This is a genomic window from Streptomyces sp. 5-10 (assembly GCF_014712245.1).
GTDB lineage: Bacteria > Actinomycetota > Actinomycetes > Streptomycetales > Streptomycetaceae > Streptomyces > Streptomyces violaceusniger.
The window spans coordinates 1-54841 of sequence record NZ_JACVYG010000065.1 but is presented as its reverse complement, the minus strand read 5'-3'; the positions used below and the strand labels follow the sequence as shown (position 1 = coordinate 54841).

Genomic DNA, 54841 nt, shown 5'->3' with positions numbered 1-54841 from the left:
CGCCCCGGCGCCCGGCCCGGCCCCGGCGCCCACCGCCGCCCCCGCCGGAGCGGCCCCCGCCGGTGGCTCGCCGCGCGCCACCCGGTCGTCGGGCCGCCCGATCAGCCAGTCACGGCTGGGCACGACGAGACCCGCCGGGGTGAACGCGATCTTCCGCAGCTCCGCATGGCTCCCGGAGTCCTTGCGCCACAGCCCGCTGACGATGTCCACCGCCTCCTGCGGGGTGGCGGCGAACTCCAGCCCCGCGTAGACGGGCGCGCACGCGTCCAGGCCCAGGTCCTGGGCGGTCAGCCGGCGTCCCAGCCGCCGGGTGAACACCTCGGCGATCAGCGCCGGGGTGGTGCCGCGCGGCTGCTGTCCGCGCAGCCACCGTGTCACCGATGTCTTGTCGTACCGCAGGTCCAGACCGTGCTCCAGTCCGAGCTGGTCCACCCGCCGGGCGAGCCCAGCGTTGGAGAAGCCCGCCTCGGCGATGAGCGCGGCGAGCTGACGATTGGGAATGCGCTGCGGGGGTCGTTCCGTCATCAGCCTGCCGGTCTCCCTGATCGCTCTGTGGAACGGCGCGAATGTAACCGCCGCTCGAGGGCCGATCGCGGCCGTCCGGCGGCATTCATCCGATCGTGTGAGAACGAGCCGGGTGCGGACGTAAGGGGACACGGTCGTACAGTGGCGGGGGCGCCGCCGCGAGGCCCCGCCACCCATCCGACGCGGGTCGAGAAGGAGCTTGCCGTGACCGCCGTGACCACGTCTTCCCCGGGGTCGGCCCCCGGTTCATCGGCGCTTGCCTACGTCCACCTGGGCTTCGGCGCGGACGCCGTGGACTACGAGGAGGCGTGGCAGGAGCAGCGCCGGGTGCACGCCGCCCGCTTCGCGGACGAGATCCCCGACACCTGTCTGCTGCTGGAGCACCCGCCGGTCTACACGGCGGGGCGGCGCACGGCCGACAGCGAGCGCCCCCTGGACGGCACCCCGGTGGTGGACGTGGACCGCGGCGGCAAGATCACCTGGCATGGCCCGGGCCAGCTGGTCGGCTATCCGATCCTCAAGCTGCCGCGCCCGGTGGACGTCATCGCGCACGTCCGCCGCCTGGAGGAGGCGCTGCTGCGCACCTGTGCGGAGTTCGGCCTGGAGACCACCCGGGTGGAGGGCCGCAGCGGGGTGTGGGTGCTGGGCGACCCGGTGGACCAGCGCCCCGCGCTCGGCGGACTGAAGCTGGACTTCGACCCGCGGCTGGCGGACGAGGAGTTCGACGCACGGCTGAACGGGCCGGAGTACGCCCCGTCCAACGCCGGGCAGCGCCGCGAGGACCGCAAGCTGGCCGCCATCGGGGTGCGGATCGCCAAGGGCGTGACGATGCACGGCTTCTCGCTCAACTGCAATCCGGACAACACCTGGTTCGACCGGATCGTGCCGTGCGGCATCCGGGACGCGGGGGTGACCTCGCTCTCGGAGGAGCTGGGCCGGGACGTGCCGATCGCCGAGGTGCTGCCGGTGGTCGAGCGGCATCTGCGGGAGGTCCTGGAGTCCTCCGTCCCGCTGCCGCGCGCGGTCTGATCCTCCTGGGCTCGCTCCCACCCGTGCGGGAATGCGTCCTCGCAGCGTTCGGTTGCCCTGGACGTAAATCCGTACGAACCACGGGCGTACCCTGGTGACCGCCGACGATTCGAAAGCCAGCCGGCAAACTCGCCGCGCCGAACCGCCCAGCAGAGTCAAGCAAAGAGGAGTGCCGGACGTGTCCGCAGTCGCACCCGACGGACGCAAGATGCTGCGCCTGGAGGTCCGGAACAGCCAGACCCCCATCGAGCGCAAGCCCGAGTGGATCAAGACCCGGGCGAAGATGGGCCCCGAGTACACCGAGCTGCACGGGCTGGTGAAGCGGGAGGGCCTGCACACCGTGTGCCAGGAGGCGGGCTGTCCGAACATCTATGAGTGCTGGGAGGACCGCGAGGCGACCTTCCTCATCGGCGGCGACCAGTGCACCCGGCGCTGCGACTTCTGCCAGATCGACACCGGCAAGCCGCAGGCGCTGGACCGCGACGAGCCGCGCCGGGTGGCCGAATCCGTACGCACCATGGAGCTGAAGTACGCGACCATCACCGGCGTGGCCCGTGACGATCTGGAGGACGGCGGCGCCTGGCTCTACGCGGAGACCGTGCGCCAGATCCACTCCCTGATGCCGGACACCGGTGTGGAGCTGCTGATCCCGGACTTCAACGCGGTCCCCGAGCAGCTCGCCGAGGTCTTCTCGGCCCGTCCCGAGGTGCTCGCGCACAACGTCGAGACGGTGCCGCGGATCTTCAAGCGCATCCGCCCCGGCTTCCGTTACGAGCGCTCGCTCGAGGTGATCACCAAGGCGCGCGAGGCGGGTCTGGTCACCAAGTCCAACCTGATCCTGGGCATGGGCGAGGAGCGCGAGGAGATCAGCCAGGCGCTCCAGGACCTCCATGACGCGGGCTGTGAGCTGATCACCATCACCCAGTACCTGCGGCCGTCCCCGCGGCACCACCCCGTGGAGCGCTGGGTCAAGCCCCAGGAGTTCGTGGAGCTCAAGGAGGAGGCGGAGGAGATCGGTTACGCCGGGGTCATGTCCGGCCCGCTGGTCCGCTCCTCGTACCGCGCCGGCCGTCTGTACCAGCAGGCGATCGAGCGGCGCAATGTCGCGGTGGCTTCCCAGGCCGTCTGACTCTCCGTCGCCGCACCGCCGTCACGTTCCGTCGGCGGTCGGCCGCGTGAGCAACACGCTGTGTGATTGCGAGCACACACGGATTCGAGGGCTCCGAGAACGCCGCAGGTCAAGGGCGGAATACGGGCCGCAGTAGGGTTTCATCGGTGTTTGACCGGCCAGTCACGCACTGGTAACACCATTGGGTAACGATTGAGCCACGCACCGCTTATGCGTTGTGTGGAGCAATCATCCGCCGCTTCCGAGGGGTATCCATGCCGGCTGCGCCCGTACGCCCGTCCGTCACCGACGCGCTCCTCGTCCTGGAAGGTCTGCTGCTACGCGGCGGGCAGCGCACCGCCCGCCGCAACGCCTGGACGGCCGTGCTCGAGGACCGGCGCCGGGCCAAGGCCCGGGACGAGGCCGAACACGTGCTGGAGGCCGTGTCCACCGGGGCTTCCCAGGCCACGTAAACTTCGCTGTATGGCGAGGAAGGAAACATCCGAGAACCCCGGGCGGCTGAAGCAGATCGCCCTGACCTACAAGATGACCAAACGGGTCGACCCGAAGGTCACACTTGTCGTCGCCGGCGTGGGGATTGTCACCTTCGGTGTCCTTCTCGCGATCGGCTTCTGGATCGGCCACCCGATCTTCCTGGGCATCCTGGGCTTCGTCCTGGCCTTCCTCGCGATGGCGATCATTTTCGGCCGCCGTGCCGAGCGGGCCGCCTTCGGACAGATGGAGGGCCAGCCGGGCGCGGCGGCCGCGGTGTTGGAGAACGTGGGCCGCGGCTGGTCGGTGACCCCCGCGGTGGCGATGAACCGCAACCAGGACGTCATCCACCGCGCGGTGGGCAAGGCGGGCATCGTGCTGGTCGCCGAGGGCAACCCGAACCGGCTCAAGAGCATGCTGGCGGCCGAGAAGAAGAAGATGGCGCGCATCGTCGCGGACGTCCCGGTCCACGATGTGATCGTCGGCTCCGGCGAGGGCCAGGTCGAGATCAAGAAGCTCCGCACCACGCTGCTGAAGCTCCCCCGGGTGCTGCCGGGCGCGCAGGTCACGGTGGTGAACGACCGGCTGCGCGCGCTGGGCGACCTGATGAGCAACATGCCGATTCCAAAGGGCCCGATGCCCAAGGGGATGCGGATGCCGAAGGGGCGCTGAGCGCTCTCCTCACCGAATCACCGAAACGGATAGGACGGCGGCCCGGACGGAAAGTCCGGGCCGCCGTTTCGCATGTCGGGCCGCCTGCCGCCGTTTCGCGTTTCGTATGTCGGCCCGCCTGCCGCCGTTTCGCGTGTAACGCCGTCGTCCGCGCGTAACGCCGTTGTACACAATCCGCGGGCGATACCAGCGGCTCAGACCCTGATCTGCACCGCGCGGGAGAGCCGGTCGTGCAGCCCGCGGGTGTCGCGGTCCCAGACCACCGCCGGGATGGCCAGCACCAGCAGCACACTGCGCAGCACGGCCCGCGGCAGGCTCAGCCGCACCCCGCCCTCGCCGATGACCCGCAGCTTCAGCAGCAGCTTGCCGGGGGTGGCACCGACGGTGCCCACGGTGACCAGGCTCAGCGCCAGGAAGACCAGCAGCGCCCAGTTCCCGGCGACCTGGGCGTTACGGCCGGACAGCAGCGCGTAGGAGACGAGCAGGCACAGGCCCCAGTCGATGAAGAGCGCCCCGAAGCGGCGTCCCAGCGGCGCGATGGAGCCCGGTCCGCTCTCGGGAAGGCCGAGGCCCTGGCCCCGGTAGCCGAAGTCGACGCCCATCTCCTCGGCGGCCGCGCGGGGTCCGGAAAGCCACGATCCGATTGCTTGCCTCTTGTCCACCCGTCTACGTTACTGCGACCGCATACGTTCCCCCGGCCGGACCCCTTCCCAGCGGTTCCCGCGCCCCCGTACGGCGCCTTTTCCGAGGCCACGAGGGCTCCGCGAGCCTCCGCGAGCCCGTGCGAGCCGGTTAACCTGGGTGAAACAAATGGGTCATGCCCGGGAAATCCCGTCTGCCTATGGTCGGCGAGAGCGCGCCACCGCACATGGCATCGCGCCACCGGACATATCCCCGTCCCACCGCGGCCGGGCTAGGAGGAGTTGGATGTTCCAGAACGCCGACGACGCTCGGAAGTTCATCTCGGACGAGGACGTGAAGTTCGTCGATGTCCGTTTCTGTGACCTTCCCGGCGTCATGCAGCACTTCACCGTACCGGCGGAGGCGTTCGACCCGCACGAGGAGCTGGCCTTCGACGGCTCGTCGATCCGCGGCTTCCAGGCGATCCATGAGTCGGACATGGCCCTGCGCGCCGACCTCTCCACGGCGCGTGTCGACCCGTTCCGCCGGGACAAGACCCTCAACATCAACTTCTTCATCCACGACCCGATCACGGGCGAGCAGTACAGCCGTGACCCGCGGAACATCGCCAAGAAGGCCGAGGCGTACCTCGCCTCCACCGGCATCGCGGACACCGCGTACTTCGGCCCGGAGGCGGAGTTCTACGTCTTCGACAGCGTGCGCTTCGAGACCAAGGCGAACGAGTCCTTCTACCACATCGACTCCGAGGCGGGCGCCTGGAACACCGGTGCGCTTCAGGACAACCGCGGCTACAAGGTCCGCTACAAGGGTGGCTACTTCCCGACCCCGCCGGTCGACCACTTCGCCGACCTGCGCGCCGAGATCACCCTCGAGCTGAACAAGGCCGGCCTCCAGGTCGAGCGCCAGCACCACGAGGTGGGCACCGCCGGCCAGGCCGAGATCAACTACAAGTTCAACACGCTGCTGGCCGCGGCCGACGACCTGATGCTGTTCAAGTACATCGTCAAGAACGTGGCGTGGAAGAACGGCAAGACCGCGACCTTCATGCCGAAGCCGATCTTCGGTGACAACGGCTCGGGCATGCACGTCCACCAGTCGCTGTGGCAGGGCGGCTCCCCGCTCTTCTACGACGAGCAGGGCTACGCGGGCCTGTCGGACACCGCCCGCTACTACATCGGCGGCATCCTCAAGCACGCCCCGTCGCTGCTGGCCTTCACCAACCCGACGGTGAACTCCTACCACCGCCTGGTCCCGGGCTTCGAGGCGCCGGTCAATCTGGTGTACTCGCAGCGTAACCGCTCCGCCGCGATGCGTATCCCGATCACCGGCTCCAACCCGAAGGCCAAGCGCGTCGAGTTCCGCGCCCCGGACTCCTCCGGCAACCCGTACCTGGCCTTCTCCGCCCTGCTCCTCGCGGGTCTGGACGGCATCAAGAACAAGATCGAGCCGGCCGAGCCGATCGACAAGGACCTCTACGAGCTCGCCCCCGAGGAGCACGCGGGCGTCCCGCAGGTCCCGACCTCCCTCCCGGCCGTCCTCGACTCCCTCGAGTCCGACCACGAGTTCCTCCTCCAGGGCGGTGTCTTCACCTCCGACCTGATCGAGACCTGGATCGACTACAAGCGCACCAACGAGATCGCCCCGCTGCAGCTGCGTCCGCACCCGCACGAGTTCGAGCTCTACTTCGACGTGTAAGTCGTACGCGCTCTGTGAGCTCCTCCAGCTCCGTCCGAGCCCCCGCCCCCGCCCCGATGGGCGGGGCGGGGGCTCGGTGGTGTGGGGGAGGGAGCGTCAAGCCGCCGGGTTGACGGTCTGGGTGTCCGTGCCCGAGGACGGCAGGAAGCTGGTGTCGCCGTTGTAGAGGGCGATCACGGGGTGGGTGCCGACGCCCAGGGTGTTGAGGGACAGCATCGCGACGCCTCCCGACAGTGGCTGGACGAAGGCGCCGCCGCCGGAGCCGCCGATGACGAAGGTGACCGTGCCGGTCGGGACGCCCGCGCCGGGCGCGACCGGGGTGACGGTGGCGGTGAACGTCACCGAGCCGCCCAGCGTGGACGGATCCGGCGAGGAGGACACCGATGTGGTGGTGGCCGACTGGACGACGAGGATGACGTTGGCGCCGGTGGACGGGGAGAAGTTGGTGTCACCGTTGTAGTTGCCGAGGACGGCGTGGGCGCCGACGCTCAGGTTGGGGACGGTGACCGAGGTCGTACCGCCCGACAGCGTCCCGGTCACGGTGGGGCCACCGGTGATGACGAAGGTGACGTCGCCGGTGGGGGTTCCGGTGCCGAGCGGGATCACGGTGGCAGTGAGCGTGACCGACTGTCCGAAGGTGGCGGGGTTGGGTGAGACCGTGACCAGCGTGATCGTGGGCGTAGCCATGGGTGGCCCTCCAAGTGGTGTGGGGTGGTGGGCCGTTACTCGCCACGCGTGCGGGAACACGGCGCGGCGGCGCATCGGCGGTCAAGGGGTGCGCGCGTACGGCGATCCACGCGGGGGCGTCCCGCGTCGCCGTCCCCCGGCAGATGGGGAACCCACCGGTCTGTAGCACCAGTAGGCGCGCGACACGCCGCCACCCGCCAGGGATGTGCCGCCGAATTACCCCGGATGGCGCAGCGCTCGGCGGCCTTCCCCGCGCACACCATCCGCCCCGTGCGGCGCGCGTTCCCCGTGGTCAGGGCACCGCGTACGCACCGCGCACGGGGCGTGTCGCGGGGTTGCCGCGTTGGCGCATTGTGGCGTCGGCGCGTGCCGCGTTGGCGCGGTGTGGCGTTGGGGCGGTGTGGCGTTGGCGCGGTGTGGCGTGCGCACCGCCACCGCGTACCGGGCGGGTTGCCGCGCTTGCCTCGGGCGCGTCGGCCCGGGGTGGTCAGCCGTCGCCGAAGCCGCCCCCGAAGCCACCGCCGTCGCCGAAACCGCCGCCATCGCCGAAACCGCCCCCGAAGCCGCCATCGTCGAAGCCACCGCCGGAGTCACCACCGGAGTCGCCGCCGTCCCCGCCGTCGCCGAAGCCACCGTCGAACGCACCGGTCCCGTAGTCGGGGCCGAGGGACCCGCCCAGCAGCGTGCCGGCCAGCAGCCCGGGCAGCAGCATCGAGCCGTAGCCGCCGAAGTAGCCGCCCGCCCAGGGCCCGTAGGCCGGACCGGCGTCCCAGTACGGGCGGTGCCGGTCGCCGCCGACCGGGACGGTGCGGGCGTCCGGGTAGAGGCCGTCGTCGACGCGGGTGGCGTCCGCGGCGCAGGCGGGGACGGAGCGCTGGGTGCCGCCCGGGGGTGCCCACGGGACGTCCCGGACCGAGGGGCCGTGGCGCGGGTCGAAGAAGCACGGGGGCCGCCGCTGGGGCAGCGGGCCGCCCTCGCGGCGGGCTTCGAGGACCGCCAGCGCGAAGCGGCCCTCCTCCAGCGCCTCGGTCACCGGCCGTACGTCCCCGGGCCGCCGGGCAGCGGCCGACCTGGCCTTCGCCTCCTCGTAGGCGTCCAGGGCACGGCCGTAGTCGTCCGCCATCTCGGGGGTGGACGCCGGGTCGGCGGGGTCGAAGCGGGTCCCGCTGAGCTTCTCGCCGTACGCGGTGATGTCCTCCTCGACCGCACCGCGCACCTGCTCCAGCTCGGCCCGTTCGCGCTCGCGGCTCTGCTCGCGGGTGCGCCGCAGCATGAACAGGCCGCCTCCGCCGACGGCGGCCAGGACGATCAGCACCGCCACCGCGTCCCCCACCGACATGGTGGAGCCCCGCGCGCCCTGGTCGCCGCCGGTCCCCTGGCCGGTCCGGTCGTGGATCGCGGTGGCCGTGTCGGTCACGAAGCCGTTCAGGACCGCGGCGAGGTCGTGCGGGTGCTGCCGCAGGTTCCGCTCCGCCAGCGCCCGCGAGGTGCGTCCGGGCAGCACCGAGGTGTCGGATGCCGCCCCGAAGGAGGAGCCGAGCGCCACCGCGTAGACGCCGGGGCGGTCGACGGCGGCGCGCAGCCGCCCGAAGACGCGCTCACCGCCGTACGCGGGGTTGTCTGGCAGAACGGCCACGTAGACCGGCACATCCGCCTTGCGGATGTGTGCCACCAGAGCGCGCGCCTGTCCGGCGCTCAGGGCGTCGGAGGCGCCGGAATCGACGTACACGGGGCTGCTGCGCAGCGCCTTGCCGATCTTGTTCACATCCGTTTCGGCATGAGCGCCCCCGGCGGTGAGCAGCACCGCCGTCAGGGCGACGAGGATGGCCAGCAGGAGCGTGCCCCATCGTGGCGTCTTGCCGGACACACTTCGCATTTACCCGCATAGAGGGCAGGTATGCGCCGGTATGCCTCTCAGCGCCGCATGGCTGACCCCATACGACGCGGCGCCGCTCCCCCTCAGCGCACCTCCCATCCCACGCACGGCGCGCATGGCCCGCCATCACCTGCCCGCGCACGCTTGGCGCGCATCACGTGACGTCACGCGCATCACGTGGCGTCAGAGGAAGCGGCCGCTGGCCAGGCAGGGCGCCGCAGACGGCCGACGCCGCATCGCGGCACTTCCAGCGGAGCGCTTAGTCCGCGCGGCCGGTCGCGGCGACGGTGACGCCGAGGCCGATCATGGAGAGTCCGCCGACGCCACCGACCATGGCGAGGCGCCGCGGGGAGCGGGCGAACCAGGTGCGGGCGGTGGCCGCGGCCAGGCCCCAGACGCTGTCGGAGACCACCGCGATGGCGTTGAAGACCAGCCCGAGCAGCAGCATCTGCAGCACCACATGCCCCCGCTCGCGGTCGACGAACTGGGGCAGTACGGCGGCGAAGAACACGATCGTCTTGGGGTTGGCCACGCCGACCGCGAACCCCTCCCACAGCGTGCGCAGGCCTCCGCGGGCGGGGCCGTCGCCGGTGAAGGCGGCCTGCAGCGAGCGGCGCTGCCGCACCGCCTTGACCCCCAGGTACACCAGATAGGCGGCGCCCACCAGCTTCAGCGCGGTGAAGACGAGGACCGAGCGCTCCACCACCGACCCGACGCCCAGCGCCACGGCCACGACCAGCGCATACGCCCCGAGCGTATTGCCGACGACCGTGGTCAGCGCGGCGCGGCGGCCCTGGGCCAGTGCCCGGCCGACCACGAAGAGCACGCTCGGACCGGGGATCACGATCAGCAGGAACGACATGGCCGCGAAGGCGAGCAGTCGGTCGATGGACACCATGAAGCGCATCGAAGCACGCGACCGGCGCGCGACTCCAGCGCTTTTCCCGGTCGCGGGACGCGCTCCACGATCGGTGGACCTCGTCGTAAACGCTGGACGCCCGGGTCCCGGTCTGCGGCAGTCTGAGGCATACCGAATGGAAAACACACCCTCAGGGGGGATTTGCGATGTCTCGCACCACGGAGCAGGAAGAACAACCACCAAAACAACCATCGGCCCAGCCGTCGGAACCGCCGTCGGAACCGCCGGCCGAGCGGCCCGGCGAGGAGTTACGGTTCCGGTCACCCACGCTGACGGCCCTGGAGAAGCGTCCCGTCACCACCCGGGCCATGGCCCGCCGACTGCCCCAACTGGTGCGCCGCTCCCTGGCGTTGGCCTGGAAGGTGGACCGTAGGGCGGTGGTGACGCTGCTGGTGTGCCAGGCGTTGTCGGGGTTCTTCGAGGCGTTCGGGCTGCTGGCCACCACCGGCACGATCACGGCGCTCATCTCCTCCGGCCACATCACCGACCGGCTCCGGGACGCGCTGCCCTCGATCGCGGTCCTGGCGGGGGCGGCCGGGCTGCGGGCGCTGCTGGGGATCGCGGTCAACAACGTCTCCAGCCGGCTCTCCCCGCGGATCTCCCGGGAGGCCGAGACCCAGATGCTGAACGCGGCGATCAACGCCGAGCTGGCGGCGTACGACAACCCCGGGTTCAACGACAAGTGGGACGCGGCGGACCGGGGCGCCGAGGTGGCGCAGGATCTGATCACCGAGTCGCAGCAGCTCATGGCGTGTCTCTCGTCGCTGATCGCGGCGGCGGGCGTGGTCACCGTGCTGCATCCGGCGCTGCTGCCGCTGTTGCTGCTGGCCGCGCTGCCGCAGGGGATCGCGGGGATGAAGGCGGCCCGGGTGCAGTACGAGACCAGTCGTGCGATCAGCGCGGACCGGCGCACGCTCGGGCTGCTGCGCTGGTACATGGTGGACAAGGACATCGCCGATCAGCTCCGTTCCGGCACCATGGCGGAGTTCCTGCTGAAGCGGTACCGGGCCATCGGGGCGCGGGTGGACGCGGCCACCGACAAGGCGGTGCACCGGGGCGCGCGGTACGCGGTGCTGGGGGCGCTGGCCGGAGGGCTGGCGTCCGGGCTGGTCTGGGCGTCGCTGGCGCTGCTGCTGGGCGCGGGGCAGATGTCGGTGGCGTCGGCGGGTACGGCGGTGTTCGCGCTGCGAACGGTCGGCGCCTCGCTCCAGGGGATGGTCGGCTACGGGACGCGGCTGTTCCGTACGGGGCTGTATCTGGACGACTGGGCGGAGTTCATCGAGGAGGCGGGCGGGCACCGGATGCGGCGCGGCGCCCTGGTCCCGGCGGCGCCGCGGGTCATCAGGGCCGAGGGGCTGACGTACGCCTATCCGGAGTCCGACGCCCCGGCCCTGGACGAGGTCACGCTCGAGGTGCGGCGGGGCGAGGTGCTCGCGCTGGTCGGGGAGAACGGCTCGGGCAAGACCACCCTGAGCAAGCTGCTGACCGGGCTCTATCTGCCCACCAAGGGCATGGTGACCTGGGACGGCGTGGGCGTGGCGGAGCTGGATCCGCAGGCGATGTGGCGGCATACGGCGGTCGTGCCGCAGGACTACGCGCACTGGCCGCTGTCCGCGCGCGACAACATCACCCTCGGCCAGCCGCACGGCGGGGACGGGCGGGTCCGGGAGGCGGCGGTCCACTCCGGGGCGCAGGAGGTGGTGGACGGGCTGCGCAGCGGTCTTGACACCCTGCTCGCCCGGCAGTGGTGGGGCGGGGTGGAGCTGTCCGGCGGGCAGTGGCAGCGCATCGCGCTGGCCCGCGCGTTCCACCGGCCCGCGGGGCTGCTGGTGATGGACGAGCCGACCAGCGCGCTGGACGCCCGCGCCGAGCACCGGATCTTCGCGGGGCTGCGGCGGATGGCGGAGGACCGCGCGGTCGTCCTGGTGACGCACCGGCTGGCGAACGTGGCCGTGGCGGACCGGATCGTGGTGCTGGAGCGGGGGCGGGTGATCCAGCAGGGCACGTTCGCTGAGCTGACGGGGTCCCCCGGGCTGTTCCGGGAGCTATGGGAGCTCCAGAACGACCGCGGAGTGCCGGAGAACGGCCGAGGGCTGCCGGAGAACGACCGCGGGGTGCCGGAGAACGACCGCGGGGTGCCGGGGAACGACGGTGGGGTGCCGGGGAACGACCGCGGGGTACCGGCGCCGCGCGGGGAGGCGCCCTGAGCGTCCGCCCTGTCCAGGGGCCGGCGCCGCCGGTCACGCTCAGGGGCCGTGGAACCGGCCGGTCTCGGCCGCGCGGGCGCGGGAGGCGGCTATTTCGGCGTAGGCCCGGTCGCGCCCCTCCCAGTGGGAGCCCTCGACGGACTTGCCGGGCTCGAGGTCCTTGTAGACCTCGAAGAAGTGGGTGATCTCCATCCGGTCGAATTCGGGGACGTCATCGATGTCCTGCACGCCGACATAGCGCGGGTCATGGGCCGGGACGCAGAGGATCTTCTCGTCCGGGCCCTGCTCGTCGCGCATGCAGTACATGCCGATGGCCCGGCAGAGGATCACACAGCCGGGGAAGGTCGGCTCGGCGACGGTGACGAGGGCATCCAGCGGATCGCCGTCCCGGCCGAGGGTGTGGTCGACATAGCCGTAGTCGGCCGGGTACTTCGTCGAGGTGAACAGCATCCGGTCCAGCCGGATCCGGCCGGTCTCATGGTCCATCTCGTACTTGTTGCGGGACCCCTCAGGGATCTCCACGACCACATCGAACTCACCGTGCTCCATCGCGGCCTCCGGTCCCCGTCGCGCTCCGGTGTCCTTCCAGTGTGCGCCGGGGCCGCCGGGCGGGCAGCTCGGACCGGGGCGCCTCAGCCGCCCCGCACCAGGGCGTCGATCTCGGCCTCGAAGAGGACCGAGGGATCGAACCCCATGCCCGTGAACTGGCCTTGCACATCAAGGCTGATCACGCCGTGGAGCCGGGTCCAGGTGCGCAGCGCACGGCCCTTCAGCTCACCGCCGGGCTCCTCCCCGGGCACCCAGGAGCCCACGCCCTCGAGATGGCGCGCCAGTTCGGCCTCGAGCTCGGTGAGGGGCTGCTGCTCGTGGCTCGCGGTGGCGCCGTGCGCGGTGGCGCCATCGGCACCGCCGACGGCGGAGCAGGCGTCGAAGATGGTCCGCATCATCCCGGCCGCGATCTCGGCGGTCTCCGGCGGCGCGTGGTAACCGGGCACCGGGGTGCCGTAGATGAGCAGATAGCGGTCGGGCTGGCGCTTCGCCCAGTCGCGCATGGCGCGGGCCATGGCGCGGAAGCGGTCGGCGGGGGCGGCGCCGGCGACGGCCTGGGCGAGGGTTTCGGCCAGATCGCGGTAGGTGTCGGTGATCAGCTCGGTCAGCAGCTCGTCCCGGCTCGCGAAATAGCGGTAGAGCGCGGGGCCGGTCATCCCCATCGCCTTCGCGATCGCGTTCACCGAGATGCCCGCCGGGCCCGACTCGGCCAGCTGGGCCAGGGCCACGGCCTTGGCCTCCTCCCGGGTCTGTTTGCGATAGCGCTCTCGCCGTGCTGTCGCCATGGACGCGCCTCCCGTGCGGCTCTTCGAGTTCGGACTTGACACCTCGAGAGTAACAGGTTCATTGTTTAGTTAGAAGCTCTCACAGCAGCGAGAACACCTCACACCGAAACGAGGTCAGCCGTGATCACCGAAGTCGTTCTGCCGGGCCAGGTGGAGCCCGAAGGGCTCGAGCTCCGCACCCGCCCGCTGCCCGAGCCCGGTCCCGGGCAGGCGCTGGTGGCCGTCGAGGCGTCGGGGGTCTCCTTCGCGGAGCAGCAGATGCGCCGCGGGAAGTACTACGACCAGCCGCCGTTCCCCTTCGTGCCCGGCTACGACCTGGTGGGCAGGGTGGTCTCGACCGGCCCCGGGGTGGATCAGGCCCTGCGCGGGCGCCGGTTCGCGGCGCTCACGAAGATCGGCGGCTGGGCCAGCCACACCCTCGTCGACGCGGGCGACCTGGTGGAGGTCCCCGAGGGGGTGGACGCGGCGGAGGCCGAGACGGTGGTGGTCAACGGGATCACGGCCTGGCAGATGCTCCACCGCGTCGCCAAGGTGCGCCCCGGCATGACCGTGCTGGTCCACGGGGCCAACGGCGGGGTGGGCACCACCCTGGTCCAGCTCGCCCGCCATTCGGGCATCAAGGTCATCGGCACCGCCTCGCCCCGCCATCACGACGCGGTGCACGCCCTCGGCGCCACCCCGCTCGACTACCGCGATCCGGATCTGCCCTCCCGGGTGCGGGCGTTGGCGCCGGGCGGGGTCGACGCGGTCTTCGACCACGTCGGCGGCGAGGGCATCGTGGACTCCTTCCGGCTGCTCGCCCGCGGCGGCACGCTGGTCTCCTACGGTACGGCGGCCACCCGGGACGTCCCCGGCTCGTCCCGGGCCCCGGTGCTCAAGCTGCTCGCCCGGCTGGCCCTGTGGAACCTGCTGCCGAACGGACGGCGGGCGCACTTCTTCAACCTCTGGGCCGGACGGCGGCGCCGGGCCGCCTTCCAGGGGCGGATCCGCGCCGACCTGGGGCAGGTGCTGGCGCTGATGGCGAAGGGCGAGTTCACCGCACTGGTCGCGGCGAGGATTCCGCTCAGCGACGCCGCGAAGGCGATGCGGCTGGCCGAGTCCGGCACCGTCGCCGGAAAGGTGGTCCTGGTCGCGGACGAGGACGCCCGCCGGAGCGGCGAGGAGGGCGCGCGATGAGCGACCGGTTCCTCGGCCGCCCCGCCGCCTCTGCCAGCCCCGCCGACCCCGCCACGCCCAACGGCCCCGCCACGCCTGACGGGCCCGCCAGGCCCGACGGGCTGGACGCCCGGGACATCACGGCCGCCCCCATCGCCACCGTGGAGCCGCCCCACCGCGTCCCCGCGGGCATCCACGGCTCCTGGATACCCGATCTCCCCGACGCCGCCACCGGTCCGTGATAATTTTCGTATACGAGTTGTATGCGAAGCAGCATGGGGGCCCAGTGCCAGCGCAGTCCGGACGAGAAAAGGCGTACGCGTTCCTCAAGGAGACCGTGCTGACCGATCCCGACATGCAGGGCAGGTTCCTCACCGAGCAGGAGATCGCCGACCGGATCGGCATCTCCCGGACCCCGATCCGTGAGGCCCTGCTCCTGCTGGCGGCCGAGGATCTGGTCCAGCTGGTCCCCAAGCGGGGTGCGCATATCGCCCCGCTCTCCGGCCGGGAGATCACCGAGCTGATGGAGCTGCGCGGGATCGTCGAGCGCCACGCCGCCGAACGGACCATCGAGGCGGGCACGGTGCCGGTCGGGAAGCTGACGGAGCTGCTGGAGCGGCAGCGTGAGCTGATGGGGCCGGAGCAGGCCAAGGAGTTCATCGCCGTCGACCACCTCTTCCACGCGACCATGGTCGCCGCGGTGGGCAATGAACTCCTCAACCGGCACTACGACGGGCTGCGCAGCCGCCAGATCCGGGCCGGGGTGGTGGCCCTCTACACCCAGACCGGCCGCCAGGAGGAGGTGCTCGGCGAGCACCGGGCGATCCTGGACGCGGTGGCCTCCGGAGACACGGAGGCCGCCCGCGCGGCGATCAGCGCCCATCTGGGGTCCACGCTGAAGGTGCTGCTCGCCGGGTGAGTCACGACCCAGGGGTGAGTCACGACCCTGGGTTGGGCCACCGCCCAAGGGTGGGTCACCGGCCGGTCGGCGCCTTCGGATAGGTGATGACCAGCATGGTGACGCCCTCCTCGGAGACCCAGGGGCCATGCGGCATCCCCGGCGGCCGACAGGCGTAGAAGCCGCGCGAGAAGGTCTCGCCCAGGGTCAGATCGCGCATGCTGCCCTCGAGGAGGTAGACCTCCTCCCAGCCGTCGTGGCGGACCACCCCGGACGGGGAGGTGTCCGTCCCGGGTTCCCAGCGCACCAGGGCGGTGGTGTGGGTGCCGCTCCCGTCCGTGGCCAGGATCTGTTCGCTGACCCCCGCGGCCGCGCCCGGCGGCCGCTGCCAGGGAGCGGAGGGCAGATGGAACTCGTACTCCGGTTTGGCCCCGGCGGTGCCGCCCATGGCCGTACGCCCAGCCTCGCTCATGACTGTCCGCCCAGCCTGCGGTTGGCCAGGACGGACACCGTGCGGCGCACCGCGGTGACCTCCTCGGTGTCCACCTCCCCCACCAGCAGCCCCGGACCCGCGTCCAGCCGCTCCCGTACGGTGCCGTCGGGGCCGATCAGGGCGCTGTGGCCGATACCGGTGGGGGCAGAGGTCGCGGCGGTCAGGCCGGACGCCTCCGGGTCGGCCTGGCCCACGGCCGCCAGCCATACGGTGGCGTCCAGGGCCCGCGCCCGGGTCAGCAGCTCCCACTGCTCGCGCTTGCCGGGCCCCGCGCCCCAGGAGGCGGGCAGCAGCGAGACCACCGCGCCCGCGTCGGCGTGGGCCCGGAAGAGCTCGGGGAACCGTACGTCGTAGCAGGTGGCCAGGCCGATCCGGACGCCGTCGAGGTCGAAGGTCACCACCTCGGAGCCCGGGGCCACGGTCTTGGACTCGGCGAAGCCGAAGGCGTCATAGAGATGGATCTTGTCGTAGGAGGTCTCCACCCCCGGGCCGGTGGCCAGCAGGGTGTTGGTCACCCGGCCGTCGGGCGCCGGGGTGAACATCCCGGCCACGACCACCAGCCCGGCGTCCTTCGCGATCTGCCGGACCTCGGTGGCCCAGGGGCCGTCCAGCGGTTCGGCGATGGGGCCGAGCCGGGTGCCGAAGCAGGCCATGGCCGCCTCCGGAAAGGCGACCAGACGCGCCCCGGCGGCCGCCGCCCGCTGGGTCTCCTCGCGCAGCAGGGCGAGGTTCGACGCCGGGTCGGGGCCCGTGGTGATCTGGCTCAGTGCGATGCGGAGGGGCATGGCGGGTGCTGCCTCATTTCCTGGTCGGAAGCGTCGGAGAGACGGAGGGTCGGAGGGTATCGGAGGGTCGGAGTGCGGTCGGGGTTCGTGGTCCCGGCGGTGGCACGCGGCCCCATCCCGCCCCTTCCCCGGTACGACCCGCTTTACAGCTCCGCGCGGCGGGGCGAGACGGGACGGGGCAGGACGGGCGGGACGGGGCAGGACGGGACGGCGGTCAGGACACGGTCGTGGAGGCGGTGGAGCCGACGGGAAGCGGCTCCGGCTCCTCCTCCTCGGCGGCGGACGGGTCCCGGCCCAGCCAGAGGCCCGCCACCGTGACCGCTGCCGTGACCGCGATGTAGACGGCCAGCGGCACCCAGGCGTGATAGGCCCCCAGCAGCGTGGTGAAGAGCAGCGGCGCGATCGCGCCACCGATGAGCCCGGCGAGGGTGTAGGCGAGCGAGGAGCCGGTGTAGCGCAGCCGCGGGGAGAACTGCTCGGCGATGAAGGCCGCCTGCGGCCCGTACATCAGCGAGTGGATCACCAGCGCGCCGACGACCCCGAGGGTGAGCAGCGCCCAACTGCCGTCCGCGACCAGCGGGAAGAACAGGAACGGCCAGACCCCGGCGGCCACGGCCGCGCCCCCGTACAGCAGCCGCCGGTTGACCCGGTCCGAGAGCGCCCCGGCCAGCGGCATGAGCACGACCTGCAGCGAGGAGCCGATCAGCACGGCGGTGAGCGCCGAGCCGCGTGACATGTCGAGTTCCTCGGTGGCGTAGGTGAGCACGAAGACGGTGAACATCGCGTACAGCACATCGGGGGCGACCCGGCTGAGGATCGCGGCGGTCAGCGCCCTCGGCTGGGTGGTGAACACCTCGCGCAGCGGCGCCTCCGGGCGGTCCTGCGCGGCCTCCATCGCCTTGAAGACCGGGGTCTCCTCGAGCTTGGCGCGGATCCACAGACCGAACACCACCAGGGCACCGGAGAGCAGGAACGCCACCCGCCAGCCCCAGCTGGTGAACTGGTCCTCCGTCAGCGCCGCGCCCAGCGCGGCCAGGACGCCGTTGGCCAGCAGATTGCCCGCCGGCGGGCCGACCTGCGCGGCGGAGGCGTAGAAGCCGCGCCGCTTCGGATCGCCGAACTCGCTGGACAGCAGCACCGCGCCGCCCCACTCACCGCCGACGCCGACGCCCTGCGCGAAGCGCAGCAGCACCAGCGCGGCCGGGGCCGCGACGCCGACCGTGGCGTAGGTGGGCAGCAGCCCGATCAGCAGGGTGGCGCCGCCGATGAGCACGAGCGTCGCGATGAGCACCTTCTTGCGGCCGATGACATCGCCGAGCCGGCCGAAGACGAAGCCTCCCAGCGGCCGGGAGACATAGCCGACGGCGTAGGTGGAGAACGCCAGCAGGGTGCCGGTGGTGGGGTCCTTGGAGGGGAAGAAGAGATCGCCGAAGACCAGGGCCGCGGCGGCGGAGTAGACGGCGAAGTCGTACCACTCCAGGGCGGTGCCGGTGAGGCTGGCGACGAAGGCGCGGCGGACCCCGGACCGGTCGGCCCGGGGTGGCGTTGCGCTCGATGCGGTGGGCTGCATATTCCGTCCTCGAGGTGGTGCATGAGGCTTACGGGATGGTACGTGGCGTTTTCGTGGTGGTGCGGTGGATGGGGGGTTGCGCGGATCGACCTTCCGGCATACTTGTTGTATACCAAGCGTATGCGCAACCCCTCCGGAGGAAGTTAACCGCTTCGAAACCGCGAAAAGCGCGGTCACCCGCGGCAGCGGGTCACCGCGCGGCACGCGCAGAAACCGCAGATCGCCCCACCAGCAGATCGCCCCACCAGCAGATCGCCCCCACAAGCCCCATCGCGCCCTGGAGAGCACAGCACTCATGACAACGAAGCCGTCGCAGCCCGCAGCACAGTCCGCCCCGTCCTCGCTCACCTTCGAACTCCCCGACGGCTCCCTGCGCCACGTGGAGGTCGTCCAGGTGCTCAACGCGGGCTACGCGGGCCGCAGCCAGGAGGACGTGGCCGCCCATGTGGCCGAGCTCGCCGAGCTGGGCGTGCCCGCACCCTCCGTGACACCCGCCCTCTACCCGGTCTCCCCCTACCTGGCCCAGCAGACCGGCCGGGTCAGCGTCCAGCACGCCCGCACCTCGGGCGAGGCCGAGTGGGCGCTGGTCGTGGCCGCGGACGGGGAGCTGCTGCTGACGGCGGCCTGCGACCACACCGACCGGGAGCTGGAGGTCCACGGCGTGGCCTGGAGCAAGAACGCGGCCCCCGATGTGCTGGCCACCCGCGCCTGGCCGCTGTCCGATGTGACGCCCCGCCTCGACGACCTGACGCTCCGCGCTTGGGTCACTCACGACGGCGAGGAGACCGAGGTGCAGAACGGCACCCTGGCCGAGCTGCTGCCGCCCGCGTACTGGGTCGAGGTGCTGCGCGAACGCGGTGACCTGGTGCCCGGCACCGTGCTGATCTCCGGCACCATTCCGATGGCCGAGGGCGTGGACCAGTTCGCCGGGCGCTGGCGGGTGGAGCTGGGCGACCCGGCCACCGGCCGGACCATCGAATGCTCCTACGACGTGGTCCCGATGCCCGAGCCGATCGGCTGAGACCCGCACAAGAGCCCACACAAGAGCCCACCCCAGAGCCGCACCGAGCCCACGCCTGGAGCCCGCACCAGAGCATGGGCGACGCGCGAAGGCCGTCCGCCGCTACCGCCCCGAGGGGCATGCGGTGGACGGCCTTCGCCGCTGTCCAGACGGTTCGGTGATTCAGCGTCCGGTCAGGTTTCCCTGCCCTTCCGCATCACCATGCCGGCTGCGATCAGGCCGAACAGGCAGGTGACGGCACCCACGACGACATTGTTCGTGATGATCCCGGCATCGGCGCCCCGGGCGACCACCCAGGGAGAGATGATCATCCACACACCGATCGCGGACATGGCCCAGCACAGGCTGTACATCCTCCTCGGCGCCGTGGTGAGGCCGAGCCCCAGCAGGGCGATGGTGATACCGAGGATGAGGTTGTTGACCATGAGGTTGGGGCTGGTGCCCGAGAAGTGCACCACCCAGGGAGAGATGGCGAAGTACAGACCGGCGAGAAGCACCGGCCCGTCGAGGAAGACAACGTCCCGCGCGTCCATCATGCGTGCGTAGCGCTCCCGCATCTCGGATACGTCGGGGTGGCCCGTTATATCGCCTCTCGCACGTGAGACGTCGGCCATTCGACTCGCCTCCTTCGATCCATGCAAGTCTGACCGCACAGTGCGGTAAAAACACCGCACCACCATTGTGCGCCTCGCCTTGGTATATAGGTAGATGCCAGATTTGCACTCAAAGGTGTACCGTGCGCCTCCGTCAGGCGGGATGGACCGCCTCGTGCTTCTCGTAGCAGTCCCGGTCGAGATCGCGTACATCGACGGTGGTCTGCACCGTCAGCCCCGGCACCGGCGACACATGGGCGCGGGCCACCTCCACCACCGCGGCGGACAGCTCCCGCTTGGTCTCCGCGTCACGCCCGGACAGGATCGACACCTCGATGTGGATCATGGCGAGGTCCTCGGCGCCGTCCGCGAGATGGGCCTCCTCTATCCGCCGGAACCGGGTCTTGCAGCCCGCCACCGCCGTGTCGACGGTCTTGGCGACCACCGGGTGCAGGGCGGCACCGAAGCCGGGGCGGTCGAACGCGTCGGTCAGGGTGTCGGAGTATTCGACGACGATGTGCGGCATGGGCTTGCGCTCCTCAAGGGGTACGCGGCGGCCTGCGGCGCTTTCGGCGCGGGGCCTCTTACCGGGGCATCGTCGCACCTCTTCCCCGTCAACGGCCGAGCGCCCCGGGCCCGGTATCTGCTTCAATAGGGCCATGGCCAGCCTCCATGACATCGCGACGGGTCGTTACGACCTCGAGCCGTTCTGGCCGTCCCGGCAGGCGCACCACTTCGACCGCGAGTGTTGCCGCGCATCCGATGCGCGGGCCCGCTCGCTCGGCCGCTGATCTCTCCGTCCGGCCGCCCAGCCCGCGCGCACGACGTCCACTGACGCCCTCTCGCGCGAAAGAGCTGACCTCATGACGAACCTCCGTGGCCTGTCGTCCGCCTCCGCTCCCGCGGCCCCGACCAGCCCATCCGTCCCACCCGCCCGCCAGCGGCTGCGAGCCGTCGCACCGGACGAGGTGCCACCGGTCGCCGATCTGCTGCACCCCGGCGCCACCTGGCTGCCCGCTCCCCCGCACGCCCTGCCCACACTCCCCGGCCATCCGCCGATGGTCGGCTATCTGGTGCTGGTCCCGGCCGACCGGCAGCCACCCGAGGCGGCGGGGCCGGCCACCGAGGGGGCTCCGGCGGTGACGGGTGACGAGCTGATCCGGATAGACCCCGACCAGCGCACCGCCGAGATCGCCGGGCGGCCGCTGGACCTGACGTACCTCGAGTTCGAGCTGCTGAGCCATCTCGTCGCCCATCCGCACCGGGTGCACACCCGCGATCAGCTGGTGACCACGGTGTGGGGGTACGGCCATGTCGGCGACGGCCGGACCGTCGATGTCCATGTGGCCCGGCTGCGCCGCAAGATGGGCCGCGAGTACCGGGGGACGATCGTGACGGTGCGGCGGGTGGGGTACAAGTACGTGCCCACCGTCTGAACGCCTTCATGAACCCCTTCCGAACGCCTCGATGAACCCATGACGCCCGCCGTGGCGGGCAGGCCAGGAGCCTGTCCGCCACGGCGGGCGCGTGCGGTGCGGGCCCAGGACCTTATCGGATCCGGGACCTCATCGGGTCCGGCACCTCAGCGGCCCGCCCCCACCAGCGGCGGCCGCGGCCGCTCCACCGGCTGCTCCTCGCCGTGGCCGACGCTCGGCAGCCACCGCAGGGCGCGCGGCAGATACCAGTTGCGCTCCCCGAGCAGCGCCATCACCGAGGGCAGCAGCACCATCCGCACCAGCGTGGCGTCCACCAGCACCGCGACCGCGAGCCCGACGCCCATCTGCTGCATGTCCTGCATCCGCAGCAGGGCGAAGACCGCGAACACGGCGACCATGATGGCGGCCGCCCCGGTGACCGAGCCCGCCGTCGTCCGGATGCCCTCGCGGATCGCGTCCCGGGTGGCGAGCCCCCGCTGATGGGCCTCCCGGATCCGCGAGACCACGAACACGTGGTAGTCCATCGACAGCCCGAAGAGGATGACGAGGACGAACAGCGGCATCCACCCCTCGATCGCCCCGGCCGGCTCCATCCCCAGCCACTCCGCGCCCCAGCCGTGCTGGAAGACGGCGGTCATCGTGCCGTACGCGGCGCCCACCGACAGCAGGTTGAGCAGGATCGAGACGATCGCGATCGGCAGCGACCGGAAGCAGAGCAGCATCAGCACGAAGGTCACGGCGGCGATGAAGAGGAAGACCGGGGCGATGTCCGTCTTCAGCTGGTCGTTGAAGTCGCGGCTGGAGGCGAGCTCACCGGTCACGTACACCCGGTCGGAGACCGGTCCGAGGATCCTCGGGGCCAGATCCTCCTTGAGCGTGTCCAGGGCGCGCCGGGAGGTGGCGTCCTGACCGTCCCCGGCCAGCGGCACCTCGATCCGGGCCACCCCCTTCGTACGGTGCGCCTCGACGTCCACCGTCTTCCCGAACCGCCCGGACGCGGCGAGCTCCTTCCTGAAGTCCGCCACGGCCGCGTCGAAGCGGGCGGAGCCGACCTCGCCGGAGCGCAGCACCACCTCGGCCGGGGCGGGGCCGCCGGGGAAGGAGCCGGTGATCTCCTGGTACGCCACGGTGATGGCGGCGTCGGAGCCGAACTGCTTCTCCAGGCCGAGCTGTTCGGTCTTCATCCCGAGGGCGGGGGCGCACAGCACCAGCAGCAGCGCGCCCGATACGGCGGCGAACAGCTTCGGCTTGGCCAGGACGGGCCGCATCAGCTTGCCGGAGAGACCACCGCTGGCGTGCACGCCCTTCTTCCGGCGGCGGTTCAGCAGCGGCACCCGCCCGGCGTCGACCCGGTCGCCCAGCCAGGACAGCATCGCGGGCAGCACGGTCACCGAGCCGAGCATCGCCATCAGCACGACCAGGATGGTGGCGGCCGCGAAGCCGTGGAACAGCAGCAGCCCGGACAGGAACATCCCGGCCATCGCCAGCATGACCGTGACCCCGGAGATCAGCACCGCCCGGCCGCTGGTGGCGGCCGCGATCCGCAGCGCGGTTCCGGCGTCCCGGCCCGCGGCCCGCTCATCGCGCTCCCGCCGCAGGTAGAACAGCGAGTAGTCGACGCCGACGGCCAGGCCCACCAGGAACATCACCGAGTTGGTGGAGTCGAACAGGGGCAGCTGGTGGCTGACGAGGGCGAGCAGTCCGAAGGTGCCGACGCAGGCGGTCACCGCGAGCAGCACCGGCAGCAGCGCGGCCACCAGCGCCCCGAAGACCACCAGCAGAATGCCCAGCGCCAGCGGTACGGCCGTCAGCTCGGCCTTCTTGAAGTCGTCGGTCAGCATGTCGTCGAGCCGATGCTGGGCGGTGGCGTCGCCGAACTCGTAGGCCACGAAGCCCGGATGGGCCGCTTCGGTCTTCTCCACCGCCTCGACGACCGGCCCCACCCGCTCCCCGGCGGTGTCCGGGTCGCCCTTCATCTCAAAGCTGATCAGTGCCTCCCGGCCGTTCTCCGAGCGCACCGGGGGCTGGACGCGCACCGTCTCGCCGGTCCGCTCCAGCCGCGCCGAGAGGTCGCGGGCCGCGTCCCGCCAGCCGTCCGGGCGGTCGCCGCGCAGCATCACCATCTCTCCGGCCGGGGTCTGGAGGCCCGCGTCCTCCAGGATCTTCTCGGCACGTGCGGAATCGCCCGCACCATTCTCGGAGTTGGTCATCTGCCGGGACCCCGACATCCCGCCGACCACGGCGACGACCACGACGAACAGCAGCCATCCGATGATCGCGGTCTTGCGGTGGCGGGTGGACCACCCGCCCAGCCGCACGGCCAGGCCCTTCCTCGTTGCGCTCATGGCGTCTCTCCCCGTGAGGTACGGACGGAACAGGTCATGCCACGACGCTAGAAATCCGCAGGTCCGCGCCCCAGCCGGGCAGCCACCCTGTCGCCGAGCCATAGGGCGATGCGGGGAGGTGGTGCCAGGTACACCCCGGGACGGTGTCCGGCCCCCGTGTCCGGGCGGCGGGCCGCTGCCAGACTGAGGAGGCCCGCGGGTGCGGGCACCAGGTTCCGACCAGCGAGGGGGAAGCCGGATGAGGGCACGTAGAGCGCTGATGGCCTGCGCACGGGGGTTCGCCGTCTCCTGGCTCGCGCTGGTGTCGATCGCCCTGTCCGTGCTGACGATCCTGTCGATCAGCTTCATCCTCCTGGGTATCGGGGTGTTCACCACCCCTCCCCTGATCCGCGCGGTGCGGGCGCACGCCAATCGGCGCCGGCTGCTGGCCGCCGCCTGGTCCGATGTGCGGATCCAGCTGCCGTACCGCCCGCTGCCGACCGATCGGCGCTCCGGGGTCACCGGGCAGGTGGAGCTGTGCACCTTCCTGCTGAAGGACCCGGCCACCTGGCGCGATCTGCTGTGGCTCCAGGTCGACATGACGGCCGGGTACGCCATCGCGCTGCTGGCCTTCGCCTTCATGCCGTACGGGCTCGAGGGATTCGTCCTGGCCGCCGGGGTGTGGAAGCCGATCGTGGACGCGGGCGGCACCTACTGGTACACGTTCCTGCCCATCGACTCGCTGGGCACCGCCCTGCTGGCCGTCCCGGTCGGCGTCGGCTTCATCGCCCTCGGTTCGGTCCTCTCCCCCGTCCTGCTGCGCGGCCACTTCCTGCTGGCGCGCGCCTTCCTGGACCCGACCCCGCACATGGCGCTCGAGCAGCGGGTGCGGCGGCTCACCGAGACCCGGCACGACGCCGTGGACACCTCCGCCGCCGAACTGCGCCGCATCGAGCGCGATCTGCACGACGGCGCCCAGGCCCGGCTCGTGGCGATGGGCATGAGCCTGGGCACCGTGGAGGCCCTGATCGAGAAGGACCCGGCCAAGGCCAAGGAGCTGCTTGCCGCGGCCCGTACGAATTCCGCCGAGGCCCTGTCCGAGCTGCGCGACCTGGTCCGCGGCATCCATCCGCCCGTACTGGCCGAGCGCGGCCTGGGGGACGCGGTGCGCGCGCTGGCGCTGCGGATGGCGGTGCCGGTGGAGGTGGACGTGGACCTCACGGGCCGTCCCGAAGAACCGGTCGAGTCGGCGGCGTACTTCGCGGTCAGCGAGGTGCTGACCAACGCGGCCAAGCACGCGGGCGCCTCGCGGATGTGGCTGGACATCCACCACCAGGACGGCATGCTGCGCATCACCGTGACCGACGACGGCCGCGGCGGCGCGGTGATCACCCCGGACGGCGGGCTGAGCGGTGTCGAGCGGCGGCTGGGCACGTTCGACGGGGTCCTCGCGGTCAGCAGCCCTCCTGGCGGGCCCACCATGGTGACGATGGAGATCCCCTGCGCCCTGGCGGCGCAGGGCACCGCCAGGTGACCCACCGCCGGGTGACCCACCGCCGGGTGACCCACCGCCGGGGAAAGTCCGGCGGCGGGACGCGGTGCGCCGGGATCGCGAGGGCTTCCTGGAGCGGATCGCCCCGCGGCTCACCCGGCTGGGGCGGCTGCGGCTCCAGGGGCAGCGCGCGCGGCCGGGGCCGACTCCGTACGGGCGGACCTGGCCACCATGCCGCTGACCCGGCTGGCGACCTATGTGCTCTCGCTCCCGCTGGACGAACGGGCCGCGCGCCGCGCCGAGTTGACCGCCGCGCTGCGCGCCGCCGCACGGCGCACGGCGGGCGCCCGGATCGGCCGCCTGGGGCCGGAGCGCGGCGGTCCTCGACGACACCGCACAGCGGTACATTCGTCGGATTCGGTCACGTCCCCCACCCAGGGGCCCGAGGACGTCATGGAGCAGCCGTGCGTGTTGTGGTCGCCGAGGACCTGTTCCTGTTGCGGGACGGGCTGGTGCGGATGCTGGAGGCGTACGACTTCGAGGTCGTGGCCGCCGTGGAGAGCGGGCCCGAGCTGAGCAAGGCGCTGGCCGAGCTGGATCCGGAGGTGGCGGTGGTGGATGTGCGGCTGCCGCCGTCGTTCAGCGACGAGGGGCTGCAGTGCGCGCTGGCGGCGCGGCGGGCCCGGCCGGGGCTGCCGGTGCTGGTGCTGTCGCAGCACGTGGAGCAGCTGTACGCGCGGGAGCTGCTCGCGGACGGCAGCGGCGGCATCGGCTATCTGCTCAAGGACCGGGTCTTCGACGCCGATCAGTTCATCGACGCGGTGCGGCGGGTCGCCGCCGGGGGCACGGCGATGGATCCGCAGGTGATCTCGCAGCTGCTGGACCGGCGCGCCCAGGACCGGCCGCTGGGGCGGCTGACGCCGCGCGAGCAGGAGGTGCTGGAGCTGATGGCGGAGGGGCGGTCCAACACGGCGATCGCGGCGCGGCTGTTCGTCACCGAGCGGGCGGTCGCCAAGCACACCTCCAACATCTTCGGCAAGCTCGGCCTGCCGCCGTCGGACGACAACAACCGGCGGGTGCTGGCGGTGCTGGCCTACCTCGACCGGGGCTGAGCCGCCGGAGCCGGTCGGCCGTGACCGGCCGTGGCCCGGCCGCGACCCGGCCTCCCGTGCGCCCCATTGCTCCCACCCCACAACGCTGGTTAAGTGCCTTGTCCATATGACCCATTGGCCGTTGTCCGTTGGGGGGCGCATGAGCGACCTGAGCAGACGCACGCTGATCGGAACCGCCGGAGCACTGGGGGCCGGGGCCACGCTGGGGAGCCGGTTACCGGCGATGGCCGACGAACCGCACGAGGCACAGGACACCGCCGTGACCGCATTCGACACCGCTCCCGCGCGCGCCGCGCTGCGACGGCTGCTGCCGGACCACGCCGATCAGTTCCGGCTGGTGGCGCTGGAGAAGCGGGGCGCCGAGGAGCGGTTCGAGGTCGGCGGGTCCGCGGGGCGGCTGACGGTCTCCGGGACCAGCCCGGCGGTGCTGCTCACCGGGGTGCACTGGTACCTCAAGTACACCTGCCACGCCCAGATCACCTGGTCCGGCGATCAGCTGAACCTGCCGAAGAAGCTGCCCGCGCCCGCCCGGCGCGTCACCCGCTCGACCGCGCTCCCGCACCGCTTCGCGTTCAACGACACCCATGACGGCTACACCGCGCCGTTCGCCGGGTGGGACCAATGGGAGCACCTGATCGACATCGCGGCCCTGCACGGCTGCAACGAACTCCTGGTCACCGCCGGTCAGGAGAGTGTCTACCACCGGCTGCTCCAGGACTTCGGCTATACGGACGACGAGGCGCGCGCCTGGCTCCCCGCCCCCTCCCACCAGCCGTGGTGGCTGCTGCAGAACATGAGCGGTTACGGCGGCCCGGTGTCCCCCGCGCTCCTGGCCACCCGCACCGAGCTGGGGCGGCGGATCGCCGACCGGCTGCGGGAGCTGGGCATGCGGCCGGTGTTCCCCGGCTACTTCGGCACCGTCCCGGACGGCTTCGCGGACCGCAACCCGGGTGCCCGTACGGTCCCGCAGGGCGACTGGAACGGGCTCAGGCGGCCCGACTGGCTCGATCCGCGCACCGAGGTGTTCCGGAAGGTGGCCGCCGCCTTCTACCGCCATCAGGAGGAACTGTTCGGCGAGGCCGAGCTGTTCAAGATGGATCTGCTGCACGAGGGCGGCGACCCCGGGGACGTCCCCGTGCCGGAGGCCGCCCGCGCCGTGGAGACCTCGCTGCGGACCGCCCGCCCCGGCGCCACCTGGGTGATCCTCGGCTGGCAGGAGAACCCGCGCCGCGATCTGCTGGACGCCGTCGACCACGACCGCATGCTCATCGTGGACGGTCTTTCGGACCTGGACACCGTCACCGACCGGGAGCGGGACTGGGGCGCGGTGCCGTACGCGTTCGGCACCATCCCCAACTTCGGCGGCCGCACCACGATCGGCGCCAAGACCCACATGTGGACCAAGCGGTTCACCGTATGGCGCGACAAACCGGGCAGCAAGCTCGTCGGCACGGCCTATATGGCGGAGGCGGCCGAGCGGGACCCGGCCGCGTTCGAGCTGTTCAGCGAGTTGGCGTGGCGGGACGAGGCGGTGGACCGGGCCGAGTGGTTCCGCTCCTACGCCGATGTGCGCTACGGCGGCCGGGACACCAGGGCCCGCGAGGCGTTCGCCGCGCTGCGCGACACCGCGTACGAGATCAGCAGCAAGGACGGCCGCCCGCACGACTCGGTGTTCGCCGCCCGGCCCGCCCTGACCGCCCGTTCGGGCACCAACTACGCCACCCACACCCCCGCCTTCGACCCGGCCGGGTTCGACGTGGCCTTCGCGGCGCTGCTGGGTGTACGCGCCGGGCTGCGCGACAGCGACGCCTACCGCCACGACCTCACCGACATCGCCCGGCAGGCGCTGGCCAACCGCTCCTGGCAGCTGATCCCGCAGCTCCAGGACGCCTACGACCGTAAGGACCGCACGGCCTTCACGACGCTGTCCCGGCTGTGGCTCAAGCTGATGCGGCTCAGCGACGACATGACCGGGGCCCACCGGCGGTTCCTGCTGGGCCCGTGGCTCGAGGACGCCAAGCGGATGGCGTCGGGCGAGGAGGAGTCGGCCCAGCTGGAGCGGGCCGCGCGCACCCTCATCACCACCTGGGCGGACCGCGCCACGGCCGACGGCGGCAAGCTGGCCAACTACGCCAACCGCGACTGGAGCGGCCTCATCGCCGACTTCCACCTCCCCCAGTGGCAGTCCTATCTGGACGAGCTGGAGGACGCGCTCGCGGAGAACCGTCCGCCGCGCTCCTTCGACTGGTTCGCCGTCGAGGAGCCGTGGACGCGGGAGCGCAAGAGCTATCCGGTGCGGCCCACGGCGGACGCCCACCGCACCGCCCAGCGGGTGTACGAGGCGCTGGCCAAGGCCCCGTACCAGGGCACGCTGACCGTCACCGCCGAGCCCGCCACCCTGCCGCCCGGCGGCTCCGCGTCCCTCACCGCCGCCCTGCGCAACGTCAACGGGCTGCGCCCCACCGGCCGCGTCGACTTCGACCTCACCGTGACCGGCCTTGACCCGTCCCCGGTCGGGCCGACCCGGCTGCCGAGCGTCCCGGCGGGCGGCACGGGCGAGGTCCACTGGCGCGCCACCGCGCCCGACGAGCCGCTGGAGCGCCCGCTCAAGCCGCTGCCGTACGAACTGGGCGTGACGTACGGGCCGGAGGGCGAGGAGCGGGTACGGGCGGTGCGCACCGGGACGCTGTGGATCGCCGGACCGCTGGCGGACGGGCTGAAGACGGTCACCAACAGCGGTGCGGCCTTCGGCCAGTTGGACGAGCGGTTCGCGATCGACGGCGCGGGCCAGGACCTGTGGAAGGGCACCGCCGAATTCGGCTCCGTCTACCGCGATGGCGTCCTTACGGTGGGCACGGCCATCACCGTGAAGGTCGACGCCCAGGCGGCCACCGGGCCCTGGGCGCGGGCCGGGATCATCGTCCGCGACGACCTCGCCACGGCGGGCTCCCCCGGCTTCGTCAACCTCTCCGTCACCCCGGCCAACGGTGTCGTCCTGTCGTACGACTCGGGCGGCGACGGCACGCTGGACACCTACCAGCGGATCACCGGCGTCAAGGCGCCCGTACTGCTGCGGCTGACCCGCGCCGCCGCCACCTCCTACACCGGCGAGCTGTCCACGGACGACGGCGCGAGCTGGCGGAAGGTGGCCACGGTGACGGCACCGGGCGGGGCGGCCGCGCAGGACGCCGGGATCTTCATGAGCGCGGCGAACGGTGGTACGGGGGCCCGGGGGACGGTCGAGTTCAGCGGCTGGAGGACGAGTACGCCGTAGCGGGTTCGCGCCGGTGGCGGGGCGGGGGCGCAGGGGGTGTCCGGCGGTACGCGTACGCCTGCGGCGGGCCCACGCGGCGGAGCCGCATATCGGTGCTTCCCCCTCCCCGCCCCTTCCCGAAGCATCGATATGCGGCTCCGCCGCGTGGTGGGGCTCCGCCCCAGACCCCGCTCCTCAACCGCCGGGCGGGCTGATTTCAGCCCGTCCAGGGGGCACCTCCCAGCGGTAGCTGGGGGAGATTGAGGACACGCCCGAAGGGCGTCCGGGGTCTGGGGCGGAGCCCCGGTTCGGGGTCTGGGGCGGAGCCCCCCACGCGGCGGAGCCGCATATCGTCAGGTGTCGGGAAGGGGCGGGGAGGGGGAAGCACCGATATGCGGCTCCGCCGCGTGGGCCCGCCGCAGGCGCCAAGTCCCGCCGGACACCCGTAGGTGACCAACCCGGCCCGCCACTCGTTCACGACACGTGGACCAGCAGCAGGCGACAGTCGCCACCGACGACGAAACCACCGGCCTGATCGACGTCGAGCAGGCCGAGGCCGCCATCGTCGAGCACTACCCGCGGCTGGTGCGGCTCGCGTATCTCATCCTGCCGCCGGGCATCGGGCGCACCCGCCGGGTGCTCGCGGCGCATGCCCTCGCCCAGCGCGCGCTGCCCCGTAACCGGGGCTACGACACCGGCCCGGACCCGCACCCCGATGTCGAACTGCCCTGGCAGCGCGGGACGAAGGGCCCGGGCGCCGACACCACCGGATACGCCTATGTGCGGCTGCGGGTGCTGCGCCTGGCGCTGCGCGCGGCCCGGCAGCGGCCCTGGTGGCAGCGGCCCCCGGCGCTGCCGCAGGTGTTCGGGCTGCGGCTGTTCCCGCGCTCCGGCGGCGCCGATGAACTCGCCCTGGAGAAGGCGCTGTCGGAGCTGTCCGCCCCCGGCCGTGCCGCATACGTCCTGCTCGAGCTGGAGCAGCTCGACGAGCACGAGACGCGCGGCCTGCTGCGCGCCGCCGGGGTCGCGGACGCGCGGGAGGCGCTGGACGAGGCGGAGTCGGTGCCGGAGCCGGCGGGCAGCCGGGACGCATCGCTGCTGGAGTCCGCCGAGTTCGACCCGTGCTCGCTCCAGGCGCGGCCCACCGATCTGATGCGCCGCCGCCAGCATCTGCGGGCGGTGCTGGTGGCCGTGGTGGCGCTGGTGGTGTGCGGGACGCTGCTGGGGATGCCGGGGCGGGGCTGGGGGCCGAGCGGCGCCGCCGCGCCCTCGTACGCCCGCAATCCGGCCTCCGAACGCGCCCTGGACCCCGATCGGTTGACCCGCGCCGCGCCCGACGCCTGGCGCACCGCGTCCCGCGCCGACTTCTCCTCCTGGCCCGCGCGCGGCGACCGGGTGCGGGACACCGCGCTGCTGCGCCGCGCGCTCGCCGTCTGGGCGCGGCCGGGCGGCTCGGTGCGGGTGTCGGCCACCATGGGCACGCAGTCCGGGCCGCCGTCGGGGCCGCCGCAGCTGCTGTTCGCGGGCGAGGTGGACCAGGTCACGGTGGTGCTGCTGTACGACGGGCTGCGGGTGGCGCGGTACGCGGAGGCGCGCGAGGGCGGCGCGGTCGCGCTGGACTTCGCCCGGCTGGACGCCGCGGACGCGGGCACCTCGACCGCGCTGGTCCTCAGCCGTACGGACGGCAACGTCCGCTATCTGACCGCCCCTTGGGTGCGCCACGCCTGGGTGCGGGACCTGCTGCACCCGGCCGGGGTGCCGCGTCCGCTGCGCCGCACCGGGGACGGTGTGACCGACCCGGTGCGCACCGTTCCGCGGCTGCGCCCCTGCCGAGGCTGGCCCGCGCTCCAGTTCGGCTCGCGGCTGGTGGCCGACCTCGGCGAACTGGCCCCGGCCCGGCTCACCTACGGCACCCCCGGCGCCGGGGTGCGCGATGTGGCGGGGCGGGCGGCCCGGGCGAGCTGGGCCAGGACCGGGTGCCGGCTGGCGATGATGCGGGCGCGCGGGGTGCGCTCGGTCAACACCTGGCGGTTCGCCGCCCAGGCCCTGCCGGAGGCGGGCGGCCACGCGGCCTGGCTGTGCACCCGCGCCGACACCTGGCGGGGCACGGGCAGCAAGGTGCTGGCCCAGTTCCAGCCGTGGGACACCCGCCGGGGCAAGGCGGGTGCGGTCGCGGCCGGTGCCGACAACTCCCCCGCCTGCGGCCCGCGCGAGCCGCGGGTACTGGCGGGGGTGCTGTGGAAGGCGCGGTCCGGCCACTGGTACCTGCTGGCCGCCGGAAGCCGCCAGGTGACCGGGATCGTCGCCACCGGCGGCGTCCGGGGCCGCTCCTACGGCCGCGGCCTGACCCTCCCCGCGAAGGCGGGCGCCCGCGCCGACCTCAAGGCCCGCCTGGCGAACGGTGACCGGATGGGCTCCCTGCGCTAGGGGGTACGGCGGATCTTTCCCCTCCCCGCCCCTTCCCGCTACCAGGGGCTCCGCCCCTGGACCCCGAGGCCCGTGGCGGAACCCCGGACGCCCCCTGGGGCGCTGGCACGCGAGAACGGCGGGGCCCTGGCGACTGGGGCCAACGGCTGACCCGAGCCGGGGCGACGGGGCCGGGGGCTTTCCCCTCCCCGCCCCTTCCCGTAACCAGGGGCTCCGCCCCTGGACCCCGGGGCCTGAANCCGGGGGCTTTCCCCTCCCCGCCCCTTCCCGTAACCAGGGGCTCCGCCCCTGGACCCCGGGGCCTGAAGCGGAGCCCCGGTCGATGGTCTGGGGCAGAGCCCCGATCCGGGACCTGGAGCAGAACCCCAACCCGGGGCCTGGGACGGAGCCCCAATCCGGGGCCTGGAGCGGAGCTCCGATCCGGGGCCTGGGACGGAGCCCCAATCCGGGGGCTGGGGCGGAGCCCCGGTCGATGGTCTGGGGCAGAGCCCCGATCCGGGACCTGGAGCAGAACCCCAACCCGGGGCCTGGGACGGAGCCCCAATCCGGGGCCTGGAGCGGAGCTCCGATCCGGGGCCTGGGACGGAGCCCCAATCCGGGGGCTGGGGCGGAGCCCCGGTCGATGGTCTGGGGCAGAGCCCCGATCCGGGACCTGGAGCAGAACCCCAACCCGGGGCCTGGGACGGAGCCCCAATCCGGGGCCTGGAGCGGAGCTCCGATCCGGGGCCTGGGACGGAGCCCCAATCCGGGGGCTGGGGCGGAGCCCCGGTCGATGGTCTGGGGCAGAGCCCCGATCCGGGACCTGGAGCAGAACCCCAACCCGGGGCCTGGGACGGAGCCCCAATCCGGGGCCTGGAGCGGAGCTCCGATCCGGGGCCTGGGACGGAGCCCCAACCCGGGGGCTGGGGCGGAGCCCCGGTCGATGGTCTGGGGCAGAGCCCCGATCCGGGACCTGGAGCGGAGCCCCAACCCGAGGCCTGGAGCAGAACCCCAAACCGGGGCCTGGAGCGGAGCTCCGATCCGGGGCCTGGAGCGGAGCCCCAACCCGAGGCCTGGAGCAGAACCCCAAACCGGGGCCTGGAGCGGAGCTCCGATCCGGGGCCTGGAGCGGAGCCCCAACCCGAGGCCTGGAGCAGAACCCCAAACCGGGGCCTGGAGCGGAGCTCCGATCCGGGGCCTGGAGCGGAGCCCCAACCCGAGGCCTGGAGCAGAACCCCAAACCGGGGGCTGGGGCAGAACCCCAAACCGGGGCCTGGGGCAGAGCCCCAACCCGGGGCCTGGGGCAGAACCCCAAACCGGGGCCTGGAGCGGAGCCCCGGTCGATGGTCTGAGGCGGAGCCCCAACCCGGGGGCTGGGGCGGAGTCCCAGGTTCGGGAAGGGGCGGGGAGGGGAGCAGCACGCCGCAGGAGCCGCGATCCGCTGGACGTGCCCCGACCTGCCGTCGATCTGTTCAGCGCCCGACGGCCCCGGACGCCGTGAAGACGGCGACCGTGCGGCCGGGCACCGTGAAGGTGCCGGTCGCGCGCTCGTAGCCGGACGTCCGCACCGTGGCGTCGGCGCCGTGCGCCTGGACCGGGTGGAGGGCGTACGGCGTCCCGGCCAGGGCGGGGACGGTTTGCGACTGCCGGGACGGGGTCGCGTTGAAGACCACGACGAGCCGGCCGAGCCGCATGGTGATGACGCCCGGCGTCTCCCCGGTCCCGGACAGCGGGAAGGACAGCACCTGCCGCACCCCCTCCACCGTGGTCTGGCTGAACACCTTCTCGGTGGTGCGGATCCGCAGCAGATCCCGGTAGGCCGCCGAGGCGCCCGTGATCTCGGAGCAGCCGGGGCGTACCGCCGGATCGGTCAACAGGGGTTTGGCGTACGGCCACTTGGACTCGTTGTCCGCCGCCGGGGGCAGCCCCCGGCCGAAGCCGTTGCCGGACGCGCAATCCCAATGGATGGCGTTGAACCAGTCCCCGCTGTCGAAGGAGTTGCGGTCCAGCGACTTCGAGCGCAACAGATCGGTGCCCGCCTGGCTGAGCGCCGGGCCCTGGGAGAGCGTGGCGGTGGCCAGGGCCACCACCTGCGCCCTGGCCCGGTCGGCGGCCGAGGTGGTGGCGGGAAGCTTGTAGGCGAGCGCGTCGTAGAGGGTCTCGTTGTCATGGGCGTCGGCATAGGCGAGCGCGTCGCCGGGGGCGGCGGCGTAACCGGCCGGGGAGCCGTTGTAGTCGACCTCGGAGCCCTTGACCCGGCGTCCGCCGGTGTCGGTGAAGGTGTAGTCGGCGAGGTTGCCGGAGAGCCCGACCTTGATCAGGTCCTGGGCGTGCAGCAGCCGGGCCCGCTGCTCGTCCCGGTCGCCGTTGGCCGGTGAGCCGTTGGGGTCGGTGAAGAGCCCGGAGGCGAAGCCCTGGACGCGGGGGTCCTCGTCGAACGGCCCGCCGCCGCGCACCGCGTCCCGCGCCCGGTCGCTGAAGGTGGCGATCCCGGTGCCGGCCATGTTGCGCTGGGTGGCCTGGACGAAGCGGGCGTCGTCGGCCGCCTCGCCGAAGTTCCAGCCCTCGCCGTAGAGGATGATCGACTTGCCGTCCACCCCGTCCTTGGCGGGGGTCAGGGCGTCGAGGGCCTTGCGCACGGCCAGGATGTTGGCCTTGGGGTGGTGGCCCATGAGGTCGAAGCGGAAGCCGTCGACCTTGTACTCACGGGCCCAGGTGACGATCGAGTCCACCACCAGCTTGCCCATCATCGCGTGCTCGGGCGCCGTGCCGGGGCAGCAGGTGGAGGTGGCCACGGTGCCGTCGTCCAGCAGCCGCTGGTAGTAGCCGGGCACGATGCGGTCGAGCACCGACTTGTCGTCCTGCCCGGCGGCCACGGTGTGGTTGTAGACCACGTCCATGACCGTGCGCAGCCCGGCGTGGGCCAGCCCCTGCACCATCCGCCGGAACTCGCGGGTGCGGGCCGGGCCGTCCGGGTCGCTCGCGTAAGACCCCTCCGGCACGGTGTAGTGCAGCGGGTCGTAGCCCCAGTTGTAGCCGTCCCTGTCGGCGGTCCCGGCCACGCACTTCTGCTGCTGGTCGGAGTCGGCGGGCAGGGCGGCCAGATCGCAGCCGGGCCGGGCCTGGTCGGACCGCCGCTCCGGGACGGTGCCGAAGTCGAACGCGGGGAGGAGGTGGACGTACGAGGTGCCGGACCTGGCCAGCCGCGTGAGGTGCCGCATCCCGTCCGAGCCGCGGTCGGTGAAGGCGAGGTACTGGCCGGGGTGGGCGCTGGTGCGGTCCGCGATGGAGAAGTCGCGGATCTGCAGCTCCTGGATGCGGGCGTCGCGCAGCGGAACGGCCTTGGGCTTCTTCAGCGACGCCCAGCCGGCGGGGGCGAGCCGGGGATCGGCCAGATCGGTGACCAGGCTGCGGGCGGAGTCGGCGGTCAGGGCGGTGGAGTAGGGGTCGGTGACCTCGTTGGTGACGGTCTTGCCGACGCTCGGCGCCCAGACCCGGACCCGGTAGCGGTAGGGCTTGTCCCGCCAGTCGGGGCTCCCGGTCACGCTCCACACCCCGCTGCCGGGGTCCCGCCGCATGGCGACGGTGCGCCCGTCGAGGTCGAGCGACACGTTGTGGGCGGTCGGCGCCCAGACGGAGAGGGTGGGGCGGCCGCCGTGGAAGACCGGGCCGAGGCGGGCCCGGCGCGCCCGGTCCGCGTAGAGGTCGTCCAGCACGCCGGGGATCTGCACCCCGGTGCGGTGCAGCACGTGGTCGCGGTCGTCGGCCGCGCGCTGGACGGCGGTGAGCGGGCCGCGCAGCGCCGTCGCGGCCTTGTCGCGGTCGCGCGGGTCGAGCCGATAGGCGGGCCGGTCGGCCAGATGGGGGTAGGCGGCCTTCTGGGCGTCGGTCAGGGAGGCGGGGGCCAGCCGCAGGGTGCCGCCGTCCGCGGAGCGCAACTCCTCGGCGGTCGCGGCGGTGTGCTCGACCTTCCAGACGACGGTGGCGCGGTCGATCCACTGCGCCTCGGCGGTGGCGGCCCGAGTCTCGGTGGCCGCGGCCCGGGCGGTCTGCGAAACGGCGGGCACGGCCGCCGCGCCCAGTGCCAGGGTGGCGAGCGCGGCGGCGGTGCGGAAGAGGGTGGCTCTCGGGGGTTTCACGGGGCTGGTGGCTCCTTGAAGGGGTCAGGGGCGGAGTGGGGGTCAGCCGCAGCTACGCGCGCCCGTGTGCAGGGCCACCGCCGTGTTCGCCCCCAGCGTGGCCGTGAACTGGCCCGAGGAGTCGACCGTGACGGACTTGCCGCTCTGGACGTCGCAGTAGCCACCCGCCGGGAGCGAGGTCTGGAAGGTCCGGGTGAGCGAGCCGCTCTCGTGGTTGATGGCCACGTACGCCTTGTCGCCGCGGCCGAACGCGATGGCGTTGTTGCCGTTGTCCCACCAGTTGGTCACCGAGTTGCCCCGGGCCGTGTTGCGGAAGGCGACCATGCTCATGATCTCGGGCCATTTGTGCTGGCACTTCCAGCCGTCCTGGTAGCAGGCGCCCACCGCGCCGCCGTTCGGCGGGCCCGCGTCGTTGTCGCTGAACTCGTAGCCGGAGTGGACGTCCGGGGAGCCGTAGGGCCAGGCCAGCATGAAGACGTTGGCCAGGGTGTAGTCGGCGCCGTCTCTGTAGGTGAGGGTGGAGCCGTTGCGCTCGGTGTCCCAGTTGTCGACGAAGACACCGGACTGGCCGCCGGCCATATAGCCCCAGCCCTCGCCGAAGTTCTTCAGGTACGCGAGCTTCTCGCTCTGGAACACCCGCTTGAGGTCCCGGCCGTAGCGGAACTCCTGCACATCGCCGTTGCGCAGATACTCCGTCGGGGAGACCGCCTCGCCCGCACCGTAGATGACCTCCTGCTTCCAGTAGACGCCCGGGTTGCTCAACTGGCTCTTGATGGCCGCCAGATCGTCCGCCGGGATGTGCTTGGCGCCGTCGACGCGGAAGCCGTCCACGCCGAGCGAGAGCAGGTCGTTGAGGTACTGCGCGAGCCGGGTCCGGACGTACGGCTCGCCGGTGTCCAGGTCGGCGAGGCCCACCAGCTCGCAGTGCTGCACGTTCCAGCGGTCCTGGTAGTTGCTGATCTGCGCGGTGCAGTCGTCCATGTCCGGGGACTGGTAGATCCCGGGGTAGGTGTACTTGGTGTACGAGGAGCCACCGGTGCCGGTGCCGGACCCGGCGGACATGTGGTTGATGACGGCGTCGGCCACGACCTTGACGCCCGCCGCATGGCAGGTGTCGATCATGTTCTTGAAGGCGGTGCGGTCGCCGAGCCGTCCGGCGATCTTGTAGCTGACGGGCTGGTAGGAGGTCCACCACTGGCCGCCCTGGATGTGCTCGGTGGCCGGGGACACCTCGACATAGCCGTATCCGGCGGGGCCGAGGGTGCTGGTGCACTCCTTGGCGACGGAGTCGTACTTCCACTCGAAGAGTTCGGCGGTGACGTCCTTGGTGCCGGGCGGTGTCGCGCGTGCGGTCTGGGGCAGGGCGACGAGCGTCACCGCGCTCGCCGCGAGGGCGAGTGCGGTGGCGAGGGGGATGCGGCTGCTGGCCATCGTTCCTCCGTGGGGGGTGGAGTTCGGGGGTGCCGATTGAGCCTCGTACGGCAACGCGCCATGCCCGTAAGGCCAGTTGAAGGTTCTTGCTGCAAGACGTCAGTGGTGGGGTGGTGACGGGACCGTACTCGCGAGCTTTTGTTGTTGCAAGACCTTTCGCAAACGATTGCGGCGGTGTTACGTTCAACCGCGTTCTCCGGTCCGGCCGGCCGGGGCCCGGTCAACGGGCCCCACGCGCCCGGCCGGTCGGATCGGTTTCGATATGCGGCTCCGCCGCGTGGCAGGGGCTCCGCCCCTGGACCCCGGGGACAACGAGCCGAGTCGCCGCGGTCAGTTCGCCGGGCGGGAGCTGGGGCGGAGCCCCCGTTGAGGGGAGGGGCGGGGAGGGGAACAGCCCGCCGCAGGCGTAACGGGGCGTCGGATGCTCCTAGCGGAGCCTCGCCGTCGAGCCACGGACCACCAAGTCCGGCTGGAAGACGAACTCCGTGTGCTGGACCGGGTTCCCGGCCATCTCCTCCAGCAGCGCCCCCACCGCCGCCGTCGCCATCGACTGCACCGGCTGGCGGACCGTGGTCAGCGGGGGATCGGTGAAGGCGATCAGCGGGGAGTCGTCGAAGCCGACCACCGACACATCGTGCGGCACCCGCAGCCCGCGCCGCGCCGCCTCCCGGATCGCCCCGAGCGCCATCAGGTCGCTGCCGCACACGATGCCCGTACAGCCCTGGTCCAGCAGCGTGGCCGCCGCCACCTGCCCGCCCTCGACGCTGAAGAGCGTATGCCGCACCAACTCCCGTGCCTCGTCCGCCGGTCGGCCCAGCAGTTCCAGCAGCTCCGCGCTCGCCGCGAGGAACCCCTCGACCTTGCGCAGCGCGGGGACGTAGCGGGCGGGCCCCACCGCGAGGCCGATGCGGTGGTGGCCGAGCGCGGCGAGGTGGCGGACGGCCATCCGCGCCGCCGCCCGGTCGTCGGGCGAGACGAACGTGGCCTGGATGTGCTCGTTGTAGCCGTTGATCAGCACGAACGGCACCTTGCGCCCGGCCAGCCGGGCATAGCGGGCGGGGTCGGCCGTGGTGTCGGCGTGCAGTCCGGACATGAAGACGATGCCCGCCACATCGCGCTCCTCCAACTGCTCCACCAGCTCGTCCTCGGTGGCGCCGCCGGGCATCTGGGTGCACAGGATGGGGGTGTAGCCATGACCGGCCAGCACCTGCTCGATGATCTGGGCGAAGGCGGGGAAGACCGGGTTGGTCAGCTCCGGGATCACCAGGCCGACCAGCCCGGCGCTGCGCCGCCGCAGCCGCACCGGCCGTTCGTAGCCGAGGACGTCGAGGGCGGCGAGCACCCGCTGCCGGGTGGCGGCCGCCACGCCCGCCTTGCCGTTGAGCACCCGGCTGACGGTGGCCTCGCTGACCTTGGCCTGCGCGGCGATATCGGCGAGCCGCGGCGGCGCACCCGGCGGGCCCACCGCGGATGAGCCTGCAGCGGATGGGCCCACCGCAGATGGGCCTGCCGCGGATGGCTCCACCGTAGATGGCCCTGCCGCGGGTAGGCCCGCCCCCGCTGGGCCCACCACAGATGGGCCCACCCCCCGTGCGCTCGCCCCCCGCGCGCTCGCCGCCAACGGATCCGCCGCCGACGGCCCCGTCGCCAACGGACCCGTCACGACTTGGTCGCCCCGGCCGTGAGCCCCGCCACCAGATGGCGCTGGGCCCAGGAGAACACCAGCGCCGCCGGGATGGCGATCATGACGGCCGCGGCCGTCATGGAGCCCCAGTCGGAGGTGTACTGGTTGACGAAGGTCTGGAGCCCCGCCGCGAGCGTGAGGTTCTCCTCCCCCGTCATGAAGGCGGAGGCGTAGGCCACCTCGGCCCACGCGGTGACGAAGGTGTAGAACGCGGTCACCGCGAGTCCCGGCTTGGCCAGCGGGACGACCAGCCGCCAGAAGGTCCCGAAGGGGTTGAGCCCGTCGACCCGGCCCGATTCGTCGATCTCCACCGGGATGGTGTCGAAGAAGCCCTTCATCATCCAGGCGCAGAACGGCACCGCCACCGTGAGGTAGGTGACGATGAGCGAGATCGGCTGGTTGAGCCAGCCCAGCGTCGACATGATGTTGTACAGCGGCACGATGAGGATGGCCACCGGGAACATCTGGGTGATCAGCAGCAGCCACATCAGCGGGCGCATCCCGGGGAACCGGAAGCGGCTGACGGCGTAGCCGGTGGTGGCGGCGACGAAGACGCCGAGGAGCGTGGTGATGACCACGATGAACAGCGAGTTGCCGAACCAGGTCAGGAACTCGGTGTCGCCGAGGACGTGTTGGTAGTTCCGCAGCGTCGGGTCCTTCACCACATCGGTGCTGAACGCCTCGCTCTTGGGCTTGAACGAGGTCACCACCAGCCACAGCGGCGGGAAGACCGCGACCGCCGAGGCGATGACGAGCGTGGTGTGCAGCCCGACGGAGGCGAGCGGGCCGCGTCGTTGGTCGCGCATGGCTACCAGACCTCTCCCTGCTTGCGGAGCGAACGGCGGTAGACCACCGCGAAGAGCATGAGGACGAGCAGGATCAGCACACCCCAGGCCGAGGCGCCGGCGAAGTCGCGCGGGCTGTTGACGAAGGAGAGCCGGTAGGCGTACGTCACCAGGATCTCGGTGGAGTCGCCGGGTCCGCCGCGGGTCAGCAGGAAGATCACCGGGAACATGTTGAACGTCCAGATGGTCGACAGCAGGATCACGGTGGAGCTGACCGAGCGCAGCCCGGGCAGGGTGATGTGGCGGAACCGCCGCCAGGGGCTCGCCCCGTCCATCTCGGCGGCCTCGTACAGCTCACCGGGGATGGACTGCAACCCGCCGAGCAGCGCGACCAGCATGAACGGCACCCCGAGCCAGATGTTCACGGCGATCACCGAGACCTTGGCCATGGTGGGGTCGTTCAGCCAGGGCACCGCGTCGATCCCGCCGCCGTGCAGCACCTTGTTGAGGATGCCGTTCTTCTCGTTGTAGAGCAGCCGCCAGGCGAAGACGGAGACGAAGGCGGGGACGGCCCAGGGCAGGATCAGCAGCGACCGGTAGAGGGTGCGCCCGGCGAACCGCCGGTTGAGCAGCACGGCCAGGCCCAGGCCGATCGCGAAGGTGAGCGCCACACAGCTGACGGTCCAGGTGACGGTCCAGCTCAGCCGGTCCCAGAAGACCTGGTCCTTGAGGATGGCCTGGAAGTTGTCGAGGCCGACCGTCTGGTAGGTGGCGGGGATGTGGTTGATCCCGATGGTGCGCTCGACATTGGCCTCGTTGGCGTCGGTCAGCGACAGATAGACGCCGCGGACCAGCGGATAGCCGATGATCAGCCCGATGACGAGCACGACGGGCGCGACCATGGCCCAGGCGTACCAGTGGCGGGCGAGCGCGTTGCGGATCCGGCTCGGCGGTGGAGTGCCGGCCTTGCGAACCCGGCCGCCCCGGCCGCGGGCGCCCTTCGCGCCCGCGGCCGGGTCCATCGCCGGGCTGGTGTCGACAGCCATCGTCGCCGGCCCTACTTCCAGTCGCCCTTGAGGAGCTTGCGGTACGCGTCACCGACCGACTTGGCGGCCTTCTCGGGCGAGGTCTTGCCGGTGAGGACGCCCGGGAACTGCACCAGGATCGCCTGGAAGAGGCTGTTGCCCTCGGGGATCCAGGGGCGCTCGACGGCCTTGTCGACGGCGGCCTTGAAGAACTTCACATTGGGGTTCGCCGCGACCGTCTTGTTGGCGTAGACGGAGGTGCGGGTGGGCAGCAATGAGAGCTTCTCGGTGGTCTTGGCCTGCACCTCGGCCGAGCTCATGTACCGCGCGAAGGCGTAGGAGGCGTCCAGGTTCTTCGACCCGGCGTAGACGGTGAGGTTCTGGCCGCCCTGCGGGGCGCCCTGGCCCTTGCTGCCGGCCGGGACCGGGACCACCCCGAGGTTGGACTTGTCCTTGAACGCCTTGCCCGCCAGGGTGTCCTCGATCGCCCACGGCCCGTTGATCGTCATCGCGACGTCGCCGTTCTTGATGGCGTTCTGCATGTTGTCCCAGCCGTCGGTGGCGTCGGTCTCCGCCGCCTTGGAGGTGACCAGGTCGCGGGCGGCCGCGAACGCCTTGATGCCGGGCTCGTCGTCGACGGTGACCTTCTTGGCGCCGGTGTCGAGGAGGTCGCCGCCCTCGCCGTAGATGAAGGGCAGGTACCAGTAGGCGTCGTCGCCGCGCAGATAGAGGCCGGTCTTGCCGGTCTTCTCCTTGATCTTCTTGGCGGCGGCCTTGAGCTCGGTCCAGTCCTTGGGCGGCTGGACCCCGGCCTCCTTCAGCATCTTCTTGTTGTAGAAGAGGCCGAGGGTGTCGATGACCTGCGGTACGGCGTAGGTCTTGCCCTTGAACTTGGCCCCGGCGAGCGCCTTGGGCAGATAGTCGGACTGGTCGGCGAGGGCGGGGGTGCCGTCCAGTGGGGCGAGATAGCCGATGTTGGCGAGGTCCTGGGTCCAGGCCACCTCGGTGCGCAGCACATCGGGCGCGCCGGAGCCGCCGGAGCCCGCGGCGTTCTTGAACTTGGCCAGCGCCTCGCCGAAGGGCACATTGACGTAGTTGACCTTGACGTCGGGGTGCTTCTTCTCGAAGCCCAGGGCGAGCTCCTTGTACGTGCCCTTCTCCGCGTCGTTCGACGTGTCCCAGTACGTCACGGTGCCGGAGAGATGGCCGCCGGACTTCTTGTCGCCGCTGCCGCCGTCGTCACCGCCGCACGCCGTCGCCGCGAGCGCCATGGCCGCGACGAGTGCGGTGGCCGCTATGCCACGTCGCATCTGAACTCCTCCAAAGCCGGCCGCTCCCTCGCGGCCCCGGGTTGCGGAGGAACGTAACAGGGCCGCAAGCCCGCCGAAAGACCTTGCGGCAAATTTCTGCAAGGCACTCGGCATCGTTACGTCCGCGTGTCCCCGCGGTAGCCGCTCCGCTCCCGTTCCAGCGCTTGACATACGCTCACAACACGACCGGAGTACCCCCGAAGGGCACCAGCGCAGCACCAGCGCGCTCTGCAAGCTCTTCCGCAAGGCATTGCAGAGCTGTTACGTTCGCGCCATGACCCAGGAGCTCACGACCTCCCTTGCCACCGAGCCGGCGCGCCCGTCCGAAGGCCACGGATGGTGGCGCGACGCCGTCATCTACCAGGTGTACGTACGGTCCTTCGCCGACAGCGACGGCGACGGGATCGGCGATCTGCGCGGGGCGCGGGAGCGGCTGCCGCACCTCGCCGGGCTGGGTGTGGACGCCGTCTGGCTGACCCCCTTCTACGCCTCCCCGCAGGCCGACGGCGGCTACGACGTGGCGGACTACCGCGCCGTCGACCCGCTCTTCGGCACCCTCGGCGACGCCGACGACCTGGTGCGCACCGCCCATGAGCTGGGGCTGAAGGTGATCGTGGACGTCGTCCCGAACCACAGCTCGGACCAGCACCCGTGGTTCCGCGAGGCGCTGGCCGACCGGCCCGGCGGCGCGGCCCGCGCCCGCTACCACTTCCGCCCCGGCCGCGGCGCCCACGGCGAACTGCCGCCGAACGACTGGGAGTCGGTCTTCGGCGGCCCCGCCTGGACCCGCACCACCGACCCGGACGGCACCCCCGGCGAGTGGTATCTGCACCTGTTCGCCCCCCAGCAGCCCGACCTCAACTGGGACTCCCCCGAGGTCCACGCGGAGTTCGACTCGGTGCTGCGCTTCTGGCTGGATCTGGGCGTGGACGGCTTCCGTATCGATGTCGCCCACGGCATGGTCAAGGCCGCCGGGCTGCCCGACATCGGCCACACCGAACAGGCCAAGCTGATCGGCTCCCAGGTGCTGCCGTTCTTCGACCAGGACGGGGTGCACGAGATCCACCGCTCCTGGCGGCGGCTGCTGGACTCCTACCCCGGTGACCGGATCGGCGTCGCCGAGGCCTGGGCGCCCACCTCCGAACGGCTGGCCCTCTACGTACGCCCCGACGAGCTGCACCAGGCGTTCAACTTCCAGTTCCTGAAGTGCCCGTGGGACGCGGCCGCGATGCGCGAGGTGATCGACGAGTCGCTGGCCGCCACCGGCTCCGTCGGCGCCCCCACCACCTGGGTGCTCTCCAACCACGACGTGGTCCGGCACACCACCCGCTACGCCGACGGAGCCGGTGGCGGCCCGGAGCGGGGGCTCGCCCGCGCCCGCGCCGCGGCCCTGCTCATCCTGGCGCTGCCCGGCTCGGCCTATCTCTACCAGGGCGAGGAGCTGGGCCTGCCCGAGGTGACCGAGCTGCCGGACGAGCTGCGCCAGGACCCGGCCTTCTTCCGCGCCTCCCCCGACGGGCAGGAGGGCCAGGACGGTCAGGACGGCTTCCGCGACGGCTGCCGGGTGCCCCTGCCCTGGACCCGCTCCGGCGACTCCTACGGCTTCGGCCCCGGCGGCAGCTGGCTGCCCCAGCCGGAGGACTGGGCCGAGCTGTCCGTCGAGGCGCAGACCGGCGACCCCGGCTCCACGCTGGAGCTGTACCGGGACGCGCTGGCGCTGCGCCGGGAGCTGCCGGGGCTCGGGGATGGCTCGATGAGCTGGCTGGACGCCCCGGCGGGGGTGCTCGCGCTGTCCCGGCCGGGCCTGGTCTGCACGCTCAACACGCTCGGGGAGGAGGTCGAACTGCCCGTCCCGGGGCGTGCGCTGCTGTCGTCGGCGCCGCTGACGTACCAGGCCGGAACCGTGTGCATTCCGCCTGATTCGTGCGCGTGGTGGGCAATCTGACACGCGACCGGTACAGTCCCACTCCATGACCGCACGGCTTGCTGACATCGCAGCCCAGGCGGGGGTCAGCGAAGCCACCGTCAGCCGCGTCCTCAATGGCAGGCCGGGGGTGGCGGCGGCCACCCGCGAATCCGTCCTCGCCGCCCTGGACGTCCTCGGCTATGAGCGGCCGGTGCGGCTGCGGCAGCGCAGCGCCGGACTGGTGGGACTGATCACGCCCGAGCTGGAGAACCCGATCTTCCCCGCCCTCGCCCAGGTCATCGGGCAGGCGCTCACCCGGCAGGGCTACACCCCGGTACTGGCCACCCAGACCCCCGGCGGCTCGACGGAGGACGAGCTGACCGAGATGCTGGTGGACCGGGGGGTGGCCGGGATCATCTTCGTCTCGGGGCTGCACGCGGACACCTCGGCCGATATGCAGCGCTATGACCAGCTGCGCGGCCAGGGTGTGCCGTTCGTGCTGGTGGACGGCTTCTCGCCGAAGGTGCGGGCGCCGTTCATCTCCCCGGACGACCGGGCGGCGATGGGGCTGGCGGTCACCCATCTGGTCTCGCTCGGGCACACCCGGATCGGTCTCGCGCTCGGGCCGAAGCGGTTCGTTCCCGTACTGCGCAAGATCGAAGGCTTCCAGCAGGCGATGCGGGACCGGCTGGGGCTCTCCCCGGCCGAGTCCGAGGAGCTGATCCAGCATTCGCTGTACACCCTGGAGGGCGGCCAGGCGGCGGCGACCGCGCTGATCGAGCGTGGCTGTACGGCGGTGGTGTGCGCGAGCGACATGATGGCGCTCGGTGCCATCCGGGCGGCCCGGCAGAGGGGCCTTGCGGTCCCTCAGGACGTCTCGGTGGTCGGCTTCGACGACTCCCCGCTGATCGCCTTCACCGATCCGCCGCTGACCACGATCCGCAAACCGGTGCAGTCGATGGGGCAGGCGGCGGTGCGGGCGCTGCTGGAGGAGATCGGCGGCACTCCGGCCCCGCCCAGCGAGTTCGTCTTCCTGCCGGAGCTGGTGGTGCGGGGTTCTACGGCGTCGGCGCATGGGGTGGAGGCGCGGGGGCGGCGGGCGGCCGGGGGTGCGGCCTAGGGGTGTCCGGCGGGGGTTGACGCCTGCGGCGGGCTGTTCCCCTCCCCGCCCCTTCCCGACACCTGACGACATGCGGCTCCGCCGCGTGGGGGGCTCCGCCCCAGACCCCCGGGGCCCAGGGGCGAAGCCCCACCTTCCAGCCCCTCCGGCGCTTGAGAACCCGGACCTGGGACGAAGCCCCACCTTCCAGCCCCTCCGGCGTTTGAGGAGCGGGGTCTGGGGCGGAGCCCCAGTTGTGGGAAGGGGCGGGTAGGGGAAAGCCCCCGTCCGGGGTCCTCGTCCAGCGGCCTGGCGCCCAGTGGACGTATGGGGCATACGCCCCTTGGAGGACCCCCCGGACCAGGACATAGGCAACGAAGACCCGATGTCACGGACGATCTGCGGGTGGACGTCGTCTGGCAGACTGTTGCCCTATGGGTGGAGCGACGATCAGGACCACGGCAGGCCGAACAGCCACCCCGGCACCCATCGCGGACACCGACGCGGAGCGGGCGCCGGGCCTCACCCTGATGGACCGGTTGCGTACCCCCAGAAGGCCCCGGCTCTGGTTCGAGATCGTCCTCATCGCCGTCAGTTACTGGACGTATTCGCTGATCCGCAACGCCGTCCCGGAGCAGCGGCCGGAGGCGCTGCGCAACGCGAACTGGATCTGGGGGTGGGAGCACCGGCTCGGATTGGCCTTCGAACGGGGCGTCAACCATGCGATCGACTCGGTCAGCTGGCTGATCGTGGGCATGAACTACTACTACGCCACGCTCCACTTCATCGTGACGCTCGGCGTGCTGGTGTGGCTCTACCACTGGCATCCGGGCCGTTACGCCGCCACCCGGCTGGCGCTCTTCGCGACCACGGGCGTGGCCCTGCTTGGCTACTACTTCTTCCCGCTGGCCCCGCCCCGGCTGATGCGCGGCGGCCACTTCATCGACACCGTGGTGGTGCACAACACCTGGGGCTCGATGGCCTCGGGGAACCTCGCCGATATGTCGAACCAGTACGCGGCGATGCCCTCGATGCACATCGGCTGGTCGCTGTGGTGCGGTCTGACCATCGCGACGCTGGCCCGCCCGGTGTGGGTGAAGGTGCTGGGGCTGCTCTACCCCTCGGCCACCCTGCTGGTGATCGTCGCCACCGCCAACCACTTCTGGATGGACGCGGTCGGCGGGGTCGTCTGCCTCTCCTTCGGCTTCGCGCTGTCGTGCGCGTGGTACGGCACGCTGCCGTACCGGCTGCCGAAGCAGGTGGCCGTGATCTGCACGGTTTGATCGTCCCCGGCGGAGCCGCCATTCTCTTTCCGCAAGGTCGACATGAGTTCACATGTCGACATGGTTCAGGGGCTCCCTGTGTCGCGCTGATCGACGCGGAATGAGCACGATGAGCGTGACGAAAGGGACCACCGGCCACCGTGCACACCGCCGACGCCGCTGCCGCTGCCGCTTCTTCCGTATCCGCCTACGAGTCCCCGGGCGCGCTGCTCCCCCGGCCCCGTACCGCCGGGCGGCCCCGCTTCCCGCTGGTGGCCACCGACCTCGACGGCACCCTGCTGCGCGGGGATCTCACGGTCTCGCCGCGCAACCGTGAGGCGCTGGCCCTGGTCCGGGCCGCCGGGGCGCGGCATCTGGTGGTCACCGGGCGCCCGGCCGCGTCCTGCCGGGAGTTCCTGGTGGCGATCGGCTACCGGGGGCTCGCGGTGTGTGGACAGGGCGCGCAGCTGTACGACGCCTCCGCGGACCGGCTGCTGGTCTCGGCGTCGCTGGACCGGGAGCTGGCCCGGTCGGTGGTGGAGCGCACCGAGGAGGCGCTGGGCGCCGGGCCGCTGGAGCTCGCCGTGGTGACCGCGGCGCCCGAGAACCGCTTCGTCGTCACCGCCCGCTTCACCGACCGGATGCGCCCGGAGTGGGGGCTGGCCGAGCGGGAGGAGCTGTGGGCGGCGCCGATCGAGAAGGTGCTGATGCGCCACCGTACGGTGGCGGACGGGCTGGTGGCGGCGGCCGCGGAGCGGGTGGGCGCGGGCGAGGTGGCGGTGACCCACTCCGAGAAGGGCATGGTCGAGGTGCTTCCGGCCGGGACGGACAAGTCGGTGGGGCTCCAACTGGCCGCCGACCGCATGGGGTTCACCCCCGCCGAGACGATCGCGTTCGGCGACATGCCCAATGACATCCCGCTGCTGGGCTGGGCGGGGCACGGGGTCGCGATGGGCAACGCCCACCCGGATCTGAAGGCGGTGGCCGACGAGGTGGCGCCGGCCAACGAGGACGACGGGGTCGCGGTGGTGCTGGAACGGCTGTTCGCCCACCCTTGAGCGGCTGCCGCACCGCACTCGCGGTGGGCTCGAGCAGCCGCTTACTCCCTTGACGGGATATACACAACTAAACAAAATATCCAAGGTGCGAGCTGAACCACGATCCGAACCCCACTACGTCGACGAGCGCTCCGGCGCCACATACCCGATCGACGACCCTCGCTGGTGCGGCGATGACGGGGCTCCCCTCACCGTCTCCGCACTGCCCGGCATCACCCGCGAGCAGGTGGACACCGGGGCCCGGTCACTGTGGCGCTACCGAGCGGCCCTCCCGGTGCGCATCGACGCCCCGGTGTCGCTGGGTGAAGGGTGCACCCCGCTGGTCGAGAAGAGCTGGGGGGAGGATCGGATTCTCTTCAAGCTGGAGTGGTTCAGCCCCACCGGCAGCTTCAAGGACCGCGGCACCAGCGTGATGATCTCGCTTCTCGCCCAGCGGGGCGTACGGGAGGTCATCGAGGACAGCTCCGGCAACGGCGGGGCCTCCGTCTCGGCGTACTGCGCCGCCGCCGGCGTCCGGGCCCGGATCCTGGCCCCCGCCACCACCTCCCCCGCGAAGGTCCTCCAGAGCCGGGCCTACGGCGCCGAGGTCCAGCTGGTGCCGGGCGACCGGGGCGCCACGGCGGCGGAGGCGCTGCGTCAGTCGGCCCATACGTACTACGCCAGCCACAACTGGCACCCCTTCTTCCTCCAGGGCACCAAGACCCTGGCGTACGAGCTGTGGGAGGACCTGGGCTTCACCGCACCGGACGCCGTGGTGACCGTGGCGGGCGCGGGCAGCACCGTGCTCGGCTGCGACCTCGGCTTCTCCGAGCTGCTCGCCGCGGGCCAGATCGCCCACCGCCCCCGGCTGCTGGTGGCCCAGCCCGCCCACTGCGCCCCGCTGCACGCCGCGTTCCGCGCGGGCGCCGAGGCCCCGGTGCCGTTCGAACACGCCCCGACCATCGCCGAGGGCACGGCCATCCGCGAGCCCGTCCGCTTCCCCGAGGTGCTGCGCGCCATCCGCCGCTCGGACGGCGACATGGCGGCCATCCCGGAGGACGCGATCGCCGCGGCGGTCCGCCGGCTGGCCGCGATGGGGCTCTACGCGGAGCCGACCAGCGCGACGGCGGCCGCGGCGATCGAGGTCTTCCGCGCCCGGGGCGCGATCCGCCCCGGTGAGACCACGGTGGTGCTGCTGACCGGCTCGGGCCTGAAGGCGACGCCGACGATGACGGAGCTCTTCGCGCCGGAGGGCGATGAGCGATGACCGAGGAGAGGCGTCAGGAGACCACGGGAGCGCCCGAGGACGAGCTGCTGCTCCGCGAGGCCGAGAAGATCGTGGTCGGCCTCGGCCGGATGTTCCCCGGGCTGTGCGAGGTGGTCCTCCACGATCTGCGCAACCCCGACCAGTCCATCCGCGCCATCGAGAGCAATCTCTCCGGCCGCGAGGTGGGCCAGCCCGCCACCGAGCTGGGCCTGGCCCGGATGCGGGACCCCGGCTTCCCCGACATCGTCCAGAACTACGCCAACCGCTTCCCGGACGGCCGCCCGGCGAAGAGCACCTCGATCGGCATCAAGAACAGCGCGGGCCAGTACGTCGCCGCCATCTGCCTCAACCTGGACGTCTCCCTCTTCGCGAGCGCCGCCCGCAGCCTCAACAACCTCGTCCGGACCGATGAGCAGGAGCAGCCGCTCACCGAAACCCTCCGCGCCCGCACCGCCGCGGAGCTGCGCACCGTCATCGAGGAATTCGCCGCCGCCCGCGGCCAGACCCCGCGCAGCCTGGGCACCCCCGCCAAGAAGGAACTCGTCCGCACCCTCAAGACCAGCGGCTTCCTCCAGGTGAAGCACTCCGTCCAGGTGGTCACCGAACTCCTGGGCGTCTCCCGCGCCACGGTCTACAACTACCTGCGCTCACCCTGACCCCGGGAGCTCTTCCCCGATGAACCCGCCGATCCGCCCTATCGACGTCCCCGAAGCCTTCGCCGCGTCGTTCGGCGAGCACGACGCCGCCGGACGCGCCTGGCTCGCCGCGCTGCCCCGGCTGGCCGCGGACTTCCTCGACCGCTGGGACCTGCGCCCGGCCGGACCCGCCGCCCATGGCATGGCCTCGCTCGTCCTCCCGGTGGCCAGCGCGGACGGAACCCCCGCGGTCCTCAAGCTCCAGCAGGTCAGGGAGGAGACCGAGGGCGCCCCGCTGGGCCTGCGGACCTGGAACGGCGACGGCGTGGTGCTCCTGCTCGACCACGACCCGGACACGGGCACCATGCTGCTGGAGCGCCTGGACGCCTCCCGTCCGCTCTCCTCGCTGCCCGACGACACCGCCGCGATGCGCGTCCTGGCCGACCTCCTGGCCCGCCTGACGACGGTGCCCGCCCCTGACGGTCTCCGCCATCTGTCCGACATCGCCGCCACCATGCTGGAGCGGACGCCCGACGCCGTACCGGCCCTGCGCGACCCGGCCGAACAGCGGCTGGTCCGCGTCTGCGCCTCCGCCGTGGCCGAACTCCTCGACGAACCGGGCGACCGACTGCTGCACTGGGATCTCCACTACGACAACATCCTCGCCGGTGAGCGCGAGCCCTGGCTGGCCATCGACCCCGAACCGCTCACCGGCGACCCCGGCTTCGAGCTCCTGCCCGCGATGGACAACCGCTGGGACGAGGTCCTGGCCACCGGTGACCCCACCCGCGCGGTGCTCCGCCGCTTCGACCTGCTGACCGAGGCCCTCGATCTGGACCGGCGGCGCGCCACCGGCTGGACCCTCGGCCGCGTCCTGCAGAACGCCCTCTGGGACATCGAAGACGGCAAGACCACCCTGGAACCGGCCCAGGTCACCATCGCCACGGCCCTGCTGGCCCATCGTTAGCCGCTTGCCACTCTGCCCTCGGCAGACCCCGGTGCGGGCGGGCCTTGCACCGGGCGACCATGGCGGGAGGGCCAACGACATCTCCGTGCGCCGCCTCGACCTCGGCTACTTTGGCGTGACGCAGCCCCTTCCCCCGTACCGGCCCTGGCTGGACCGCCTTGCCGACTTCGACCCCCGCCGCGTCCTCTTCGCCCACGACTGCGCGGTCTGGGAGCCGTCGGACGGCTGAGGCTCTCGCCTCAACTTCCCGTTCACCCCATGGTCTTGGCGCCGTCCAGGGACTCGCGAATGATGTCGGCGTGCCCGGCGTGCTGCGCGGTCTCGGCGATGATGTGCAGCAGCACCTGACGGGCCGACCAGCGTGCGCCGGACTCGAACCACGGCGCCTCCGGCAGCGGCTGGGTCGCGTCCAGGTCGGGCAGGGCGGCGATCAGCTCGTCGGTCCGGCGGGCCACCGCCGCGTACGCGGCCAGTACGCCGGCCAGCGTCTCGCCGGGCAGCAGCCGGAACTCGTCAGCCCGCTTGGCGAAGTCGGCCTCGGTCATGGCGGTGAAGTCGGGCATGGCCGACGGGCCCTCCAGGATGAAGTCCCCCCAGCCCCGCTCCACCGCGGCGACGTGCTTGACCAGGCCGCCCAGGCACAGCGCGCTGACGGTGGTGCGCAGCCCGGCCTGCTCGTCGGTGAGATCGCGGGTGGTGAAGCGCAGGAAGTGCCGGTGCTTGTTCAGCGTCCGCAGCAGGTCGGCGCGCTCGCCGGTGAGGGTCGCCGACTCGCTCAGGCTCAGGGTCTCGGTCATGATCTCCGCCTTCGGTTGGTCCCGTGTTCCTCGGCCAAGAACGACAGTAGGAGCCACTGCGGACAGCTTCTGTCCTCAATTCCGGGAGAATTCGGAGACATGGCGAACACCAGCGCGTGGGCTTTTCGCCCAGGGCTGTGCGGTCTGGGAGCCGTCGGGCGACTGACGGTCTCGTCTCGCGCCTTCGGCGCCTTTGAGCATGGGGCCGGGGGTGCCGGGGTCGCGCTCTCGTCGCCGGGCGGCGGGCCGTGGGGGGCGGGGCGGGTGGCGGCTCCCGTGCTCAGGGGCTTGTGCCGATGCCGGACCGCCGGGGGTGGGGTACCCTCCCCGGAAAACCTTTGACAAATTAGTTGCTTCAGATCAAGCGTTTTTGAGAGGGGTACCCGGAGGGGCCGTCAGTCCGGCCGGGTCCCAACCCAGGACCGCAGGAGCCGCCACCGGGGCCCACCACCACCGGCCCGCCTGTCGGCGGCGAGGCCCGCGCCACCCGTCCCCCGCCCCCATGCTCAATGGCGCCGAAGGCGCGAGACGAAACCCGCACCGCGCCGACGGCCCCAGCACCGGAACGGACGGGCGCCCCGGGCGATCAGATGCTGTCCGGCAGCTGGTCGAAGTCCCCCCGCTTTACCCCCGCACGAACGCGCCCCACCGGGTCGGGTGGGTGGCGATGACCACCGCCGGGTCATCGCGCTCGCGACGCCGAGAGCGGCCGAGGGCTGCTCATCATCGGCAGCTCCGCCACCGACTGGGGCGTCTGCCACCACGGACCGGGGCCCGGGAAGGCGGTGTGGTTCCAGGTCAGCGGGGCCCGTTCATGAGGGGTCCAGTCGCTCAAGCGCCGACGTACACGAGAGAGCTCGGGGCTCGTCTCTCTCACTTCGGGGCTACGGGACCGGCGGGTGCCACCCGCAGAGCTACCGTGACGACACAACTCCCTGTCCCTCGGCACCTGGAGGATGGTGTGCGGTACAAAGGGCCGCTTCCGAAGCGGGTCACCGGCCGGGTCAATGCCTGGATGGTCGGGCTGCGCGCCTCGCCCCGGTGGGGGCGGTGGGTGCGTGGGCGGCTCACGGTCGTCACGTACACGGGGCGGCGGTCGGGGCGCGGCTTCAGTACGCCGGTCGCCTATCGGCGCGCCGCCGACGGCGTCACGATCGCGGTCGCCCTGCCCGAACGTAAGCAGTGGTGGCGCAACTTCACGGGTGAGGGGTGGCCGATATCGCTGGACCTGGACGGTGCCGAGCGGTCCGGGCACGCCGTCGCTCACGTGGACGGCAAGGGGCGCGTCACCATCAGCGTGCGGCTCGACCCGCGGCCCGAACGGCCGCCTACGGAATTGCCATGACCCCTTCACCTCGTGCGCGGAGCCGCTGAGTAGGATCGGCGGCCACACGGGGGAAGGTCATCAATGAAACAGTTGCTGGGCGGCGCGCGCCGCCGCGCCGTGTCGATCGGTGGCGCCGTCGCGGTGCTGGTGGCGGCCGGGGTCGGGACGTGGGCCACGGACACCTGGCCGTTCGACGGGAAAGACACCTACTGCTGGGGCGCGTGGAAAGAGGACAGCGGGCCGGACTTCCTGAGCGGCGACGCGCTGGACGAGGACAACGCCCGCCGTACGGCCAAGGAGACCGCGCCGACACCGGCGCGGCAGCGCGGGCGGTGCACCGTGGCGCTCCACTCCGAGCGCGTGAGCGGCGACGGCGAAAAGGTCGTGGAGGAGACCGAGATCACGGTCACCTACGGCCCGGCGCCCGAGGACGCCGCGGAGCGCATGGAGTGGATCGGCGGCTACCTCGGCGACCGGGCGATGCCACTGCCCGACGGGCTGCCGGGCGCCACCGACGGACGGCACGCGCTGCTGGTGCTGCCCAAGGGATGCGACGCCCGCGACGGGCGGCCGACCGCGGTGACGCTCGACTCGATGGCGCGGTCGGAATACGGCGACTCCACTCTGCCGGGCGACCCGGGGCTCGGCGGCTCCCAATCCGTGGCCCGGTTGCTCGTCGCGGTGGCCAACCGCGCGATGGAGAAGGCGGGTTGTGCCCCGGCCAAGCCGCTCGAGGTCGTCTCGCCGATGGCCACACTGCCCGAGGACGACGAGGACTTCTTCACCCGGGCCTGCCGGATCAGGGGCCTGGAGTTCGGCAAGGAGGCGGCCCACGACCTGGAGTACCAGGTCGGCGCGGTCACCCGGGACCTCCAGTCCTGTTCGGTGCGGACGCAACGCGGTGAGGGCCGGTACTTCGACGCTCTGATGGTGGCCCAGCCGCGGCTCTCCGCGCTGTTCGACGGGGCCACGGGCAGCAAGGCACCGGCGCGCGGCTGGCGCGGTACGGGGGTCTTCGCCGACGACTACAAGGTCGTACGGGCCGACTGCGCGGGGCGTCCGCTCACCGTGCTGATGCTCGCCCCCTCGCTGCGCGAGACGACTCCGTACTTCGCCGCCTTCGCCAACGCCGTGGCGCGACGCGTCGGTTGCGCGCCCGTCGCACCTGGGGGTTCCAGCCGATGAACGACTCCGAGAACAACGAAAGCAACGAGAACAACGGGGACAACGGGGACAGCACCTCCGTGCCGCTGCACGAGCGGCGCCGCCCCTGGTGGCACTGGCAGCGCGTGGCCCGCAGCCGGCCCCGGCTGGCCGTGATCATGGCCGTGGCCGGAGCCGTCGTGGGGGCGCTGCTCGGCGGCGCCGGGGTGGCCTGGCGGGCCGAGGCGGGTCCGTTCGCGGACGACCGGGCCTGCTGGGGGGCGTTCAGCCGGGACGATGTGGCGACGCTGTTCGACGGCAAATCCGGCGGCGAAGAGGACGTCAAGAGCTCCGAGCTGCCCATCACCAGCGATCGCATCGGCGCCAAGGGCTCGTCCGGCCAGTGTCTGCTGACCTCCGACGGATCGCGGATCACCGTCCAGGCGCATCAGCTGGACACCCGGTTCGGCGGCGCGGGCGACCAGTGGGCCGATGAGTTCCTGTCCGCGCGGCTCACCCCGCTGGGCGACGGGCTGCTGGGCATGGCCTCGGACACCCGGGCCTGGCTCGCGGTGCCCGACGGCTGCATCGGCCGGCCGAGCCGGCTGGGCGCCGCCGACGGCCCCACCGTGATCGACCTGGCGACCGGCTGGACGATTTACGACGACGAGGTCAACGCTGAGGCCCGGGATCGACTCGCCCGTGCCGTGGTCACCTTGGTCAACCACTACATGGCCGACAAGGGGTGCACGGGCACCATCGCCGACCCAACCCGCCGGATGCCGGAGCCGCCGCGGTTCCTGGACGAGAAGAAGGACGCCATGTGCGGCGTCAAGGGGTTGCCGCTCCCCCGCGACTACGCGCACGGCACGCTGGGCCGCACCCTGGTCACCCGGGGCGCGGGGCCGGTGCGCACCTGCGACCGCCGGGTGCTCTTCGACCATCCCGAACTGCGGCTGATGACGGTCGAGGATCCCCGGCTCGCGGTGCTCTACGAGCAGCTGTCCGGGGACGGCGCCAAGGAACGGGTCAAGGCCGGTGAGCAGGACGGACACGGGTTCGTCCGCGACGACATGGGGCTGTTCCAGGCCGAGTGCCAGACTGGCCCGGTCACCTTCCTGATCCGGGCGGACAGCGGCCGGCGCCCCGCCGACATCCGTAAGCTCCTGCCCCGCTATGTGGCCGCGGAGGCGGATCGCATCGGCTGCGGTCCCCTGCACATCACCCTGCCCGCGGACGGCTGACCTGGGCCGCGCACCGCGCGCGGTCAGCTCTCGTAGTCGTAGAAGAGGCGTTCCACCAC

Annotated in this window: 45 protein-coding genes and 3 pseudogenes; 28 read left to right on the top strand and 20 right to left on the bottom strand. The window is 72.0% G+C overall.

Annotated elements, in window-relative coordinates:
• A partial coding sequence (locus IEJ02_RS41875) for an NsdA family TPR-like regulatory protein (RefSeq protein ID WP_498067126.1) occupies positions 1 to 525 on the bottom strand: 525 nt, incomplete at its 3' end.
• Between the two features lie 204 nt (positions 526 to 729).
• Between IEJ02_RS41875 and lipB the strand changes: the two genes are divergently transcribed.
• The 4 genes from lipB to IEJ02_RS41855 all read left to right on the top strand — a co-directional run bounded on the left by lipB (position 730) and on the right by IEJ02_RS41855 (position 3826).
• Entirely contained in the window at positions 730 to 1554 is an 825-nt protein-coding gene (lipB, locus tag IEJ02_RS41870; protein WP_370467216.1) for a lipoyl(octanoyl) transferase LipB, read from the top strand.
• Positions 1555 to 1732: 178 nt separating this feature from the next.
• On the top strand, positions 1733 to 2683 hold the full coding sequence (gene lipA, locus IEJ02_RS41865) for a lipoyl synthase (RefSeq protein WP_191069571.1): 951 nt from the start codon (positions 1733 to 1735) through the stop codon (positions 2681 to 2683).
• Between the two features lie 254 nt (positions 2684 to 2937).
• On the top strand, positions 2938 to 3135 hold the full coding sequence (locus IEJ02_RS41860) for an SCO2195 family GlnR-regulated protein (protein WP_191069570.1): 198 nt from the start codon (positions 2938 to 2940) through the stop codon (positions 3133 to 3135).
• Positions 3136 to 3145: 10 nt separating this feature from the next.
• Positions 3146 to 3826, top strand: a complete 681-nt coding sequence (locus tag IEJ02_RS41855) for a DUF4191 domain-containing protein (protein WP_191069569.1) — start codon at positions 3146 to 3148, stop codon at positions 3824 to 3826.
• Between the two features lie 194 nt (positions 3827 to 4020).
• On the opposite strand, the gene IEJ02_RS41850 is transcribed toward IEJ02_RS41855, so the two are convergent.
• Positions 4021 to 4488 carry an RDD family protein gene (locus tag IEJ02_RS41850; RefSeq protein ID WP_137977624.1) on the bottom strand — a complete coding sequence of 156 codons (468 nt, stop codon included), beginning with the start codon at positions 4486 to 4488 and terminating at the stop codon, positions 4021 to 4023.
• A gap of 265 nt (positions 4489 to 4753) precedes the next feature.
• Between IEJ02_RS41850 and glnA the strand changes: the two genes are divergently transcribed.
• On the top strand, positions 4754 to 6163 hold the full coding sequence (gene glnA / locus IEJ02_RS41845) for a type I glutamate--ammonia ligase (RefSeq protein ID WP_137977625.1): 1410 nt from the start codon (positions 4754 to 4756) through the stop codon (positions 6161 to 6163).
• Positions 6164 to 6259: 96 nt separating this feature from the next.
• On the opposite strand, the gene IEJ02_RS41840 is transcribed toward glnA, so the two are convergent.
• The 3 genes from IEJ02_RS41840 to IEJ02_RS41830 all read right to left on the bottom strand — a co-directional run bounded on the left by IEJ02_RS41840 (position 6260) and on the right by IEJ02_RS41830 (position 9624).
• Positions 6260 to 6850, bottom strand: coding sequence for an Ig-like domain-containing protein (locus IEJ02_RS41840; RefSeq protein WP_191069568.1), 591 nt, complete (start codon positions 6848 to 6850; stop codon positions 6260 to 6262).
• Positions 6851 to 7337: 487 nt separating this feature from the next.
• Positions 7338 to 8717 carry a hypothetical protein gene (locus tag IEJ02_RS41835; RefSeq protein WP_370467215.1) on the bottom strand — a complete coding sequence of 460 codons (1380 nt, stop codon included), beginning with the start codon at positions 8715 to 8717 and terminating at the stop codon, positions 7338 to 7340.
• Positions 8718 to 8985: 268 nt separating this feature from the next.
• Positions 8986 to 9624, bottom strand: coding sequence for a LysE family translocator (locus IEJ02_RS41830; RefSeq protein WP_191069566.1), 639 nt, complete (start codon positions 9622 to 9624; stop codon positions 8986 to 8988).
• 167 nt (positions 9625 to 9791) lie between these two features.
• Here IEJ02_RS41830 and IEJ02_RS41825 point away from each other — a divergent pair, with 167 nt between their 5' ends.
• On the top strand, positions 9792 to 11852 hold the full coding sequence (locus IEJ02_RS41825) for an ABC transporter ATP-binding protein (RefSeq protein WP_223865331.1): 2061 nt from the start codon (positions 9792 to 9794) through the stop codon (positions 11850 to 11852).
• A 39-nt stretch (positions 11853 to 11891) separates the two neighbouring features.
• On the opposite strand, the gene IEJ02_RS41820 is transcribed toward IEJ02_RS41825, so the two are convergent.
• Both IEJ02_RS41820 and IEJ02_RS41815 read right to left on the bottom strand, forming a co-directional pair.
• Complete coding sequence (locus IEJ02_RS41820; RefSeq protein ID WP_191069565.1) at positions 11892 to 12401, bottom strand: inorganic diphosphatase; 510 nt, start codon at positions 12399 to 12401, stop codon at positions 11892 to 11894.
• An 83-nt stretch (positions 12402 to 12484) separates the two neighbouring features.
• Positions 12485 to 13186 carry a TetR/AcrR family transcriptional regulator gene (locus IEJ02_RS41815; protein ID WP_191069564.1) on the bottom strand — a complete coding sequence of 234 codons (702 nt, stop codon included), beginning with the start codon at positions 13184 to 13186 and terminating at the stop codon, positions 12485 to 12487.
• A gap of 120 nt (positions 13187 to 13306) precedes the next feature.
• On the opposite strand from IEJ02_RS41815, the gene IEJ02_RS41810 reads away from it, so the two are divergent.
• From IEJ02_RS41810 to IEJ02_RS41800, 3 genes are read left to right on the top strand one after another with little or no spacing between them, the layout of a single operon-like run.
• On the top strand, positions 13307 to 14362 hold the full coding sequence (locus IEJ02_RS41810; protein ID WP_191069563.1) for a medium chain dehydrogenase/reductase family protein: 1056 nt from the start codon (positions 13307 to 13309) through the stop codon (positions 14360 to 14362).
• Positions 14359 to 14583 carry a carotenoid oxygenase family protein gene (locus IEJ02_RS41805; protein WP_191069562.1) on the top strand — a complete coding sequence of 75 codons (225 nt, stop codon included), beginning with the start codon at positions 14359 to 14361 and terminating at the stop codon, positions 14581 to 14583. The genes IEJ02_RS41810 and IEJ02_RS41805 overlap by 4 nt, the downstream gene beginning before the upstream one ends.
• Before the next feature lie 44 nt (positions 14584 to 14627).
• Complete coding sequence (locus IEJ02_RS41800; RefSeq protein ID WP_137977631.1) at positions 14628 to 15260, top strand: GntR family transcriptional regulator; 633 nt, start codon at positions 14628 to 14630, stop codon at positions 15258 to 15260.
• 55 nt (positions 15261 to 15315) lie between these two features.
• Here the strand turns inward: IEJ02_RS41800 and IEJ02_RS41795 are convergent, their stop codons facing one another.
• From IEJ02_RS41795 to IEJ02_RS41785, 3 genes are all read right to left on the bottom strand, one after another.
• On the bottom strand, positions 15316 to 15711 hold the full coding sequence (locus IEJ02_RS41795; RefSeq protein ID WP_223865330.1) for a cupin domain-containing protein: 396 nt from the start codon (positions 15709 to 15711) through the stop codon (positions 15316 to 15318).
• Positions 15708 to 16517: a carbon-nitrogen hydrolase family protein gene (locus IEJ02_RS41790; RefSeq protein WP_191069561.1), complete on the bottom strand. Its 810-nt coding sequence runs from the start codon at positions 16515 to 16517 to the stop codon at positions 15708 to 15710. Before IEJ02_RS41790 ends, IEJ02_RS41795 begins: the two co-directional genes overlap by 4 nt.
• A 214-nt stretch (positions 16518 to 16731) precedes the next feature.
• Positions 16732 to 18087, bottom strand: a complete 1356-nt coding sequence (locus IEJ02_RS41785; protein ID WP_191069560.1) for an MFS transporter — start codon at positions 18085 to 18087, stop codon at positions 16732 to 16734.
• A 295-nt stretch (positions 18088 to 18382) separates the two neighbouring features.
• On the opposite strand from IEJ02_RS41785, the gene IEJ02_RS41780 reads away from it, so the two are divergent.
• On the top strand, positions 18383 to 19108 hold the full coding sequence (locus IEJ02_RS41780; protein ID WP_191069559.1) for a DUF2848 domain-containing protein: 726 nt from the start codon (positions 18383 to 18385) through the stop codon (positions 19106 to 19108).
• Between the two features lie 173 nt (positions 19109 to 19281).
• On the opposite strand, the gene IEJ02_RS41775 is transcribed toward IEJ02_RS41780, so the two are convergent.
• Entirely contained in the window at positions 19282 to 19722 is a 441-nt protein-coding gene (locus tag IEJ02_RS41775) for an SPW repeat protein (protein ID WP_137977635.1), read from the bottom strand.
• A 133-nt stretch (positions 19723 to 19855) separates the two neighbouring features.
• Positions 19856 to 20227: a 5-carboxymethyl-2-hydroxymuconate Delta-isomerase gene (locus tag IEJ02_RS41770; protein WP_191069558.1), complete on the bottom strand. Its 372-nt coding sequence runs from the start codon at positions 20225 to 20227 to the stop codon at positions 19856 to 19858.
• A gap of 133 nt (positions 20228 to 20360) precedes the next feature.
• On the opposite strand from IEJ02_RS41770, the gene IEJ02_RS50080 reads away from it, so the two are divergent.
• Together IEJ02_RS50080 and IEJ02_RS41765 are read left to right on the top strand one after the other, a co-directional pair.
• Positions 20361 to 20492 carry a hypothetical protein gene (locus tag IEJ02_RS50080; protein ID WP_256649896.1) on the top strand — a complete coding sequence of 44 codons (132 nt, stop codon included), beginning with the start codon at positions 20361 to 20363 and terminating at the stop codon, positions 20490 to 20492.
• Positions 20493 to 20564: 72 nt separating this feature from the next.
• Positions 20565 to 21137 carry a winged helix-turn-helix domain-containing protein gene (locus IEJ02_RS41765; protein ID WP_191069557.1) on the top strand — a complete coding sequence of 191 codons (573 nt, stop codon included), beginning with the start codon at positions 20565 to 20567 and terminating at the stop codon, positions 21135 to 21137.
• 146 nt (positions 21138 to 21283) lie between these two features.
• Here the strand turns inward: IEJ02_RS41765 and IEJ02_RS41760 are convergent, their stop codons facing one another.
• Positions 21284 to 23482: an MMPL family transporter gene (locus tag IEJ02_RS41760; RefSeq protein WP_191069556.1), complete on the bottom strand. Its 2199-nt coding sequence runs from the start codon at positions 23480 to 23482 to the stop codon at positions 21284 to 21286.
• 238 nt (positions 23483 to 23720) lie between these two features.
• On the opposite strand from IEJ02_RS41760, the gene IEJ02_RS41755 reads away from it, so the two are divergent.
• From IEJ02_RS41755 to IEJ02_RS41740, 5 genes and pseudogenes are all read left to right on the top strand, one after another.
• Positions 23721 to 24995, top strand: coding sequence for a sensor histidine kinase (locus IEJ02_RS41755; protein WP_191069555.1), 1275 nt, complete (start codon positions 23721 to 23723; stop codon positions 24993 to 24995).
• A 76-nt stretch (positions 24996 to 25071) separates the two neighbouring features.
• Positions 25072 to 25347: pseudogene (locus IEJ02_RS49420) on the top strand (hypothetical protein); the annotation flags it as partial.
• Between the two features lie 70 nt (positions 25348 to 25417).
• Positions 25418 to 26065, top strand: a complete 648-nt coding sequence (locus IEJ02_RS41750) for a LuxR C-terminal-related transcriptional regulator (protein ID WP_191069554.1) — start codon at positions 25418 to 25420, stop codon at positions 26063 to 26065.
• Between the two features lie 139 nt (positions 26066 to 26204).
• Positions 26205 to 29339 (top strand): alpha-N-acetylglucosaminidase, encoded by a 3135-nt coding sequence (locus IEJ02_RS41745; RefSeq protein WP_191069553.1) that lies wholly within the window; start codon positions 26205 to 26207, stop codon positions 29337 to 29339.
• A 462-nt stretch (positions 29340 to 29801) separates the two neighbouring features.
• Positions 29802 to 31745: a hypothetical protein gene (locus IEJ02_RS41740; protein ID WP_191069552.1), complete on the top strand. Its 1944-nt coding sequence runs from the start codon at positions 29802 to 29804 to the stop codon at positions 31743 to 31745.
• 1451 nt (positions 31746 to 33196) lie between these two features.
• Here the strand turns inward: IEJ02_RS41740 and pulA are convergent.
• The 6 genes and pseudogenes from pulA to IEJ02_RS41710 all read right to left on the bottom strand — a co-directional run.
• A pseudogene (pulA, locus tag IEJ02_RS41735) lies at positions 33197 to 35737 on the bottom strand (pullulanase-type alpha-1,6-glucosidase); the annotation flags it as partial.
• A gap of 168 nt (positions 35738 to 35905) precedes the next feature.
• Entirely contained in the window at positions 35906 to 37294 is a 1389-nt protein-coding gene (locus IEJ02_RS41730) for an alpha-amylase (RefSeq protein ID WP_191069550.1), read from the bottom strand.
• A 427-nt stretch (positions 37295 to 37721) separates the two neighbouring features.
• The gene (locus IEJ02_RS41725) at positions 37722 to 38759 is read right to left on the bottom strand and encodes a LacI family DNA-binding transcriptional regulator (RefSeq protein ID WP_191069549.1); all 1038 of its coding nucleotides are present in this window, start codon (positions 38757 to 38759) and stop codon (positions 37722 to 37724) included.
• A 194-nt stretch (positions 38760 to 38953) separates the two neighbouring features.
• Entirely contained in the window at positions 38954 to 39784 is an 831-nt protein-coding gene (locus IEJ02_RS41720) for a sugar ABC transporter permease (RefSeq protein WP_191069548.1), read from the bottom strand.
• A gap of 2 nt (positions 39785 to 39786) precedes the next feature.
• Complete coding sequence (locus tag IEJ02_RS41715; protein WP_191069547.1) at positions 39787 to 40809, bottom strand: carbohydrate ABC transporter permease; 1023 nt, start codon at positions 40807 to 40809, stop codon at positions 39787 to 39789.
• An 11-nt stretch (positions 40810 to 40820) separates the two neighbouring features.
• Positions 40821 to 42098 carry an extracellular solute-binding protein gene (locus IEJ02_RS41710; protein ID WP_191069546.1) on the bottom strand — a complete coding sequence of 426 codons (1278 nt, stop codon included), beginning with the start codon at positions 42096 to 42098 and terminating at the stop codon, positions 40821 to 40823.
• Between the two features lie 274 nt (positions 42099 to 42372).
• Here IEJ02_RS41710 and IEJ02_RS41705 point away from each other — a divergent pair, with 274 nt between their 5' ends.
• The 8 genes and pseudogenes from IEJ02_RS41705 to IEJ02_RS41670 all read left to right on the top strand — a co-directional run.
• Positions 42373 to 44043: a glycoside hydrolase family 13 protein gene (locus IEJ02_RS41705; protein WP_191069545.1), complete on the top strand. Its 1671-nt coding sequence runs from the start codon at positions 42373 to 42375 to the stop codon at positions 44041 to 44043.
• 25 nt (positions 44044 to 44068) lie between these two features.
• Positions 44069 to 45124, top strand: coding sequence for a LacI family DNA-binding transcriptional regulator (locus tag IEJ02_RS41700; RefSeq protein ID WP_191069544.1), 1056 nt, complete (start codon positions 44069 to 44071; stop codon positions 45122 to 45124).
• Positions 45125 to 45537: 413 nt separating this feature from the next.
• A complete protein-coding gene (locus IEJ02_RS41695) occupies positions 45538 to 46386 on the top strand; it encodes a phosphatase PAP2 family protein (protein WP_191069543.1) in 849 nt (282 codons plus the stop codon).
• Positions 46387 to 46526: 140 nt separating this feature from the next.
• Positions 46527 to 47423, top strand: a complete 897-nt coding sequence (locus IEJ02_RS41690; RefSeq protein WP_275559585.1) for an HAD family hydrolase — start codon at positions 46527 to 46529, stop codon at positions 47421 to 47423.
• 85 nt (positions 47424 to 47508) lie between these two features.
• Positions 47509 to 48669 carry a threonine synthase gene (locus tag IEJ02_RS41685; protein ID WP_191069542.1) on the top strand — a complete coding sequence of 387 codons (1161 nt, stop codon included), beginning with the start codon at positions 47509 to 47511 and terminating at the stop codon, positions 48667 to 48669.
• A complete protein-coding gene (locus tag IEJ02_RS41680) occupies positions 48666 to 49325 on the top strand; it encodes a helix-turn-helix transcriptional regulator (RefSeq protein WP_137977646.1) in 660 nt (219 codons plus the stop codon). Before IEJ02_RS41685 ends, IEJ02_RS41680 begins: the two co-directional genes overlap by 4 nt.
• Positions 49326 to 49344: 19 nt before the next feature.
• On the top strand, positions 49345 to 50271 hold the full coding sequence (locus IEJ02_RS41675; protein ID WP_191069541.1) for an aminoglycoside phosphotransferase family protein: 927 nt from the start codon (positions 49345 to 49347) through the stop codon (positions 50269 to 50271).
• Between the two features lie 112 nt (positions 50272 to 50383).
• Positions 50384 to 50500 (top strand): annotated as a pseudogene (locus IEJ02_RS41670) (N-acyl homoserine lactonase family protein); the annotation flags it as partial.
• Positions 50501 to 50522: 22 nt separating this feature from the next.
• On the opposite strand, the gene IEJ02_RS41665 reads toward IEJ02_RS41670, so the two are convergent.
• Positions 50523 to 51068 (bottom strand): DinB family protein, encoded by a 546-nt coding sequence (locus tag IEJ02_RS41665; RefSeq protein WP_191069540.1) that lies wholly within the window; start codon positions 51066 to 51068, stop codon positions 50523 to 50525.
• 961 nt (positions 51069 to 52029) lie between these two features.
• On the opposite strand from IEJ02_RS41665, the gene IEJ02_RS41660 reads away from it, so the two are divergent.
• From IEJ02_RS41660 to IEJ02_RS41650, 3 genes are all read left to right on the top strand, one after another.
• The gene (locus IEJ02_RS41660; RefSeq protein ID WP_191069539.1) at positions 52030 to 52413 is read left to right on the top strand and encodes a hypothetical protein; all 384 of its coding nucleotides are present in this window, start codon (positions 52030 to 52032) and stop codon (positions 52411 to 52413) included.
• A 63-nt stretch (positions 52414 to 52476) separates the two neighbouring features.
• Complete coding sequence (locus tag IEJ02_RS41655) at positions 52477 to 53580, top strand: hypothetical protein (RefSeq protein ID WP_191069538.1); 1104 nt, start codon at positions 52477 to 52479, stop codon at positions 53578 to 53580.
• On the top strand, positions 53577 to 54782 hold the full coding sequence (locus IEJ02_RS41650; RefSeq protein WP_191069537.1) for a hypothetical protein: 1206 nt from the start codon (positions 53577 to 53579) through the stop codon (positions 54780 to 54782). The genes IEJ02_RS41655 and IEJ02_RS41650 overlap by 4 nt, the downstream gene beginning before the upstream one ends.
• Positions 54783 to 54841: the final 59 nt, after the last annotated feature.

Coding starts and splice junctions, on each gene's coding strand:
- IEJ02_RS41665 (WP_191069540.1), bottom strand. CDS start 51,068: ATGACCGAGACCCTGAGCCTGAGCGAGTCGGCGACCCTCACCGGCGAG.
- IEJ02_RS41815 (WP_191069564.1), bottom strand. CDS start 13,186: ATGGCGACAGCACGGCGAGAGCGCTATCGCAAACAGACCCGGGAGGAG.
- IEJ02_RS41830 (WP_191069566.1), bottom strand. CDS start 9,624: ATGGTGTCCATCGACCGACTGCTCGCCTTCGCGGCCATGTCGTTCCTG.
- IEJ02_RS41820 (WP_191069565.1), bottom strand. CDS start 12,401: ATGGAGCACGGTGAGTTCGATGTGGTCGTGGAGATCCCTGAGGGGTCC.
- IEJ02_RS41780 (WP_191069559.1), top strand. CDS start 18,383: ATGACAACGAAGCCGTCGCAGCCCGCAGCACAGTCCGCCCCGTCCTCG.
- IEJ02_RS41655 (WP_191069538.1), top strand. CDS start 52,477: ATGAAACAGTTGCTGGGCGGCGCGCGCCGCCGCGCCGTGTCGATCGGT.
- IEJ02_RS41840 (WP_191069568.1), bottom strand. CDS start 6,850: ATGGCTACGCCCACGATCACGCTGGTCACGGTCTCACCCAACCCCGCC.
- IEJ02_RS41785 (WP_191069560.1), bottom strand. CDS start 18,087: ATGCAGCCCACCGCATCGAGCGCAACGCCACCCCGGGCCGACCGGTCC.
- IEJ02_RS41760 (WP_191069556.1), bottom strand. CDS start 23,482: ATGAGCGCAACGAGGAAGGGCCTGGCCGTGCGGCTGGGCGGGTGGTCC.
- glnA (WP_137977625.1), top strand. CDS start 4,754: ATGTTCCAGAACGCCGACGACGCTCGGAAGTTCATCTCGGACGAGGAC.
- IEJ02_RS41710 (WP_191069546.1), bottom strand. CDS start 42,098: ATGCGACGTGGCATAGCGGCCACCGCACTCGTCGCGGCCATGGCGCTC.
- IEJ02_RS41745 (WP_191069553.1), top strand. CDS start 26,205: ATGAGCGACCTGAGCAGACGCACGCTGATCGGAACCGCCGGAGCACTG.
- IEJ02_RS41855 (WP_191069569.1), top strand. CDS start 3,146: ATGGCGAGGAAGGAAACATCCGAGAACCCCGGGCGGCTGAAGCAGATC.
- IEJ02_RS41825 (WP_223865331.1), top strand. CDS start 9,792: ATGTCTCGCACCACGGAGCAGGAAGAACAACCACCAAAACAACCATCG.
- IEJ02_RS41705 (WP_191069545.1), top strand. CDS start 42,373: ATGACCCAGGAGCTCACGACCTCCCTTGCCACCGAGCCGGCGCGCCCG.
- IEJ02_RS41755 (WP_191069555.1), top strand. CDS start 23,721: ATGAGGGCACGTAGAGCGCTGATGGCCTGCGCACGGGGGTTCGCCGTC.
- IEJ02_RS41675 (WP_191069541.1), top strand. CDS start 49,345: ATGAACCCGCCGATCCGCCCTATCGACGTCCCCGAAGCCTTCGCCGCG.
- IEJ02_RS41695 (WP_191069543.1), top strand. CDS start 45,538: ATGGGTGGAGCGACGATCAGGACCACGGCAGGCCGAACAGCCACCCCG.
- IEJ02_RS50080 (WP_256649896.1), top strand. CDS start 20,361: ATGGCCAGCCTCCATGACATCGCGACGGGTCGTTACGACCTCGAGCCG.
- IEJ02_RS41650 (WP_191069537.1), top strand. CDS start 53,577: ATGAACGACTCCGAGAACAACGAAAGCAACGAGAACAACGGGGACAAC.
- IEJ02_RS41680 (WP_137977646.1), top strand. CDS start 48,666: ATGACCGAGGAGAGGCGTCAGGAGACCACGGGAGCGCCCGAGGACGAG.
- IEJ02_RS41730 (WP_191069550.1), bottom strand. CDS start 37,294: ATGGCCAGCAGCCGCATCCCCCTCGCCACCGCACTCGCCCTCGCGGCG.
- IEJ02_RS41805 (WP_191069562.1), top strand. CDS start 14,359: ATGAGCGACCGGTTCCTCGGCCGCCCCGCCGCCTCTGCCAGCCCCGCC.
- IEJ02_RS41770 (WP_191069558.1), bottom strand. CDS start 20,227: ATGCCGCACATCGTCGTCGAATACTCCGACACCCTGACCGACGCGTTC.
- IEJ02_RS41765 (WP_191069557.1), top strand. CDS start 20,565: ATGACGAACCTCCGTGGCCTGTCGTCCGCCTCCGCTCCCGCGGCCCCG.
- IEJ02_RS41860 (WP_191069570.1), top strand. CDS start 2,938: ATGCCGGCTGCGCCCGTACGCCCGTCCGTCACCGACGCGCTCCTCGTC.
- IEJ02_RS41795 (WP_223865330.1), bottom strand. CDS start 15,711: ATGAGCGAGGCTGGGCGTACGGCCATGGGCGGCACCGCCGGGGCCAAA.
- IEJ02_RS41715 (WP_191069547.1), bottom strand. CDS start 40,809: ATGGCTGTCGACACCAGCCCGGCGATGGACCCGGCCGCGGGCGCGAAG.
- IEJ02_RS41720 (WP_191069548.1), bottom strand. CDS start 39,784: ATGCGCGACCAACGACGCGGCCCGCTCGCCTCCGTCGGGCTGCACACC.
- IEJ02_RS41775 (WP_137977635.1), bottom strand. CDS start 19,722: ATGGCCGACGTCTCACGTGCGAGAGGCGATATAACGGGCCACCCCGAC.
- IEJ02_RS41790 (WP_191069561.1), bottom strand. CDS start 16,517: ATGCCCCTCCGCATCGCACTGAGCCAGATCACCACGGGCCCCGACCCG.
- IEJ02_RS41700 (WP_191069544.1), top strand. CDS start 44,069: ATGACCGCACGGCTTGCTGACATCGCAGCCCAGGCGGGGGTCAGCGAA.